This window comes from Rhodococcus sp. MT28, assembly GCF_058792695.1.
In genome coordinates, this window is the sequence record NZ_JBXAFD010000001.1 from 1,068,523 (window position 1) to 1,124,399 (window position 55,877).

Genomic DNA, 55,877 nt, shown 5'->3' on the forward strand with positions numbered 1-55,877 from the left:
TGGCTGGTCGGCATCGTGTTCACCGGGCTGATCTATTACCCACTCGCCAAGCGCACGAGCAATCCCCCTTCGTCGATGATCTACCCCGATCACACCGCGATGACCGACTCTCGCGTCTGATCCCCCAACGTCTTTCGAACTTCAGCAAGCTAGGAGAACACAATGGAAATCAGCACCCCCGGCCACGAGCCGCGCCCCGTCCGTGCTCCCCGCGGCCCCGAGCTCACGACGCTCGGTTGGCAGCAGGAGGGTGCCCTGCGCATGCTCATGAACAACCTCGACCCCGATGTTGCCGAGCACCCGGACAGCCTCGTCGTCTACGGCGGAACCGGTCGCGCAGCGCGTAGTTGGGCTGCCTTCGACGCCATGGTCGCCACGCTGAAGACGCTGAAGAACGACGAGACCATGCTGGTGCAGTCCGGCAAGCCGGTCGGTGTCTTCCGCACCAACGAGTGGGCACCGCGAGTGCTGATCGCCAACTCCAACCTGGTCGGTGACTGGGCGAACTGGGAAGAGTTCCGCCGTCTCGAAGACCTCGGCCTGACCATGTACGGCCAGATGACCGCAGGCTCCTGGATTTACATCGGCACCCAGGGAATCCTGCAGGGTACGTACGAAACCTTCGGCGCCATCGCGAAGAAGCGCTACAACGGCTCACTCGCCGGAACGATCACCCTCACTGCGGGTCTCGGCGGCATGGGCGGCGCTCAGCCTCTCGCCGTCACTATGAACGACGGCGTCGCGATCTGCGTCGACTGCGACATCACCCGCATCGACCGTCGTATCGCCCACAAGTACCTCGACACCAAGGCAGACAGCATCGAGCACGCGCTCGAACTGGCGACCGCGGCACGCGATGCCAAGAAGCCGCTCTCCATCGGCCTCGAAGGCAATGCGGCAGAGATCTTCCCGGCGCTGCTGGAGATGAAGGCCCCCATCGACATCGTGACCGACCAGACCTCGGCGCACGATCCCCTCGCCTACCTGCCGATCGGCATCGACTTCGGCGACATGAAGACCATGTCGGAGAAGGATCCGCAGAAGTTCACCGAAGATTCCCGCAACGCGATGGCCGCACACGTCAAGGCCATGGTCGGATTCATGGACGCCGGCGCCGAGGTATTCGACTACGGCAACTCCATCCGCGACGAGGCCCGCAAGGCCGGCTACGACCGTGCATTCGACTTCCCCGGATTCGTTCCCGCCTACATCCGTCCGCTCTTCGAAGAAGGACTCGGCCCCTTCCGCTGGGCAGCGCTCTCGGGTGATCCCAAGGACATCGAGGCCACCGACAAGGCCATCCTCGAACTCTTCCCCGAGAACGAGCACCTGCGCCGCTGGATCACCATGGCCGGCGAAAAGGTTGCCTTCGAAGGCCTTCCGGCTCGCATCTGCTGGCTCGGATACGGTGAGCGCCACCTCGCCGGCCTCAAGTTCAACGAGATGGTGGCCTCGGGCGAGCTCTCCGCACCGATCGCCATCGGCCGCGATCACCTCGACTCCGGATCGGTCGCCTCGCCGTACCGCGAAACCGAATCGATGATCGACGGGTCCGACGCGATCGCCGACTGGCCGCTGCTCAACGCCCTGGTCAACACCGCGTCCGGCGCTTCGTGGGTTTCACTCCACCAAGGCGGCGGCGTCGGTATGGGACGCTCCATCCACGCGGGACAGGTGTGCATCGCCGACGGCACCGAACTCGCAGCCAAGAAGCTCGAAGCAGTTCTCACCAACGATCCCGGGATGGGCGTCATCCGGCATGCGGATGCAGGATACGACCACGCCATCGACACGGCGGCCACGCGCGGCGTCCGCATCCCGATGACCGAGAACTGAAACAGCTCCACCACCTCACCCTGAGTTAGGAATTACATTGACCACGAATGGTTCTCGAACCACAGTTCTGACCAACATCGGAACCCTCGTCACCAATGACCCGACTCTGGGTGAGGGCAAGCTCGGCGTACGACACGACGCGGCAATCGTTTTCGACGAGGGCGTTGTTGCTTGGGTCGGCGATTCCGCCGACGCCCCGGCTGCCGATATCGGTCAGGATATCGGCGGTCGGGCCCTGCTCCCCGGATTCGTGGAGAGTCACTCGCACCTGGTGTTCGGTGGCGAGCGGGCCGAGGAATTCGCAGCTCGCATGGCGGGCGAGAAGTACGCCGCCGGCGGTATTCGCAACACCATCGAAGCGACGCGCTCGGCCACCGACGAACAATTGCAGGCCAATGTTCGACGCCTACTCGACGAATCCCTGCGCTCGGGCAGCACAACCGTCGAATGCAAGACCGGATACGGGCAGAACACCGAGAGCGAACTACGCAGCGCACTGATCGCCGGACAGTTCACCGACGAGGTCACACTGCTGGCCGCCCACGTTCCACCACCCGAATATGCCGGTCGCGCCGATGACTACGTCGCCATGGCGTGCGACGAGATGATCCCTGCCTGTGCGCCACACGCGAAGTGGATCGATGTCTTCTGCGAGCGAGGCGCGTTCAACCGCGAACAGGCACATGCAGTCCTGAGCGCAGGCGTCGCCGCTGGACTGATCCCCCGCGTCCACGGCAATCAACTCGGCGAAGGGCCAGGAGTTCAGCTCGCCGTCGAGATGGGAGCCGCGTCCGTCGATCACGTCACCTACGTCACCGCCGAGGACATCGACGCCCTGGCTCAGAGTTCCACCGTCGCAACACTGTTGCCAGGTGCCGACTTCTCCACCCGCAACAAGTACCCCGACGCCCGCGCACTGCTGGACGCCGGCGTCACAGTAGCTCTCGGCGCCGACTGCAATCCCGGCACCTGCTACACCACCAGCCTCCCGTTCTGCATAGCAATTGCGGTGCGAGACATGCACATGACACCCGCCGAGGCAGTCTGGGCAGCCACTGCAGGAGGCGCCCGGGCGCTGCAGCGCACCGACGTCGGAACCCTTTCTCTCGGAACACGTGCCGACGCCATCGCGCTCGATGCACCGTCGTACCTCCACCTCGCCTACCGCCCGGGCGTCCCTCTGGTGCGCGAGGTCTGGAAAAACGGCGCACTCGCCACAAGCTACTGAAATACACTCACCGGGAGGCCGTCGTGGCACATCAGATCGCAGTCGACATCGAACCCAAGCCGTGGACCGGGCGCTCCGACGGCACCACTGCCGAGCATCTGCGGTGGCATCATGCCGTGCAACCGTATTCAGCCGAAACAGCTCCCGGCGACTGTGTTCTGATCGGATTCTCCAGCGACGAAGGAGTCCGCCGCAACAAGGGCCGCCGCGGTGCCGCGGATGGCCCCGACGCTTTGCGAGCCGGGTTGGCTTCCATGGCGCTGGCCGAACCACTGCAGATTCAGGACGCGGGAACCGTTGCCGTGTCGGGTGAAGAACTCGAGGCCGGTCAGGCCGCACTCGGGAACGCCGTCAGCGCTGCGCTTGATTCGGGACACTTCCCCGTGGTTCTCGGGGGAGGACACGAAATCGCCTACGGTACATACCTCGGCGTCGCGGGCTCCGAGTTGCGAACCGCCGGAGCCAAACTCGGAATCCTCAACTTGGATGCGCACTTCGACCTGCGGGGCGATCCGATACCCAGCTCCGGCACACCCTTTCGTCAGATCGCCGAGGACGAAGCCGCGGCAGGCACCTCGCATCAGTACAGCGTGATCGGAATCAGCCAACCGAGCAACACCACGGCACTGTTCGACACGGCTCACCGCCTCGGTGTTCGCTATCTGCTCGACGAAGAATGCGGAGCGATCGGCCGAGGCGTCGTGGATCAGTTCCTCGCAGACTTCCTCGACGACGTCGATCTGGTCTACCTGACCATCGACCTCGACGTCCTGCCTGCAGCTGTGGCGCCGGGCGTCAGCGCACCTGCGGCCTACGGAGTCAGCCTCGAAACCATCCAATACGTATGTGACCGAGTCACGTCCAGCGGAAAACTCGCGGTTCTCGATGTCGCCGAACTGAACCCGAGCCTCGACGTCGACAATCGCACTGCCCGAACGGCTGCTCGTCTGATCCACCGGATAGTCACGAAGCACGTGCCGGTTCAGCGCTAGCCTCGGCGCGCCTCCAGCAGATCTACGGGACTGCCTGAAAACTGATTCCACGAGTTCTGTCCGAGCACTCCAAACTATGTCCTTTGCCACCTCACAAGTGATGCCGCCTTGCAGATTGCCGATGGCGGCGACAACGCCTGTCTCGGGGTACGTGATCGTTCCGCACCCCTCGGATGTGGATGCCGTCGGCAATCGTGAAGTCGAAGTCGACGAGTTGCCCGAGCAGTACTCGAAGCCGGGGACACCACCGATCACAGGAGGCCCGACCGTACCGTCGTGAATCGAAAAGCCGATCAACCCTCCGGGGTCGCCATTACCGACTTGCCCCGGATCACCGGTGGTGACGAAGATCGATTGGCCTGACTCAGTCTGAATCGTCCGTGTCGAATGATCGTTGCCGTAGGCCGATTCGATTTGAGCCACGGTGAGCCGTCACCGACGCCGCGGTCGGTCAGCGTTCCCGGCGGTGATTCGATGACGGTGACGCCCTCGCTGGTGAGAATTGCCCGTCCGGTGCCACCAGGCGTCGTGAACGGAACTACAGCGCAACTCGGAAACTGCATGGGCGTTCCAGCCTGATGCCAGACACACGCCGGCCACTACAACCGTGGTTGTAGTGGCTGCGCCGTTCCGAACTCGTCCAATGGGTGTGCGCGGTCGGCTTCTCGGCATGTCGGCATCCTTGGTCGGAACGGCTCGCCGCGAGGTCGAGGCATGCCTGACTTCGCGACGCTACCCCGAGCGGGGTCGAATCGATATCGTCTGTTCGGCCGACGACAAGGACGCCACCCCGGCCTTCGATCATGGCACCAGGGAGTTCTCCTGCAACCAGTCCTGAGCGATGTCACTCATGTCGTCGAGATCGGCAACGCGCTGGTTCATCTCGATGAGATCTTCGGTGGTCAGCGCCGCCGAAACCCCCGCGAGCACTGAGCGGACGTCATCGCGAGCCTTCAACTCGTTGATGATCGGTGTGATGTTCTCCGCGAGGAAGAGGTGCTTCGTATCCTCGAGTGCAACCAAGTTCTCCGAGCGCATCGCAGGATCGGTACTGAAGACATCGGCAACCTGTATCTGCCCGCTCAGAAGCGCATTGAGCGTGAGGGGTCCACCTGCATCGAGTGCCAGGAACTCCCGGAATGTCAGGCCGTATTTGGTCTTCAAGCCGGCGACGCCGTTTTCGCGCGTCTTCCATTCCGGCGGTCCGCCGAGAGTCAACTCGTCGGCATGCTGCACCAGATCCTCGACGGTCTCCAGCGAATACTTTTCCGCCGTCTCCTGTTTGACGGCAAGTACATCCTTGTCCTCTGCGGGCGAGGGCTCGAGAGCCACCAGACCCTTGGGCAATTTCGCATCGATTTCAGCGGATACTTCATCTGAAGCCGTCGCCGTTGTCTTGCTGTCCAGATATTGCAACAAGGCGCCGGAATACTCGGGGATCAGATCGATGGAACCGTCGCGCAGTGCCGGTACATAGAGTTCTCGGCTACCGATGTTCAACTTCTCGGTAACGTCGATACCGTTGGCACGAAGCGCTTCGGCGTAAATGGTCGCAATCAGTTGGCTCTCGGGAAAATCGGCGGAACCGATCACGATGGCGCCCTCAGCACTACCGCCGCCGTCCGTAGCCAAGGGGTCCTTGCCGATTCCGCAGCTGGACAACGCAACCGCTGTTACGCCGACCAACGCGGCGATCAATACCTTCTTCATGTCGAACGTCCTCAGATCGGTGCGGGCTCAGGCACAGCGGTGCGCTGTGAGGGGGCGGCGGTCTTCTCGGTCTTCTTCTTCCGATCGCGCCTGGTCAGGCCAGGCGAAACGACCCGCGCAGTCAGTGCTCCGATTCCGAGATCGAAAACCAGGGCAATCAGCGATACCAGTACGGCTCCGGCCGCCATCTGGCCGTAATCGCTCTGAGCTTTTCCGTCGATCAACAACCGGCCGAGTCCGCCCAAAGAAATGTAAGCGGCGACAGTCGCAGTGGAGACGATCTGAAGCACGGCACTTCTGATGCCGGACAACATGAGTGGTAGGGCACATGGAATCTCGACCTCGGTCAAGATCCGCATCGACCGAAATCCCATCCCCCGCGCGGCGTCGACTGCAGCCTGATCGACCGCTCGAACTCCGGCGTACGTGTTGGTGAGAATGGGAGGGATCGCGAGAAGCACCAGGACGATGAGGCTGGGGATCAGATATGCGAGTTTGTTCGGGAATGACGGCGCGATGATGAGAACCAGTAGGATCAGCAGACCGATGGTCGGCAGCGCTCGTAGCGAGTTGGCCAGTCCAGCAACAACAACGGAGCCACGGCCCGTATGTCCGATGTAGAGACCGAGCGGGATCGCGATAACCGCAGCCACCGCCAGCGCGGCGAATGTGTACATCAAATGCTGAACGAGAAGGGTGGGGATGCCGTCCGGCCCGGTCCAGTGGGATCCGTCGAGAAGGAAGCTGATCATGATGTAGTCACTTTCGGGGTCCACGGCGTCAACAGCCGATTCGCCAACATGATGAGGAGATCAAGGATCAACGCCAGCACCAGACACAGAGCGATACCCGCGATGATGGGCGTGTAGAAACGCAACTGAAATCCCTGGGTGAACAAGGAACCTATCTGCGGAATACCCAGGAGTGCGCCGAGTGAGACAAGACTGACGTTCGAGACGACTGCGACGCGCAAACCTGCACAGATCACCGGAACTCCCACTGGCAACTGTACTTTCAACAGCGTCTGATACGGCCGGTAACCCATCGCCGTCGCTGCCAGAACCGTCTCCGGCGGAACCGAATCGAGCGCGTCGGCCACTACCCGCACGAGCAGAGCAACGGTGTACACGGTGAGCGCCACGATGATGTTCATCGGATCCAGAATCTTGGTACCCAGAATTGGAGGCAGGAGCACGAAGAGCGCGAGCGAAGGGATCGTGTAGAGCAATCCGGCCGTCCCCACCACGTAGGGATGCAACCGACGACTGCGATAGGCGACCCAGCCGATCGGCAACGCGACCACCAAGCCGATCACCAAGGGAATCAACGACAGCAGAACATGCCATCCCACCAAGTCCATGATCCGGTCGGACTGACGTCCGAGCCATTCGAAGTTCATCGGAGTGCCCTCCCCGCGTCAGCCAGATCGGCAGCCTCGATGGCTTCCACTGCAGCATGCGCAGTGACGGTTCCCACCAGGCGTCCGGCGTCGTCCACGACAACGCCCCGCTTGCTCGGCGCTGACAGCGCCGCATCCAGCAGAGCGCGCATCGTCCCGGTGGAATCCGCAAGTGTTCCACTGAGATTCAAGTCATCCGGGCGGATACAATCCGTGAGCGCGTCCGGCCTCACCCATCCGAGCGGCTTGTTCGCGGGATCCACTACCAACAGCCACGTATCGCCGGTGAGTGCGCGGGCCGCCGCAGCGGAATCGCCCAGATGCGCAACGGGTTCTGACACCGTCGGTAGGTCGCCGTCCAATGTCGTGAACCCCAACGATCGGTACCCACGGTCACGTCCGACGAAGTCGGCAACAAATTCGTCGGCAGGTTGAGTCAGCAATTCGAGGGGCGTCGCCGCCTGCGCAAGAATGCCGCCGGTACGCAGAACCACCACTTGATCCCCGAGTTTCAGCGCTTCGTCGATGTCGTGGGTGACGATGATGATTGTTTTTCCGATTTCCTTCTGCAGACGGAGAAACTCGTCTTGCAGCTGGCCGCGAACAACCGGATCAACGGCGCTGAACGGTTCGTCCATCAGCATGAATGACGGATCCGCAGCCAATGCTCGCGCAACACCGACTCGTTGCTGCTGCCCTCCGGAGAGCTGCCACGGATAGCGGTCGGCGAAGTTGGTCGTCAGACCAACCGTTTCGAGCAATTCCATAGCGCGAGTGCGAGATTCCTTTTTACTCGCACCGAGCAATCGAGGCATGGTCGCTATGTTGTCGACGATGGTGCGATGGGGAAAGAGACCCGCGTGCTGGATCACGTACCCGATGCGTCGACGCAGAAGGGCCGGATCCATTCCCGCCGTGGACTCGCCGTCGAGCGAAATCGTGCCTGACGTCGGTTCGATCAGCCTGTTGATCATGCGGAGTGAGGTCGTCTTGCCGCAGCCGGAAGGACCCACCAACGCGGTGATCTTTCCCGTCGGGCATTCCAGATCGAGAGCATCGACGGCAATGGTTCCGTCTGGATACGCCTTGGTGACCTTGTCGAATTTGATCATCTACGAACTACTTTCGTGTCGACCTGAGTCCGGACGCACCCAGGAGAAATGGTCGAGTTCCGTTCGAGCACACACCTACTTGTGATTCGGTCCACCTGCTTACTGGTCGAGCGGTTGAGAAAGAAAGTTCACGGCGGCACTCAGATCTGCACTGAGTGGCCGGTCTTCGGTCCTCGTGTCCAGCACCAAACGCGCACGCGCGAGGTACGCGCCGAGCTCGGTCGCCGGATCCAGCTCACGCTGTTGTTGCGAGAGTGCGCGAACTGCCGAGATCAGTTCACACGCCAGCACCAATCGAGATTGGGCAAGAATGTCCGCCAATTGAGTTGCAGCTTGGGATGCGAAACTTGCGTGATCCTCGGTGCCGCGCGAAATTACCGTGTGGCCCAACGACCCCGGTGCCGCCGACGAGCGGATCTCGGCAATGGCAGCAGAAGTCGTGTATTCGAGAAGCATGGTTCCGCTGCTGCCGTCGGGACCGTCTGCAAGGAACGCACGAAGGCCGGTGACTGCGGGGTCGGAGAGGTTGGCGAGCCGACATTGCGAGAGCAGGGCAGCACTGGCGACCGCCAACTTCGCCTCGTCGACTGCAAGGGCTATTGGCATTGCGTGGAAATTTCCGTTGTGGAACACCATGTCGTCTTCGACCGACACCAGCGGATTCTCCGAAGACGAATTCATCTCGATACTCAGCGTGTTCTGCAGTCGATGCACCGCTTGCCAGGTGGCACCCAAGATTTGCGGTAGGGCGCGAAACCCGAACGAGTCCTGAACTCTCACGGGTGTGATGTCGTGTGGTGCCAGCAGATCGCGAACCCGCTCTGCGACTTCCGCTTGACCGAAGTGCATTCTTGCCGACTGTACTTGTGCAGCAAACGGTTCGACAGAACTACGCGACGCAAGCACGGAAAGAACACTGACAACCAAGCAGTGCTGAAGCCACCCCGCGACTTCGATACTGGTGTCGCCGGCGATCGCCACCGTCATCGCATTGGTGGAAATGAACGGAAGTGCATCACCGTGGTGCGGAGTCCAACCGATTCCGGTGCGTCCGTCGCGAAGCGGGCTCTCGCCGATCAGCCCCATGGCGATTTCGGAGAACGCACTCAGGTCACCCGTTCCGATCGCACCGCGTGCGTGCACTGTCGGCAGATTCTGTGAAGCAACAGCAGCAACCAGACCGTCGATGATGTCGGGATGCATACCTGAGCCGCCGTTGAGGATCTGGTTGGTGCGGATGACGATCGCGGCGCGCACCAACCGGTCAGGGAGCCTGGGGCCCGATCCCGTTGCGTGACTTCTCAGAAGCCTCAGATCCTGCTGCACACCGTCGGAGACGGATGTTTCGCGATTCCCGCCTACCCCGGTAGTGCGCCCGTACACCGCTTGACGGGAGGAAACCCGAACCGCGGTCTCCCATGACCGCCGTGTGAGCTCGAGAGCCGCGTCGGCAGGTCGAATCACGGCCGGCTCTCGCGCGATTTCGTTCACCCGGTGAACCGACAACCCTTTCCCGTCGAGCAGGACATTGTCGTCTTCCGTCCGGTCTTCTCCAGGAAGACGTTCAGTCATCAGAACTCCATCGATCGAAGGACTCGGCCACCGCGGGCGTGCATCACATCATCTACGCAATGTGCCTTGGGTCACTTTTGATGAATGTATAGTCCTGTATATACAGCCACCTGTCAATAGGGACACTGCAGCTCACCCGCGTGCACATAACCTTGCGTCACCTCAGTAAGGGTGAGCAACTGGACACGAATCGTCGCTATTCGAGGACCGGTGCCGCCGATGCGCGACGCGCCTCGAGCGCATCGAGGATGAGATCGAGACCGTAGGCGAACTCACTCGTGTGGTCGTAAGCCGGACTCAGACCGTGATCGACGATCATCTCGTGAAGGAAGGGCAACTCTTCAGCCGGAAGGCGCTCGAGGATGTCACTCGCAACTTCTTCGACGTCGACGGGCCCGCTGATCGGCAGATTCGCCTCCTGGAGAACATATCCGCCGATGTAGCTGTCGATCAGCGAGGCTCCGTGGGCGGCCATCGGGAGTGTGAACCCGGCCTTCCGGAGCACTCCGAGCACAGCGTCGAGATGACGCAGGGTCGCCGAGCCAGGGCTGCGTCGCGAATCCAGCAGACCGAGAGCCCAACGGTGCTGCGACAGGACTGTGCGAGCGGAAAAGGCGCGTCCACGGATTGCATCTCGCCAATCCGCACACTCACTGTCGGGCAGGTCGATCGCCTCGAAGACCGCATCGACGAGGCCGTCGAGAATCGCATCTTTGTTGGACACGTGGTGGTAGAGCGACATCGCCTCGATGCCCAGCTCCTGGGCCACCCGTCGCATCGTGACGGCCTCGACACCACCCGCGTCGGCAACGCGGATCGCACCCTCGATCACGCGAGTTCTGTTCAGCGACTGTCGCGGTTGCCGTGACACACAGACTCCCCTCGGCGGAACGAATACGTTGACAACCTTACATGCGTAAGTCACCCTTACAGGTGTAAGCCAGCCTTACGTTCGTAAGGCGCTCGCGAAGGGAGATCGCAATGCCGATGCCGAGATGGTGGGGACATGTCAACAAGCGAGTGTTCAACCCGCGTGCAATTTCGAGCGGTAAATGGCCGGTACTGACTCACGTCGGACGCACATCCGGCACGACCTACCGGACGCCCCTCGACGCCTATCCGGTCGAGGGTGGCTACGTCTTCATTCTGGTGTACGGATCAGGCTCGGACTGGGTGCAGAACGTCTTGAGAGCGGGAAGCGCTCGACTGTCGGTCGACGAGACGGAGGTGAGCCTCGGCACCCCACGCCTCGTCGCGAAAGACGAAGCATTTCAAGCACTTTCCTCAGACGTGTCCCAACCCCCGAGGCTGCTCCGCATCACCGAGTACCTTCGGATGGATCTGATTACGGCCTGAGGGTGCCCGTCACGCGAGGACCTCACGCACGGCGGACCTGACTTCCTCCATGCTGCAACCGGATTCGATCAGTTCGGTACCCGTATGCACCAGCGAGTTGATCAACTTGGCGGTGAGCTTCGGGTCCGACACACCACGGAGGCGGAGGGCCTCGACCAGCGGAAGCACAAGACTGTCGTGCATTTCCATGATCCGCGAATCTCGAAACGTTTGCGGGGTCAGCGTCGCCAGCGCTCCGACTATCGCATGCTCCCCGTCGGCAACCAGTTGGAGGTTTGCCTCGACGTACGCCCATACCGGATCGTCTGCGCCTGCCATCGCCTCGACGATCTTGTCGTTCCAGCGCGGGAACATGTCTTCGACGACGGCACTGAGGAGATCTTCCCGGGACCGGAAGTAGTGGTAGGCACTCGACCTGGCGAGCCCTGCCTTCGCTGCCACCTCACCGAGCCCCGGCGGCCGGTCCGGGGCCTCGGACAGAAGAGCGTGTGCAGCGTCGAGGAGGGCACGGCGCTGAGCAGCACGATGCTCGACCACAGTGGGCGCATCGATCCTCGGCACCGAATCTCCTCCAGTCCCCTCGCGGGCTTACTCGCTCTGACGCAACCGACCGTCAACCATTTCGAGGATGCGGTCGCAGTGCCCGAGCACGTCGTGATCGTGGGTCACCATGATCGTAGCGACGCCTGCCTCGTGAGTTTCGTGCGAGAGCAGTTCGACCACCTCATGGCTGCGTTTGCGGTCGAGAGCAGCCGTCGGCTCGTCGACGAGCAGTAGTGAGGGATTGCTCATCAATGCCCGAGCGATACCGACGCGCTGGCGTTCACCGCCGGAGAGTTGACCGGGTCGACGATCTGCACGGTGACTCATACCGACCGAGTCGAGCAACTCCTCGGGATCGCGACCCGGCCGCCCCGTGAGCTTGGGAATCAGCCGAAGCTGATCGCGCGCCGTCAGCGCTGGAATCAGGTTGCCGGACTGAAAGACGAAGCCGACCTTGTCTCGTCGAAGTTTGGCGAGAGCACGGGCCGGCATCGCCGACACGTCCACGCCGTCGACGACAATCGTTCCACTCGACGGCCGACCGAGTCCGCCGGCCACAGCGAGCAAGCTCGACTTTCCAGCGCCTGACGGTCCGACGATCGCGACAAGTTCGCCGCACGAGACCTCCAGGTTCACGTTGTCGAGGGCGAGCACGGTGGAGTCACCGTCACCGAATCGAAGACTGACAGCGGTCAATACCAATCCGGTTGTGGTCTTTTCGACTGTGGTCATCGGTTTTCTCCCAATGCGGTGAGCGGGTTGACACGGGTAACACGGACGATGGCAACGGCTGCGCCGACCAGCCCGAGTACCGCCAAGAGCACTGCGCCGTTGACGACTGGGCCGGACTCGAGGGCGAACGGCATCCCCCCGCCTTCGAGCCCCGAACCGAGCCCCAAGCCCAGCAACACACCGAGGCCGATGGAACCAAGCAGCACTACCAGTGCCTGCGCCATGCCGTCACGAAGCAGGAAGCCGGTAGAGGCTCCCATCGCGCGCAACACTGCGAGTTCACGACCGCGCTGAACCGTCCAGATACTGAAGAATGCACCGACCACCAGGGCCGAAATCGCGTACAGAAACGCCTTGATCATCGACATAGTCATCATTTCCGCGGAGAACCCTGGTGAGGAGTCGAAAGATTCCTCGAGCGTCTTTGCGGACGTTCCCGCCGCCGCATCGCCCGACACGAGATCCGGTAACGCGCCACCAATGCCCCGAATCGCAACAACACTTGCTTCGGAATAGGCACTGGCATTGGCGGTTTCGCCGATCTTGGCACCGGCGTGAACCTCCTGCCAAGTACGCAGGGGCAGGTAGGCGACGTCGACGTGACCGAAAGTGCGCTTGTCTTCGGTGAATCCGACAACTGTCAGCTCCGTACCGAGTCGATCGAGTATCACGGTGTCACCGATCGCAACACCGTCGTCACGGAAGGTAGAGCTGACGATGATGTCCGTGTCGGCATGCAGTCCCCTCCCGTCGGCGGTGACGGGCTCGAGGAAGGAGCCAGGTTCGATGCCGAAGAGCGTGAGATCGACAGGCGTGCCACTGCGAGTTTTTGCATTGACGATCATGTTGCCGAAGAGCTCGGCGTCTTGGACATCGGGTTGCATGCGCCATGCCTGCGCCTGCTCCTCGGTGACGACCGAGCGCGAAAACGCTGAGTCGGCTTTGGTGTCCGGCGCGAAGGCAAACGCCTGAATCGGCGTCCGCTGCAAAGCGGAGACACCGTCGTTTACCAGGCCGGACGAGAGGCCGGACAGAATCACCATCAGGATCGAGATGAGGGCAACCACGGCACCCATCAAGAGGAATCGATTTCGCGCAAACCACAGTTCACGCAGGGCGAGGAACATTCGGGAAGCTCCAAAGTCGTCGGTGCGAGTCACGCCGACTTTTATCGACGCCTTGTCGAAATCATATCGACAAGGCGTCGAAAAACTATGTGAGGTGCGTTACTACTTCCCGTAGTAGACACTCGAGGCGCTGAGCGTCGTATCAGCCCCCGACGCCCACCGGTCGATCCCCGACAATCGAGATTCGATCCATCACACGACGAGCCGGGAAGTAGTCACTGGCCGCGTAGTGCTGGCAGGTCCGATTGTCCCAGAAGGCAACAGTATTCGGCTCCCACTTCAAACGGACCTGAAATTCCGGACGATTGACGTGGCGATACAGCATCGTGAGAAGTTCGTTCGATTCTTCTTCTGACACACCCAAGATCCGTTGCGTGAAGGTCATGTTGACGAACAACACCCGCCTGCCACTTTCCGGAATGATCCGAACCACCGGATGCTGCACAGCGGGGAACTTCGGACGCAACATCTCGACCGCATCCACCGGCATCGACCTGCCGAACGAGTTGATCCAATCGTGTTCTGCAACAAGCGGGTCGATACGCTTCTTGATGTCTTCAGGAAGCAGATCGTAGGCAGCTGCAGTATCGGCCCACAAAGTGTCACCACCCACCTCCGGCACCTCGACCGCACGAAGAACTGCTGCGAACGAAGGAAACTCGTGCCACGTAACGTCGTTGTGCCAGTTGTTCTCGACTCCGCCGACCATCGCATCCTTCGCCAGTGTCGTGACATCGACGTCCGTCTGCCCGGGCTGCGTGTACTTGAAGAACGGATGCTGTTCGAGATCGCCCCAACGCTCGGCAAAAGCTCGATGTTCCGCTCGGTCGAGGTCCTGATCGCGGAAGAAGAGGACTTTCCATTCGAGGAGAGCTCGGCGGAGTTCCGCAATCACGGCATCAGACAGGCCCCCGCCGAGTCGAATACCGGAGATTTCCGCTCCGATCGTCGGCGCGACCGCCTTGACCGCAAAGTGTTCGTACGGTGCCGGAACTACCGACTCGGGATTCCGGCGAGCAACGAGTGGACCGTACGCAGCAAGCGGGTCGGTGGGGATCGGAAAGATTGTTGCCGCAGGAAAAAGGGTAGCCATCAGGGCACTTCCTCGAAATCGACGATGTCGTAAAGGACAAAAGTCAGATTAAGTCCGCCTCCTTAAAGTGTCAACGGTCACGTTCTCCGGCGCGAATCTTGACCCTGACGCCGCGTCAAGGTTGGAGAATGGTTTTCACAGACGGAATCCGATTCGATCACGGGAGGGCAGGGCGATGATGACCATCGGCGAGCTGGCCAAATTGGCCGGCACCACCGTCAGGTCCGTGCGCTACTACCACTCGAACGGCCTTCTCGAAGAACCACAACGCCAACCCAACGGCTACCGCACGTACCGGGCGGTGGACCTGGCACGACTGAGTCGCATCCGCCGCCTGCGCGATCTGGGGATTCCTGTTGCCAAGATCGCCGAACTACTCGACGGCGACGCTCACGACACTCGGACCGCACTCGATGCCCTCGACAAGGAATTGGCGACGAAGGCCGAACAGATCGCTGTTCAGCGTGCGCACATCGAGTCGCTACGCCGCAATGCCGATCCTGAACTACCCGACGCGTTTTCGGAAGTGCTCGCACACTACGTCGTTGCCGGTGCGCCGACAGCGTGGATCGACAACGAGCGTGAACTTCTGATCCTCGCACTCACGGTCTCCGGGGGCGATCCCGAGGTCTGCGATTCACTCCTGTCCGCCCATCGCCGGGTATTGGCCGAGCCGAACCGCGAGCAGGCCATCGAATTGATAACTCGCATGTATGCCCTCGCCGACGCACCGGCTGACGCGGACACGATTGCGGCCCTTGCCATTCAGTTCTGCGACTTCACCGAGAGCGTGCTACCCGAACAGGCTGCACCGGAGGACGCTTCCCCCACCCGGCTGGTAGCGGTACTGCGCGAACACCAAGCGGATCGACGAACCGTCACCCAGGAAAGATTCGCGAAGGCTGTGGCCGCGGAGTTCGCCGCCCGTCAATCCCGCCTCTGAAAAACCCTGATCAACCCCCACATTCGAAGTGGGGTGACCAACACTGCCCGAAAATGGGCTCAACGCAAGGACACGACAATGACTGGATTCACCATGCCCAGATCACGCATGCCTCGATCACGAAGGTGGCTGGCTACCACAATCGCCGCTGCTGCGCTCGCCGTACCTGCATTGGCGGCGTGCTCGGATCCTGCTACTCCGCAGGAAGATCCACAATCGAATCTCAGCGCGTTCTACGAACAGGATCTCGAGTGGGGGCCATGCGCCACAGACACCGGAACGTCGACCGCAAGTGAATGCGCCATGGTCACAGTACCTTTGGACTATTCCGTCCCTGACGGCAAAACGATCGAAGTGGCGATCTCGCGGGTCGCATCCACCGACCCCGCACAGCGACGAGGGATCCTGCTCACCAACCCTGGTGGCCCGGGTGGCCGAGGACTGGGATTGCCCGAGATTCTGAATGCGGGCATGACACCGGAAGTCGCAGCGGCATACGACGTCATCGGCATGGATACCCGAGGACTCGGCAAGAGCACACCGATCGACTGCGGCGTCGAACAGATGACATGGATGCGGTCGCCGGGCACCACGGACGAGGGATGGAACGAGAGTGTTGCGCTCGCACGCGAGGCCGCTGACACATGCTGGGACAAGTACCCGGACTATCTGCCGCACATCAATACTCAAAACATCGCCCGAGACCTCGACGTGATTCGTGGCGCCCTCGACCAGGAGAAGGCGTCGTACTTCGGGTGGTCGTACGGTACATACCTCGGTGCAACCTATGCTCAAATGTTCCCGGACAGGATCGACCGTGTGGTTCTCGACAGTGCACCGGATCCGAAGAAATATGGATACGAGATGTTCCAGGACATGGGCCCGGCCAACGAGAAAGCGATCGACGGATTCTCGCAGTGGGCAGCAGAACACAACTCCACCTATGCACTCGGATCGACGCCCGCCGAAGTTCGCGCCCTCATCGAGAAGCTGATCTCGGACGCGGCCACCACTCCGATACAGATCGGTGACCATGCCGTCGACGATCACGTCCTTCCATTCCTGATGTACGTCAACGGAACCGGCGACACCGAGAAGGAAAGTGAGGCATTCGCACAGGTATTGGTTCAGTTGCGCGATCTCGCCGCAGGCAAGACCGTCGAGAACATCCATCCCCAGCTGACGGGATTGATGCAGGCATGGTTCCAGACCGAACTGGGAACCGGTCCTGACTATGCCGGGACAATCGCCATCGTCTGCGGAGACGTATCGATGCCGAGCGATCCCCAGTGGTACCGCAACAAGTTGGAGGAGCACCGTGATGATCAGCCGATCTTTGCCGGCACACACAACACGATCATGCCGTGCGCGTTCTGGCGCAGTGAGGCCCCTACGCGGATCGACATCGACAACAACGTTCCGGCATTGCAGATCCAGGCAACCGGTGACACCCGCACGACGTACGACGAAGGCCTCGGCATGCATGAAGCGATGAAAGGCTCACGGCTCGTGACAGTTCCAGGCCGCACTCATGCGGTGTTCCCGGGCTACGCGAATACTTGCGCGAACGCCGCCGTCAACTCGTACCTGCTCGACGGCTCACTGCCGGCCGAAGACGTGGTGTGCGAGTCGTGACCTCAGCCCGTCAGATCGCTCTTGATCTCGTTCTTGAGAACTTTGCCGACCTTGGAGCGAGGTAGATCGTCCCAGACGATGACTTGCTTCGGAGTCTTCACACTTCCGATGCGAGCCTTCACGAAAGCCATCACCTCGGCGCCGTCGATGTCGGCGCCGAGGTGCGGTTGCACCACTGCCACAACGCGTTCGCCCCACTTGTCATCCGGCAACCCGATCACTCCGCAGTCCTGAATCCCCGGATACGCCATGAGTGCCTGCTCCACCTCGACCGAATAGACGTTGAAACCGCCGGTGATGATCATGTCCTTCGCACGGTCGACGATGAACAGGAAATTGTCCTCGTCCAGGTACCCGATATCGCCGGTGTGATGCCAGCCGTGGGCTGACGCTTCCGCGGTTGCGTCGGGGTTCTTGTAATAACCCGCCATCACCAACGAACTGCGAATCACCACCTCACCACGCTCGCCACGTCCGAGCAGCGCGCCTTTGTCATCCATGATCCCCACGGTCACCAGCGGCGACGGTCGACCCGCCGACGAAAGTCGTGACGTTGCGACAGTGCCGTCCGAGCCGAAGTGCTCCTTCGGTGACATCGTCGAGATCATCATGGGGGCTTCACTCTGCCCGAACAGCTGAGCCATGACCGGGCCGATCTTGTCGATCGCCTCCGCGAGTCTGGTCGGGGAGATCGGCGCCGCTCCGTACCAGAAGCATTGCAGCGAGCTGAGATCCGTGGCCGACAGGGCCTCGTGCTCGAGCAGCATGTAGATGAGCGTCGGCGGCAGGAAGGTGTGAGTCACCTTGTGCTTCTGAACGTTCGCGAGGAAGTACCCGAGGTCGGGCTTCGGCATGATCACTACTTCGCCGCCGAGGGCCATGATCGGGAAGCACAGAACACCGGCGGCGTGAGTCAGCGGTGCCAGCGCCAGATACACCGGGCGCCCCTCGAACGGATAACTCATCAAAGTGATTGCGGTCATCGTCTCGATGTTGTGCCCGGTCAACATCACTCCCTTTGGCCGTCCAGTTGTACCACCGGTGCCGACCAGCATGGTGACGTCGTCGGGCGCCGCGACGTCGAGTTCGTCTTCCCCGAGCCAGCTTTCGAGAGATTGTGCCGATTCCGATTCGCCGTCGATGCAGACGAGCGTCACCAACTGGGGAAGCGCATCCTTGATCTGGTCGACTAGCGGCGCATAGGACTTCTGGAAGAACAGAGCGCGACAATCGAACAAATCCAACAGGTCTCGGTTTTCCGCAGCTTCGTTGCGAGGGTTGATCGGGCACCAGACTGCACCAGCCCTACTGATACCGAATACGCAGGAGAACGAGATCGGGTCGTTGCCGGACAGAATCGCGACCTTTTCGCCCGGCGCGATGCCCGAAGCCGCGAGCGAAGCTGCGAAGCGTCGGCTGAACTGTTGCACCTCGCCGTAGGAGAGAGTGCGCTCCCCCATCGTCAAACACGGTGCGGTGGAACCAAGAGAGGCTCCCTTGTCGAGATAGTCGGTCAAACGCATGGGGAGCCTCCAGGGCGGGGCTCCCGGCGCGCTACACGCCGGGAGCCGTGAACATGATGACGAGGGCGACGAGTTAGGCGTTGATGGTTACTTCCGGCTCCAGAGCCAGCCCGAAACTACGTAGCGCGCCGAGCAGTTCGCGATGGCCGAACGCCTGGCAAGCCGAGGCAAGCCCGGTCCGCTTCGGCGCCTGCTGGAGCAGAGAATGCGCTGCATAGGCGTGCAGGAGGCCCGTCTGCTTGTAGTTACAGTTTCCGTGGATCACGACGTGCGAGCGACCCAGCGGGCCCGACGCGTAGACGGAGTCGAGTGAGGTGTTGATGCGCGGATTTTCACGAGGGGGCATACCGGCCTGAACCGATCCGGCGATCTCGGCCAAGGCGGCTTCCTGCTCGTCGGCGGGCAGGGTCTTGATCTGCTCCTCCACGATCTTCTGCGTCGCGACAACGCCTTCCATCACGGTGCGGTCGAACACTCCGCCCGCAGCCTTGACGTTGGAAACTCGCGGATCGTTCTTGAACCACACCGGGTGGCATGTTCCGCCCCACGGCAATGCAAGCGCAGTTTCGTGCTGGCCCGGAACGACGACGTCGAAAGTCTGGCCGGGCGCCCACTGCACGTACTTGTTCTGCTCGAGGTAGTACCAGTTTGCCTTGAGGATGGTGAAGATCGTCTGAGTGGACGCGTAGGTGGGAAATCCCTTCCACAGCACGAGGATGTCGAGCGTATCGAGGCCCGGCGTTTCCAGTGCGATATTGGCCGCGATCTCACCGGTGGTGTACATCTGCGCGATACCGGGCGAGAGAAGCAGGCCCTTCTCCTGATACTTGTCGCTGAACTTCTCCTGGACGTCGAGTACCCAGTCCTGCTCACCGGTGGTATCCATGTAGTGGCAACCGGCATTCAACGCAGCCTCGACGACGGTCCCGCCAAGCTTGATGAACGGCCCGACCATGTTGCTGACAACCTGTGCGCCGGTGAACAATTCGGTGAGAGCCTCGACCGTGTGCTCGACCTCGACGACCTCGTGATCGACGGTGTCCAATCCGGGGATCTTGTCGAGGACCTCTTGGATGCGAGCGGCGTCGCGGCCGGCTGCGATGAACGGGATGTTGAACTCGCGCAGGTATTCACACACCAGACGGCCGGTGTACCCGGAGACGCCGTAGACGATGACTGGCTTCTTTTCGGACATGTTCGTGGAACCTTTCGAAGACGTGAGAAGGGTGTACGTACGAATGAAGGGCGAGCTACATGCCCATGCCACCGTCGACCGGTAGGCCGATTCCGGTGATGAATCGCGCGGCGTCGGAGGACAAGAACACAACGGCGTCAGCCATGTCGTTCACTTCACCGAGGCGGCCGAGCGGGGTGAGGCCGATGACGTCTCCGACTGCTGCTTCGGCGCTGGGCCAGAGACCGAGCTTCTCCATGTCCGCCGCGAGTCCGAGACCCATCTCCGTGGCGACAAGACCCGGGTAGATGCAGTTGACGCGGACTCCGTAGCCGAGCTTGCCCGACTCGGCGGCGGCAACTCTGGTGAAGCGATCGACCGCGGACTTGGTCGCGGAGTATCCACTGATCCCGGGAAACGGAATGGTGGCGGCCACTGAAGAGATGTTGATGACGGAACCGCCGGTTCCGGCTACGCCACCCGGACGCATGCTGCGCAGTCCGTGTTTGGTTCCGAGCGCTGTTCCGAGGATGTTGACCTCACACATACGGCGGATGTCGTTCGGATCGAGGTCGACCACCAGCGAGGAAATCTCGATGCCTGCGTTGTTGACGAGGATGTCGAAGCCGCCGAGGGTCTCCGCGGTGGCGGCGACTGCCTCTTCCCAGTTGGCATCGTCGGTGACGTCCAGCTTTACGAAGCCGGTTTTGACTCCGCCCGAACCAACAGCCTCTGCGGTGGCACGACCCTCGTCTTCGAGAACGTCGCCGATCATCACTGACGCCCCCGCCTTCGCCAACGCCTCAGCCATTCCGGCTCCGAGCCCCTTGGCACCACCTGTGACCAGTGCTTTTCGTCCCTCGAGATCAAACACGCTCATTTTCGACTGCCTCCATGACTGAAACGACTCTCGCGATGCCACCGTTCACAGCGACGCTGCCAAGTGGTGTGAGTCACAGAGTATTCAACTTTGGACGAGTGTCAAGAGAAATCTTGACGACTGTCAAGATTTTGTTACACACTCGTCAAAGACCAGGGGTTACACTGATTTGGACGCGGTGATCGTGCCGCTGTGGAAACCGCAGGGAACAGGACGTGCCATCGTGACCACGACAGTCGAGAAGCCTAGTGAGGCAGGGAAAAAGGCTGCACCTAGCTCACCGGGCCAGCAGTCCGACTCCGCGAAGCGGTCCGACTCCGCCAAGCGGTCCAACGCAGACAAGGTGTCGCGTCGCCAGGTCGACAAATTCTCCGAGCGACGTGATCAACTCGCCGAGGCCGCACTGCAAACCCTGGCCGAATTGGGCTACGCACGCACGAGCCTGCGCGAAATCGCCCAGAATTCGGAGTTCTCCCACGGCGTCCTGCACTACTACTTCAGCGACAAGGTCGATCTCATCACCCACTGCGTGCGCCACTACAAGTCACGCTGCGTCACCCGCTACGACGGCATCGTCGCCACCGCGAAGACACCGGAGGAACTGAAAACCGGTTTCGGCGCACTGCTCGCCGAGACCATGATCGAAGAACCCACGATGCACCGCCTCTGGTACGACCTGCGCGCGCAGTCGATGTTCGAGGAGTCGTTCCGAGCCGACGTCGCCGCGATCGACGAGAGTCTCGAAAACATGATCTGGCGCATTGTTTCTCGCTACGCCGAGCTTCTCGACGTAGAGGCATCGGTCACCTCGGCGGCGATGTACGCAATCTTCGACGGCCTGTTCCAGCAGAGCCTGCTGCGCCATCTGTCCGGCGATCAGACTGCCGCAAACTATCTTTCGGAGAGCGTCCAGCAGATGCTGCCTCTGGTAGTGCCCACTCCCTGATCAGCGAGCAGCGATGCCTTCCGCGACGTACCTGGCTCCGCGATCGAATTCTCCGACCACGTCGTAATCGGCGTCTTGCCGCCAGAAGCGGACCAACGCTCCGTACGTACCACCGATCATCTGTGCGAGAAAGAGCGGCGGGTAGTCCGATCTCACTTCGCCGGCTTCGATACCGGCAGTGACGATCCGCAGAAGTTCCACGTGGAACCGATGATCGTGGGCCGCCCCCGCTCCGGAGGAGGCGAAGTCGCGCTCGAGTTCTGCAGTCACCATGCGCAGATAGCGCGGGTGCATGATCGCTTGCTGCGCAAAGTCCTGAAAAATCCGGGAGATCCGATCAGAAGTCGGCATCGGCGATTCCATGAGCTGATCCACCAGTGCCGCAAGCTGATCGAGATGATCACTGTGCAACGCCTCGAGAACCGAGTCCTTGCCCTGGAAGTAATTGAAGAAGGTGGCTCGCGACACCTCGGCTCGCTCGGCGATGTCGTCGACGGTCGTGCTGGCGAAACCCTGCGCCGAGAACAGAATTCGAGCAGCCGAGAGCAACCTGTCGTTGGTGTCGCGCTTGTTCTGTTCTCGTTTGGAAATCACGTCGACCTGCCCTTCTCCGCCTCAGAACACAGTCTTCGCCACAGTCCGGAATGTGTCCAATGTCCGTCCCGTCAGGTGACGCACCTCCGCCTCCGATAGGTGGACTACAGTCCAATTATGTCGACTGTTTCCACCGAACGCCATGACCGCGTTCTCATCGTCAGGATCGAACGCGAAGAACGCCGTAACGCGATCAACCGTGAGACTGCCGAGGGAATCGAAGCCGCGCTGAATCTTCTCGACGACGACCCTGATCTGTGGGTCGGCATCATCACCGGAACCCCCAATATCTTTTGCGCCGGAACCGATATCCGAGAGCGGGCCGACCTTCGCATGCCTCGCGGCGGTGAGTACGGCGTCATTCGGCGCCGGCGGAACAAGCCCCTGATCGCTGCAGTCGAGGGCTACGCGCTTGGTGGCGGTTTCGAAATCGCACTGGCCTGCGATCTGATCGTCGCCTCTGCCACAGCGCAATTCGGCCTTCCCGAAACCAAACGCGGTCTGGTTGCGACGTCCGGCGCACTCTTTCGGGCTCCTCGCGCGCTTCCGATCAACGTCGCCCGTGAACTCTTGATCACCGGCCGCACACTCGATCCCGAACGGGCAAAGGACCTCGGCGTCGTCAATGCAGTCACTGCCCCTGGTAAGGCACTCGACGAGGCACTGGTGATGGCAGCGGAGATCTGCGAGTCCTCCCCCACCTCCGTGAGTCTGAGTCTGAAGGCCATCGAGGCTCTCTACGCCGACGCCGACGCCGACGGATGGAAGGTCACCGACGACGCCAAGGACGCAGTGTTGCGCTCTCCGGACATCGCCGAAGGACTCGACGCTTTCGCCAATCGTCGGACACCCCGGTGGAGCGGACTGCCGCCCGCATGACAGACCACAATCCGAGACAGATTTCCTATACGTCTGGTCGGAAAGGGTATGAACCGGTTACAGTCTCTCCTGTGACGGGAATCGGCGCATACGAGACGGGCACGCTGCTGACGCGGCGGCGCCATGTCGACTTTGCGCATGTCTGTACATCCGGGTGTCCGATCTACTGATCGGACCTACGACGTGAGCGCCGCTCACGTCGATACTCGTATGTACACCCAGATCAGGGGACATTTCTGTCATGACCACCGCCTCCATCTCACACCTGAGTTCCGTCGTAGCAGCCAACGCCGACGCCATCGACAAAGACGCGAGCAAAGCGCACGTCGTCTTCAAGGCTTCCGCCCAGGCGCACGACGCCGTTGCCAGCACTATTTCTCTCGGTAAGTACAGCGTCGAGGTCGACGAGCCGCCGGCCCTCGGCGGCGAGAACACCGCAGCCAATCCTGTCGAGTACTACCTTGCTTCCCTGCTCTCCTGCCAGGTGGTCACCTACCGCGTCTGGGCGGACAAACTCGGTATCGCTCTCGACGACATCTCGGCCAGAGCCGAAGGTGACCTCGACGTTCGTGGATTCTTCGGCTTCGACGACGCCGTCCGTCCGGGATTCTCCGAGGTCCGCGTGGTCGTCACCCTGACCGGCCCCGAAACCCGCGAGCGCTACCTGGAACTGCAGGAAACGGTCGACGCCCACTGCCCCGTACTCGATCTCACCCGCAATCCCGTCCCAGTGCACACAGTCGTCGAAACCGCCTGACCCGCACCAACCCACCTTCACCACGGAGTATGAATTCATGAGCGAGAACACCCCCGTCGATACCGATCCGACCGCCGATTGGTCGTTCGAAACCAAGCAGGTCCACGCCGGACAGGGCCCGGACAGCGCTACCAACGCTCGGGCGCTTCCGATCTACCAGACCACCAGCTACGTCTTCGACAACACCGACCATGCGGCGGCGCTCTTCGGCCTCGCCGAGCCGGGCAACATCTACACCCGCATCATGAACCCGACGCAGGACGCCGTCGAGCAGCGCATCGCCGCCCTCGAAGGCGGAGTCGCGGCTCTGCTGGTTGCGTCCGGTCAGGCCGCCGAATCCTTCGCGATCCTCAACCTCGCCGAGGCCGGGGACCACATCGTCTCAAGCCCTCGCCTGTACGGCGGCACGTACAACCTCTTCCACTACACGCTGCCCAAGCTCGGTATCACCGTCGACTTCGTCGAGGACCCGGACAACCTCGATCACTGGCGTGAGGCAATCCGTCCGAACACCAAGGCGTTCTACGGCGAAACCATCTCCAACCCCAAGAACGACGTGTTCGACATCCCCGGCATCAGCGCAGTCGCCCATGAGCACGGCATCCCACTGATCGTGGACAACACGGTCGCAACTCCGTATCTCATTCAGCCGCTGAAGCACGGCGCCGACATCGTCGTCCACTCCGCCACCAAATACCTCGGCGGACACGGCACCGCGATCGCCGGCGTCATCGTCGACGGTGGCACCTTCGACTGGACCCAGGGACGCCACACCAACTTCACGACCCCCGACCCCAGCTACCACGGCGTCACCTTCGCCGATCTCGGTGCACCCGCCTACGCCCTCAAGGCACGCGTTCAGCTTCTGCGCGACCTCGGCTCGGCCATCGCACCGTTCAACGCCTTCCTCATCTCGCAGGGTATCGAGACACTGAGCCTGCGCATCGAGCGCCACGTGTCCAACGCCCAGAAGGTCGCGGAATTCCTCGAGGGCCGCGCCGAGGTCACGTCGGTCGCGTACGCCGGACTGGAATCCTCGCCCTGGCACGAGCGCGGAAAGCAGCTGGCTCCCAAGGGAACCGGCGCCATCGTCGCGTTCGAGCTCGCCGGTGGAGTCGACGCAGGCAAGAAGTTCGTCAACGCACTGACGTTGCACAGCCACGTCGCCAACATCGGTGACGTTCGCTCACTCGTCATCCACCCCGCGTCGACGACGCACTCGCAGCTCACCCCCGAGGAGCAGCTCGCTTCGGGCGTCACCCCGGGGCTCGTCCGCCTTGCGGTCGGCATCGAAGGGATCGACGACATTCTCGCCGACCTCGAAACCGGTTTGGCCGCAGCAGCTTCCTGATCTATCGCACGAAAAAGCTCGGCCCCGATATGCATTGGGACCGAGCTTTTTCGTTGCGTAAGAGCTAGCTCTTGGGAGTGAACGCGGCCAGCGGTTCACTCTCGGACCAGTCATGGCCCCAGTAGCTGTCGGCCGTGATTTCCTCAGCGGTGTAGAAGGCTTCGTCGACAAGCATGCCTTCGCAACCGAACTCCAGATCCCATCCACCCGGTGCGCGCACGTAGAACGACACCATCTTGTCGTTCGTGTGGCGACCCAACGTCGAGGAGATCGAGAAGCCGAGCTTGGCAACACGATCGAGAGCCTGACCGACGGCGTCGAGAGTCTCGGCTTCCATCATCAGGTGCACGAGACCGGGCTCGTCAACCGGCGGCGCCGGGCACAACGCCAGGCTGTGGTGGCGCTGGTTGACACCCATGAAGCGAACGCGGCGAGCCGGCGGCGGCGCATCGATACCGCCGAGACGGATGGAACCGCGCGGGAGGAATCCGAGCACCTCGGTGTAGAAGGTGTATGCCTCGTCGAAACGCGTAACCGGAAGCACCACATGGCCGAGGCCCTGATCGCCGGTGACGAAACGGCCGCCGTGCGGGGTGACCAACGGGCTGTGGTCGAGTACCGGTCCGAAGAAGACCTCGACTCGGTTACCGTTGGGATCGTCGAATGCGATGACCTGCTCGGCATCGCGGTAGCTGGCGTCGACCTCGGAAAGAACCTCGACCTCGACTCCGGCCTTCTCCACTGCTTCACGAACACGCTGGAGCGCGAACTGATCTCGCACTTCCCAGCCCACTGCGAGAGCCTTGTCCGTCTCACCGGGCAGGACGATCAGTCGCGCACGACGCTCGTCCAGGCGCAAGTAGAGGCCGTCGGCCTCCGGGCCACTACCGACCGCGAGGCCGAGTCCGTCGACCACGAGCTCGCGCCAGCGAGCCACGTCCTGCGTTTGGATCCTGAGATACCCCAGGCCCCGAATTTCAGTCATGCCTAACCGTCCTTGCTTCGAAAGTATTTGTGGGACTAGATCATCGAGCGGTGGATACCCTGCGGTTCGCCGCCGAGCTGCGAGAGCGTCGACGCATGGAAGATGGAGCCAGGCACATGAATCGCATGCGCGAGACCGGCATGAGCGTCACGCCAGAACCGCTGCATCGGCGTGTTCAACTGCAAAGCCCCACCACCGGAACGAGCAAAGATCTCGTCCACCGCACGCACCGCCCGCCACGCCGCAGCAGTCTGCGTACGCCGACCGATCGCACGAAGCTCGAACGAAACTTCCTGCCCCTTCTCCGTCATGTCCCAGAAACGATCCACCGTCTCCAAGATCGCAGCCCGAGAAGCAGCGATCTCGGCCGCCGCCTCACCGATCGCGAACAGCACGTACGGATCTTCCTTGATCGGAACACCACTGACCGTCACACGCTCACGCTGCGCCGCCATGTTGCACGCCAACGCACCTTCGGCGATACCGATCAACGACGAGGTGATCCCCAACGGGAAAATGCACGAGAACGGGAACTTGTACAACGTCTCCGTACGGCCCGCTTCCTTCCACGCCGTCCCGTCGTACACCTTTCCGGCGTCGATCGTGCGGTACGTCGGCAGGAATGCGTCCTTGACGATCAGATCCTTCGACCCGGTTCCGCGTAGGCCCACGACATTCCAGCTGTCCTGGTCGATGTCGTAATCCGAACGCGGCAACAGCACGTGCAGGTGCTTCGGCGGCATCAACGGCTTGCCGGACTCGTCACCGACCATCGCACCGATCATGATCCAGTCACAATGATCGGTACCCGAGGAAAACGACCAGCGACCGTTGAGGATGTACCCACCCTCGACCGGCCTCGCCACACCCATCGGCGCATACGGCGACGCCATCCACGTATCGGGATCGGTTCCCCACACCTCTTCCTGAGCCTTGCGGTCGAAGAACGCAAGCTCCCACGGATGCACACCGACGATGCCGCTGACCCAGCCCGTGGCACCGTCCATCGCGCCGATAGCCATTGCCGTCTCGGCGAATTCACGCGGATGCGCCTCGAGGCCACCGAACTCCTTCGGCTGGAACATCCGGATGACGCCGGAGTCGCGCAAGCGCTTCGCGCTGCCGTCCGTCAAGCGCATCAGCTTGTCGCCCTCGACTCCGTCGGCGCGGATCTCGTCGGCGAACTGTGAGATGTTGTCCAGAACCTGACCCATGATTTTTCCGGCTTTCTGGTTTCGCTACCCGGCGAGTGCCTGGGCAGAATGAAAATCTGTTGGTGAAACGGTGGCAGGTAGCCCACCGAAGTGCAGAAACGCTTCCCGGTGAGTGGGAGCACCCCTGTGCGCCTTTTTGGTAGTGGGGGCTACCAAAAAGGCGCACGGGCCTTACTTGCCTTCTGGACGCGTCAGAAATGCCAGAACGGACGCGACCCAGGCGTCGCGAGCTTCGATCATCGTCCAGTGTCCGCAGTTGGGGAAGATGTGAACTTCGCCGTTGGGGATGTCGCGCATCGGCAGAATCGCCATGTCCACGGGGCTGACGCGGTCATCGCGTCCCCAGGTCAACAGCGTCGGCGCCTTGATCTTGTTCAGCTGCGCCCAGTACGGCACGGCGGTCGACGCAGCGGCAGCCGCGCCCATGGCGGCCATGGCCTTGCTGCTGTACATACGACGGGCGATCTCGAGCGTCGTCGGCTCGGTGGCCAGGGCCCAACGCTCTTCGATGAGCTGCTCGGTGACGACGGCGCGGTCGAAGACCATCGAATGCAACCAGCGGACCAGAGCTTCGCGGGTGGGGTTGTCGGTGAACTCCATGAGGAGTTTGATGCCTTCACCGGGGCCTGGCGAGAAGGTGTTCTTTCCCATGCCGCCGATGGTGACGAGCTTGCTCACCCGGTGCGGCTCGTCGATCGCGACCTTGGTGGCGACGATGCCGCCCATGGAGTTACCGATCATGTGGACCGGGCCGAGGCCGAGGCCGTCGAGGAACATCCCGACCGACGCCTGCGCCATCATCATCGGATGGTCGGGGCCGGGATCGCTGACGCCGAATCCGGGGAACTCGAGAACGTAGCAGTGGAAGTGCTTCGCGAAGTCCGCGAGAACGCCGCGGTAGTTACGCCAACCGGTGACGCCGGGGCCCGATCCGTGCAGCAGCAGGAGCGGCGGGCCGTCGCCGGCTTCGTGGTACCGGAGCACACCGAGATCGGTCTGCAGTTCCTTCAGAGTTCCCTCGTAGCTCAGTTCAGTCGTCATGGTCCGAACGGTGCCATCAGTACCGCTGAGCTGCTATGACTCGTCCCGATCAGCGAGACAAGTCGATCAAAATACGTCAGATCCAGTGGTCGGACGACGCTGCCAGCAGGCGATCCATCGTCTCCGCCGAGAACGTATTGGTCGGAACGGGAGGCGTTTTGCGGCCGCGGCGAGGAGCACCCAGTTCGGGGTACAGCGTCCGCGAGACCTCGCGAGCCGCGTCGACGACCAGCGGAGCAACTCGCTCGAGCTGAGCGGTCCGCATGTCACCACACAACGCGATGCTGCCGACGGGACCCTCGTGTCCGCGAATTGCCGAAGCCACACAAGCGACTCCACGCGCCGACTCCCCGCGTTCGAAGGCCAGTCCCCGACGCTGACGGATGCGGTTCAGTTCCTGGTGGAGCACAGCGACGTCGGTGATCGTGTTCTCGGTACAGCGGGGAAGAGAAGCCCCGAACAGAGCGTCGACGCGCTCGGGGTCGATCCACGCCAGCATCGCCTTGCCACCAGCCGTCGAATGAGCGAGCACTCTGCCGCCGACGCGGGACGGGAGCGCCGCGGCGAATCGTCCGCCGACCTTGTCGAGATAGACGCTCTCGCGTCCGTCGAGCACCGACAGGTGAACGACCATGCCGGTCTGCAGGTGCAGTTCGTGCAGAAGCGGTGCAGCGGCTTCGCGGATCTGGCTGTGGCCGCCGTCGCCACCACCGAGGCCGAGCGCGCGACGCCCGAGGCAGTAGCCGAACGATGCGTGATCGACCCAGTCCAGCTTGACCAGCTGATCGAGAATGCGGTGGACCGTGGAGCGCGGCAACTGAGTACGGCACGCGACCTCTTCCAGCGTCAGCCGCGCGGCGCGGCCGTCGAAGGCGTCGAGAATCAGTGTCATCCGCTCGACCATCGACGGCGGCAGATCCTTCTTGGGTTGCCCACCGGCAGTCTGGACGGTGGACAGTGTGTCGTTCATGTCAACAATGGTCATGGACGCCTCCCGAAAACTGGAATTGATTCTACCGACTATAACCCAGGTCACAGTTTCTGGAAAGTGAATCGATCTTTTCGATCCCGATCAGCGGTAATTCACCTGCCACCGGGCGAGTGGGGACGCTATAAACGCCCGATGCACCTGGGAATCGTCACACCGGTCCTGATTCAGCACCCGAGCACGCGCTCGGAGTGGGAGGCAAGTGCTGACATCGGCGAGATCGCCACAGTGGCCGCCACAGCGGATCGACTCGGTTTCCATCATCTGACCTGCAGTGAACACGTGGCGGTCCCCGAGGAGATTGCCGCCGAGCGCGGCGGAACCTACTGGGATCCGCTCGCCACCCTTGGTTTTCTCGCCGCGCGTACATCAAGAATCCTGCTGGCGACCCAGGTGCTGGTGTTGGGCTACCACCACCCCCTCGAGATCGCCAAGCGTTACGGAACGCTTGATCGCGTCAGCAATGGACGCCTGATACTCGGCCTCGGGGTGGGGACTCTGAAACAAGAATTCGATCTCATAAATGCTCCATTTGCCGACCGAGGAGCGCGCGCTGACGATGCCTTGGCCGCACTTCGGGCATCACTGTCGACGCCGACTCCGGAGTATCACGGCGAGTTCTACGACTACTCCGGATTTGTCGTCGAACCCCACGCCGTCCAGAAACGGGTGCCGCTGTGGATCGGCGGCCGGACCAAGAGATCGCTGCGCCGGGCCACCACACACGGCGACGGGTGGGTGCCGTTCGGGCTGCGATTCTCCGAACTGAAGGAAATGCTCGACGCCACGACGCTCCCCGACGGATTCGACGTGGTGCTTCCCGCCGGTGCGCCGCTCGATCCCCTCGGCAATCGCGAATCCACCCTTCGCGCCTTGACTCGCGTCCGTGACGCCGGGGCGACCATCGCCAGTTGCTCGGTCGGCGCTCGAAGCGTCGAGCACTACTGCGAACAACTCGAAGAACTTCACCGAATCGCCCTCACCGAGGGCTTCGCTTTCACCACTTCCTGATTCCCCGACAATCCAATGCAAAGGACGTACCGATGACCGACTCGACCGCCCTGATCGAATCCCTGCTCGCCCGAGTGGAATTGCTCGAGGACAAGCTCGCGATCACCGAACTGCTGACCACATACAGCCCTGCCGTCGACAGCGGATCAGCCGACGAGGTCGCGAACCTGTGGCTCGAGGACGGCGTCTACGACGTCGATACCGGTGCGATGCACGGCCGCGGCGAACTGCGCGCGATGGTTCACAGCGCCTCACACCAGAACTGGATCATGAACGGCGCGGCTCACATGATGACACCCGCCCACATCCGCATCGACGGCAACAAGGCCGTCGCGACCTGCCATTCGCAGTTGGTCATCAAAGACCCCGAGAACCCGACGGGATTCAAGGTCCTCCGCATCACCGCGAACCGCTGGGAACTGATCAAGACGGACGGCGAGTGGAAGGTCGAACTGCGTACCAACGCCCTCCTCGACGGCCGACCCGAGGCTCGCGCTCTCCTGGCTGCCGGCGTGACGGCCTAACCGGCCTGTGCGCGGTTAGGGACCCTCTGCGGTCGCTAACCGCGCACAGCTGTTGAAAGTTCGGCTCCCCGAACTCTATAGTTCACTTATTCGAACCAACAGGTCCGAGTACGTGTGACCAGGAGACCGATGAGCACCAGTACGCAAGAGCCGACGACTCCGCGCCGACGACCCACGGGGAGATCCATCGCCCTGCTCGGTCCGGCGTTCGTCGCGGCAATCGCGTACGTCGATCCGGGCAACGTCGCCGCCAACCTCACCGCCGGCGCCAAGTACGGCTACCTCCTCATCTGGGTACTCGTACTCGCCAACGCGATGGCCGTCCTCGTGCAGTATCTGTCCGCGAAACTCGGTCTCGTCTCCGGCAGATCCCTGCCCGAAATGCTGGGTCAGCGCCTGCGTAAGAACAACCGCCGCGCCTTCTGGCTCCAGGCCGAGATGATGGCGATCGCGACCGACGTCGCCGAAGTCATCGGCGGCGCCATCGCACTCAACCTGCTCTTCAACATCCCGCTCTTCCTCGGCGGACTGATCACCGGATGCGTGTCGATGGTGATCCTGACGATCCAAAGTCGGCGCGGACAGCGCACTTTCGAGTTCGTGGTCATGGGATTGCTGGCCATCATCACCATCGGCTTCCTGACCGGGCTCGCCTTCACCGACGTCTCCGGCAGCGAGGCCGTCGCCGGACTGGTCCCCCGCTTCGAAGGAACCGAGACCGTACTGCTCGCCGCCAGCATGCTCGGAGCAACGGTCATGCCGCACGCGATCTACCTTCACTCCGCATTGGCACGTGATCGCCACGGCCACATCAAACCCGGGCCACGGTTGCAGCGATTACTCAAAGTCACCCGTTGGGATGTCGTCGTCGCGTTGATCATCGCCGGTGGCGTGAACATCGGCATGCTGCTTCTGGCCGCTTCGGCGCTGCGCGGAGTACCCGGCACCGACACCATCGACGGTGCGCATGCCGCGATCGAGAATTCGCTCGGCCCGGGCGTAGCCGTGGTGTTCGCGATCGGCCTCCTCGCCTCCGGACTCGCGTCGACCTCCGTGGGATGCGCGGCCGGCGCCGAGATCATGCATGGTCTTCTGGCCATTCGGATTCCGGTGATCACACGCCGGATCGTCACGCTCGTCCCGGCGCTGATCGTGCTCGGACTCGGCGTCGACCCGACGCTGGCGCTCGTGCTCAGCCAAGTGGTCTTGAGCCTGTGCATCCCCTTCGCGATCATCCCGCTGGTGCGAATGACCTCGGACCCCGAACTCATGGGCGACGCTCGCAATGCCCCGCTCACGACCGTCGCGGCGTGGATTGCGGCGGGCTTGATCGTTGCACTCAACGTCGCTCTGCTGGTTCTGACGGTGACAGGCTAGAGCACCGGAGCCACCCAACGCGTCCCTCACAAACGCGCTGGACGGCTCCGGCCGGACTAGGAGACTTGCTCGGCGAGAGTGGCCTTGGCCCAGCGATAGTCGGCCTTTCCGCTGGGAGAACGCCTGATCGACGGAACGTTCATGACGGTGCGCGGCACTTTGTACCGAGCGACCTGCGACGCGCAATGCTCACCGATCTCGGCAGCGTCCGGGACGTCGAAGCCTTCGCGGGTCGTGATGACCGCAGCGACGCGCTCACCGAACTTCGCATCCGGAATTCCCGCGACCAGAGCGTCGAGCACCGCCGGGTGACTCTTGAGCGCCTGCTCGACCTCTTCCGGATACACCTTCTCCCCGCCGGTGTTGATGCACTGAGAACCACGCCCCAGCAGGACGATCGAGCCGTCGGCTTCCACGCGCCCGACGTCGCCGAGCACCGACATCCGCACCCCGTCGATCACCGGGAACGTAGCCGCGGTCTTGACCGGATCATTGAAGTAGCCGACCGGCACGTGACCGCTGCGAGCGATGTAGCCGGTCTCGGGCGATCCCGGCTCCAGCGGCCGCATCCTTTCGTCCACGACGCGGGTCTCGTCGCGAGCGGCGATGCGCATCAGGCCGTCTTCGCCGATCTCCAGATTGCCGTCGACGCCCGACTCCGAGGAGCCGAATCCGTCGCGGATCACCAGGTTCGGAAGCATCGACTTGAGTTGCTCCCGCAGTGAGAGCGAGAACAAGGCTCCACCGGACGAGACCATTCCGACCGTGCTGAGGTCGTAATCTGCTGCGTTTGCTGCCAATTCGTCTGCGAGCGGACGTGCCATCGCGTCTCCGACGACGGTGATGGAGACGGCCTTCTCACTTCCGGCGAGCTGCAGGGTCGTCTTCGCGTCGAACCGCGCCATGAGAATTGCGTTGGCGCCCATGAAGAATCCGGTGAACAGCGAGTACGACGCCGCACCGTGCATCAGGGGTGCGGTACTGAGCATGTTCATCGCGGGGACGTTCGGCACCGCGGCGAACAGAGCCTCAGCGGTCGTGTGCGGCGGACCGAACGGATTTCCGCCGGTGAGCGCCGCGAAGTAGAAGTCTTCATGACGCCACATGACACCCTTGGGCATCCCTGTCGTGCCGCCGGTGTAGATGACGAAGAGGTCGTCGTTGCTGCGGGGCGCGAAGTCACGAGTGGCGGGCTGCTCCGCGGCAGCGTCGGCGTATCCAACGACGTCGACACCTTCGATATCGCGGACCACGGACTTGCCGACGACAACGACGTGCTTGATGCCGGGCGCGGCCGGGAGAACCGTCTCCACGACGGAAACGAACTCCTCGTCCACGATCAGTGCCACCGACTGCGAATCGTTGTACAGATAGGTCAGTTCGGCGTCGACGTAGCGATAGTTGACGTTGATCGGGACCGCACGAATCTTGAGGCACCCGAGCAAACTCTCGACGAACTCGATGCTGTTGCGCATGTGCAGAGCAACGTGATCGCCGGGCCCGACACCGACGCTCGCCAGGTGGCGGGCGATGCGATTCGAGCCCTCGTCCAGCTCGACGTAGGTGCGACGACGACCATCGCACACGAGCGCCGTGCGGTCCGGAATCAGATCCGAGATGCCCTCGTACAGATCTGCCAAATTCAGTGACACTGCTGGTGCCTTCCTTGATGTCCGGCCCGGTGAATTCGGGGCCGACCGTACTGCGTTTTCGGTGGGAACTATCCGACCCTGGAGCCGACGAATGCGGCCGAGAACTGAGCGGATCGGTGGTGACGCAAACGCGTACGCGGTGGGATCGCCGCGTCGCCCCAAGGTGGCATGCAGCGCTCGTGACCCAGATCACCGCTCCCGCTGAGTGAGACTCCTCCTCAGTCGGCCAAACTTCTGTTCAAAACTAGAACTAATTCCGATTTCGCTCGAATGATTTTTTCGGAACCGACTACCGAACTCTCGACTTCAAATTAGAATGAATACTAATTCTGCAAGACGTACCCGACCGCCCGGATCGAAGGAGCACGACATGACGCAATCACTGAGCTTGGAAGGCAAAGTTGCCGCCGTCACCGGCGCCGGCGCCGGCCTGGGTCGCGCCGAAGCACTCGGACTCGCGGCTGCCGGTGCAGCCGTCATCGTCAACGACATGGGTGCAGCGGCCAACGACGTGGTCGACGAGATCAAGGCCGCAGGTGGACAGGCACTCGCCATCACCGGCGACGTCTCCGACTGGTCGCTCGGCGGGCGCATCATCGAAGAGGCTGTCAAGAACTTCGGATCCTTCGACATCCTCGTCAACAATGCAGGCATCCTGCGCGACAAGATGATCTTCAACCTGACCGAATCCGATTGGGACGACGTCATCCGTGTGCACCTCAAGGGCCACGCCGCCACCTCGCACGCAGCCGCAGTCCACTGGCGCGCAGCCAGCAAGGCAGCCGACGCACCGGTCTACGGCCGCATCATCAACACCTCTTCCGAGGCCTTCCTCTTCGGCAGCGCCGGACAGCCCAACTACTCGGCAGCCAAGGCCGGCATCACCGCTCTGACGCTCTCGAGCGCAGCAGGTCTCTCCCGCTACGGCGTCCGCACCAACGCGATCTGCCCCCGCGCGCGCACCGCCATGACGGCAGAAGCCTTCGGCGAGAACAACACCGGCGTCGTCGGCCTCGATCCGCTTGCACCCGAGCGCGTCGCGACCCTGGTCAGCTACCTCGCATCCCCCGATTCCGACGAGATCAACGGACAGGTCTTCGTCGTCTACGGCAAGATGGTGGCGTTGATGGAAGCACCCAAGGTCGAGAACCGTTTCGACGCAGCCGGATCCGCGTTCACCGTCGAAGAGCTCGGTGGCCAGCTCTCGTCTTACTTCTCCGGCCGTGGGCCGTACGAGACCTACGCCGCCTACAGCATCGCCGGCCTCGAAAAGATTGCACTTGCAGTCGACGAGACCGCAACAGTTTGAGCAGCACTTACGAAGAGGAGCGTTTTCATGAGGTTGAACGGCAAGGTAGCGATCGTCACCGGCGGCGCCGGTGGAATCGGTCGCGCTATCACCCGAGTCTTCGCCCGTGAAGGCGCGAAGGTCCTGTTCGTCGATATCAACGACGAGCAGGGCCAGGCCCTCGAACAAGAACTGGCCGGCTCCGGCAAGTTCCTGAACGTCGACCTTGCTGCCGCCGGTTCGGCCGAGCAGATCCGTGACGCCGCACTCGAGGCTTTCGGCAAGCTCGACATCCTGGTGAACAACGCTCACGCGTCCCGTCAGGCTCCGTTGCTCGAAACCACGCAGGACATGTTCGACCTGTCCTTCAACACCGGTTTCTACCCCGTTGTCCACCTCATGCAGGCGTGCCACGACGAACTCGCGAAGACCAAGGGTTCGGTCGTCAACTTCGCATCGGGTTCAGGTTTGGACGGAATGCCCACCCAGACGTCCTACGCTGCGGCCAAGGAAGCTGTGCGAGGCCTGACGCGCGTCGTCGCCAACGAGTGGGCGCCGGAAGGCATTCGGGTCAACGTGGTCTGCCCGTTCGCCGCCACCGAAGGCGTCGTCAAGTGGCAGGAAGCCTTCCCCGAGCGCGCAGCCGCATCGGTTGCCAAGGTACCTCTCGGACGCATCGGTGATCCCGAAACCGACATCGCTCCCGTCGTGGTATTCCTGGCGAGCGAGGATTCCAAGTACATGACCGGACAGACGTTGATGGCCGACGGCGGCAGCATCAAATTGCGCTGAGCGAAATACTTCTCGGTGGGCTCAGCTCACCGAGAAGAGTTTCGCAGCGTTGTCGTGCACGACGGCTCGCAACCATTCGTCTCCGAGATCGAAACGCGTAACCGCTTGCAAAGCCGTGAGATACGGGTACGGAATGTTCGGGAAGTCGCTACCGAACAGAATCCGGTCCTGCATGTCGACGAGCCGTGAAACGTCCGCCTTCGGGAAGGCACACTGCTCTTCCGTGAAATCGGTGAACGCCATGGTCGTATCCAGGCGGACGTTGCCGTAAGCCTCTGCCAGATCGAGGAATTCGCTGTACTCGGGCATCCCCATGTGGGCGACGATCAACGACAGGCGCGGGTACCGTGCGAGCAGCGAAGCAATGCGATCAGGTCCCGTGTACTCCCCCGGCGCCGGTCCCGAACCACAGTGGATCACGATGGGCGTCTCGGAGTCCTCGAGTTGCCCCCAGACCTTGTCGAGCAGAGGGTCGTTCGGATCGTAGTTTCCGACCTGAATGTGGGACTTGAAGATTCGCGCGCCCGACTCCAATGCCTTGCCGACGTACGACGCCGCCGACTCCTCGGGATAGAACGTGGCCGTGTGCAGGCAATCGGGCGTTTGCGCGGCAAATTCGACGGCCCACTGATTGAGCCACTCGGCCATCGCGTGCTTGTGCGGGTATATCATCGACGTGAAAGCCCGGACACCGAACTCGCGGAGACGGTGTACCCGCTCCTCCTCGGCAAGTCGGTACGCGATCGGCCAAGGTCGACCGATCATCGGTCCCGCCGAATCGAAGTAGCCCCACACCTTGTCCATGACGCTCTTCGGCATGAAATGGGTATGGACGTCGATCACGCCAGGAACACCCAACTCGCGCCAAAAAGCCCGAACCTCGGCGATCTCCTCCGGTCCAGTCGATGGGACCTCTTCGGTACACACGTCTGACACCCCTTTCGTTCGCTCGACCATACCGAGTGCCGTCGCGCTCACCGGGACAGGTCGTTGACGGCCCGCCCGGAGCACCCGAATGTGAACCCATCTTGCCGATCACCGTTGGAGGTTGAATGTCTCAGGCCGAGTCCGAAGTGGGGTCGATCAGTGCCGTCGAGGAACTGCTCGCAATCGAGGAAATCAAGCGTGTGTTCGCCGCGCGCCTACGCTGCATGGACACCAAGCAGTGGCACGTCTACCCAACCCTGCACACCGCAGACGTCGTCAGCGAGACGTGGGGCGGACTCCCGACAGACAAGCAACCCAAGACCGGCGACACCTCGAACCAGGTAGTGGGCATCGACAAACTCACCGCGGCAATTCGGAACATGCTCGACGGCGACATCCCCCTCACCACGGCGCACCACGCACACACTCCCGAAATCGTGCTGACCTCGCCCTCCACCGCAACCGGCATCTGGGCGATGGAGGACATGCTGTGGTGGAACGACGGCGAAAAAGAACTGCACCTACACGGCTACGGCCACTACCACGAGAAATACCGCAAAGAAGACGGCAAGTGGCTGATCAGCTACCGAACCCTCACCCGGCTCCGTGTCGACCAGGACCCCGGATTCTTCCGATTCATGAAAGCGCTGTGACGAAGTGACCAACCCGCTGTTCCAACCGCTCCGCATCCGTTCGCTCGAACTGTCCAACCGCATAGTCATGTCGCCGATGACGCGCACGTACTCCATCGAGGGCGTGCCTGGCCGGGACGTCGCCGAGTACTACCGCCGACGAGCTGAGGGCGGCACCGGACTGATCGTCACCGAAGGCGTCGCGATCGATCACGAGACTGCTGTCGACCACGCCAACGTCCCCAACCTCCACACTCCCGCTGCTCAGGCCGGATGGCGGAAGGTAGTCGACGATGTGCACGCTGCGGGCGGCAAGATCGTGCCTCAGCTCTGGCACGTCGGACCTTTGTGGGGCGCGATGACGCAGATGGACCCCTCACTCAAGCCGATGCGCCCCTCAGGCGAGTGGGGCCCGCTCGGCGTCACCTCGTACTCCGCTGCCTACGTCGAACGCGCACAGGCCAGCACCGAAGCGATGACCGAGCAGGACATCCAGGACGTCATCGACGCGTACGTCCGTAGCGCGAAGCACGCCGTCGAACTCGGCTTCGACGGCATCGCGATCCACGGCGGTCACGGCTATCTCCTCGATTCCTTCTTCTGGGAGGGCACCAACCAGCGCGACGACGCGTGGGGAGGCGACCTGGAGCGTCGTACCAGGTTCCCGGCCGCCGTCGTCGCCGCGATCCGCGCGGCCATCGGACCGGATCTGCCGATCATCTACCGTTTCTCACAGCACAAGCAGCAAGATTTCACCGCGAAGATCGCCGAAACCCCCGAAGAGTTGGGCGTCATCCTGGGCGCGCTGGTCGACGCCGGAGTCGACGTTCTCGACGCCAGCATCAGGCGTTTCGACGTGCCGGCCTTCGAAGGCAGCGATCTCTCGTTGGCGGGTTGGGCGAAGAAGCTGACCGGCGCCGTCACGATGGCCGTCGGCAGCGTCGGTATCGGAAAGTCGCTGCGGGACAGCCGCATCGAAGGCGTCGCACCTGTAGTCGACAACATCCCACAGCTCGAGGAGCGCATCGGCAGCGGAGAGTTCGATCTGATCGCGATCGGCCGTCTCCATCTCGCCGATCCTGCATTGGCAACTACCCTGCGCGCCGGTGGCCCGCTACCGGCGTTCGATCGAGCGGTGCATGAGGGCAGCTTGATCTAGGGGCTCCGCCCCTGTGCGCCTTTCTGGTAGTTCGCACTACCAAAAAGGCGCACAGGGCCGAAGGCCTTTATGTTCGACCCATGACTACTTTCAACGCCTGGGTCGCCCGCGACAGCGACGGCACCATCGACTTCGCCCCCGAAACCGTCGACGAATCCTTCCTCCCGGCAGGTGAGGTCACCATTCGCGTCGAGTACTCGAGCGTCAACTACAAGGACGCGCTCGCGGTCACGCCGAAAGGCGGGGTGGTTCGCGAGTACCCGATCGTCCCCGGCATCGACGTCGCCGGCGAGGTCATCGCCTCCGAGTCCGACGCATTCGCCCCGGGAGACAAGGTCGTCGCACATGGCTACGAGATCGGGACCGCCCGCAACGGCGGCTACGCCGAGATCGCCCGTTTGCCTGCCGAGTGGGTCGTGAAGCTCGACGGCATTTCCACCGCCGACGCTGCCGCGATCGGCACGGCAGGATTCACCGCAGCCATGAGCGTCCAAGCCATTCTGGCCAGCGGAGTGAAGCCAGCCGACGGTCCCGTCCTGGTGACGGGTGCGAGCGGCGGAGTCGGCACCGTCAGCGTCGACCTTCTGGCAAGCGCGGGCTTCGACGTGATCGCCTCCAGCGGCAAGCCCGGCGCGGCAGACCTTCTGACGTCACTCGGTGCGTCTTCGGTGATCGGCCGGCTTCCCGAGGATCCCGACGCCAAGCCTCGCCCGCTCGGAAAATCTCAGTGGGCGGCGGCCGTCGACTGCGTCGGTGGAAAGACCCTCGCTCACGTTCTGAGCACGATCAATTACGGCGGTGTTGTCGCTGCCAGCGGATTGACCGGTGGCGCCGCGCTGCCTACGACCGTGCTGCCGTTCATTCTCCGCGGAGTCTCACTGCTGGGCATGGACTCGGTATTGATGCCGATCGAGCCCCGTCGCGCGCTGTGGACCCGGCTGGGCTCCGACTTGGCGCCACGTCATCTGAAGGAGATCACGAACCTCGTTGCCGTCCGCGACGTCGTCTCGGTGATCGATCAGGTCCGCGAAGGCAAGTACACCGGCCGGGCGCTGGTTCAGGTTGCCGACGGGTTCTGAACAGCTCAGAAAAGTGTGAACAGATCTGCCGGTTCTTCGGCCGTCGTGGACTTCTCCTTGTAGGGGGAGTTCACGGCGGTCGGTTCCTTCTTCACCGGGGCAGCAAGCGGCACCGATGCGATGTCCCCCGAGACGATGGCGCGTGCGGCTTCGCCGGCCAGCTTGTCTGCCATTTCGTTGTAGTGGTTGCCGACGTGCCCGCGCACCCAGCGAAAGCGCACCGGTCCGACACGATCGGTGATGGCTCGATCGATACTCTGCACCAGTTCGAGGTTCTTGACCGCCCCGCCGCTCGCGGTCTTCCAGCCCTTGCGCTTCCAACTCGGCAGCCATTCCGACGCGCACTTGATGGCGTACTGCGAGTCGGATTCGATGAGCAGAGGATCAGCACCGGGATGGGCGACGACGGCCTCGAAGAGCGCACGCAACTCGGCAATCTGATTGGTACCGGACGCTTCTCCGCCGGACATGCTCGGACCCTCGTGATTGACCCACGCCCAGCCGATAGCCCCACCGGGGTTTCGCAGACAGGATCCGTCGGTGCTCACGATGATCATGGCTCGGACAATACGTTGCGCCACCGACACACGCCTTAACGGAGGATGGACGGTGGCGATACGCTGACCTCGATGACGCCGCTATCTCCGGTCGACGAAGTCACGGTGACTTCTCAGCGACCACTCGATGCCGCGCTGACGCTCAGCCCGCATCAGCGCGGACCCGGCGACCCCGCACATCGACGGTCAGCCGACGGAGCGATCTGGCGAGTTTCCCGCCAACTTTCGGGTCCTGTGACATACCGCATCACCCAGTCGGATCGCCATACGGTCCGGGTACAGGCCTGGGGTCCCGGCGCCACGGAATTCCTGACCGGCGCCGAAGCGCTGCTCGGTCTCGACGACGAGGCCGAAGATTTTGCCCCCGAACATCCCAAGCTCGCCGAAGCTCATCGACGCTTCCCTCATCTGCGCATCGGCCGCACCGGCCGCGTCATGGAAGCTCTCGTTCCCGCGATCCTCGAGCAACGAGTCCACGGCATCGACGCATTTGCCGCGTGGCGCCGCCTGCTGACCAAGTTCGGGGAGCGCCCACCCGGCCCCGCGCCCGACGGAATGCGAGTTCCACTCACCGCGGACCAATGGCGTCGAATGCCGTCATGGGAATTCCATCGCGCGAACGTCGATCCAGCGAGGTCCAAGACGATCGTTCAGTGCGCTCGCGTCGCCGACCGCCTCGAGCAGGCATCCACGTTCCCCAGAACCGAGGCGACCAAACGGTTGCGAGCGGTACCCGGCGTCGGGATCTGGACTGCCGCCGAAGTGGCTCAGCGTGCATTCGGCGATTCAGATGCACTCTCGGTCGGCGACTACCACCTCGCTGCCGTCGTCGGGTGGTCACTGCTGGGTGAACCGATCGACGACGCCCAGATGGTGCAGTACCTCGCTCCCCTTCAACCGCATCGATACCGCGCCGTGAGGCTTCTGCAGGTCAGCGGGCAAGCCGTCAAACCCAAGTTCGGTCCGCGAACTGCCGTTGCCGACCACCGTTGGCACTGAGCATCAGGAGTTGGAAAATGTCGACCCGATACGCACACATCGCCTTCTCCCCCGCTGCGGTGGAGCGTCAGCGGTCGACCGGAAGTTTCACCGTGTACGGTTCGAAACTCGATCAGCCCGACGAGGGCCCGATGGAATTCGATTTCCGCGCGCAGGGATTCGTGAAATCCGTGGATTCCTTCTTCATGTCCACGGTGACGCCCGACGGTTGGCCGTACGTCCAACATCGCGGCGGCCCGCGCGGATTCCTGCATGTGTTGGGCCCGAATCGAATCGGATTCGCCGATCTCCCCGGCAATCAGCAATTCGTGACGCTCGGCAATCTGGAAGAGAACAATCGCATCTCGCTGTTCGTCATCGATTACCCGACGCGAACGAGATTGAAGATCTACGGGCGTGCGCAGGTGATCGAAGCGGACGAGGACCCTGCACTACTGCAACAGCTCTTGCAAGTCCCCGGCGGCACCATGACGGCAAAAGCCCAGCGTTCCATCGTCATCGACGTCGAAGCGTTCGACTGGAACTGCAGTCGAAACATCACGCCACGCTTCGACAAGGAGCGCATGGACGAATCCCTCGCTCTGGCACGCCAACCCCTGCAAGCCGAGGTAGATCGGCTTACTGCCGAGGTCGAAGAATTGCGTGCGCGGTTGTCGAAAAACGAATGAGACTAGGCGGTTTCAGGGCACTCGGAGTCGGGTAGCCACCAAACACGGCCCGTCGCGCGGAGACGACGGGTCCCGTTGTGCCCGAGGAGGTCCGCACGATCGATCCAGACGGTGGAGTTCTGGTTAACGAACTGCACCGCCACCATTCACGACTGGTTCCACACAGACAGATTGGCCGTCCCCATGAAACTGTCCCGAACTCTCACCATGTCCGTACTCGTCGTCGCCGCAGTCGGCGCCGGAGCCGGCACCGCGGTCGCAGCGCCCCCGAATGCGGGCTTCGATCCGTCCCAACCCCTACTGACACCGACCGCAGAGTCGAACAGCCAGGCGGCGTTGATGCTCTTCCCCGGTAACGATCCGAAGCAGGCCGCGTTCGACACGATGGCCAACGAGGTCAATATCGGCTGGAACAACGGTGGTCTGCAGTCGACCCTGATCGGAGCCAACCTCGGCGTCGGAATCGGCTGCCTGTCGATCTTCCCGAACTTCATCGCCGGCTGCATCGTCGGTGGAGTCATCGGCACGGTTGCCGGAGTCGGCGCAGGAATCACCAACGGAAACCCGAACGCTGCGCCGGCCGTCGAGAAGTTCTTCGCGACTCCTTGAGTAGCGCTCAGCTGTGCGTGTGCCCGGGGGTGGGTGTCTCGTCGTGAAAATGTGTGGCGCCGATCGAATGCAGCAGCTGGTGAACGGTGTCGTCCGCCAGTTGGTATCGCATCGATCGGCCGTCGCGGGTCGCGCTCACCCACCCCTGGCTACGCAGTAGCCGCAGCGCATGTGAGACGGCTGTGCCGCTCATCCCCAGCGCCACGGACAAATCCGTGACGCAGATACCCGGTGCGTGATGAAGGCAGAGCAACAGACGCAGACGGTTGGTGTCGGAGAGAAGCTCGAAGCGACCGGACCAACTGGTGACATCGAGCCCCTCGAGTGCGGCCCTGGCGCGACGAACATCCTCGACGCTCAGCGCGCCACTGGTGTCTGCTGCGCCTGCATTCGTCAACCGACTGCCTCCGTAGAACTTCCGATCCCCCGCCGCAAGTGTACCCAGAAGCGAACCTCGTCAGGCAGACTCCACCACGGCCGCCATACCCTGGCCACCGCCGATACACATGGTCAACAGCGCTTTTCCGCCGCCGCGTCGGCCGAGTTCGTGAAGCGCGGTTGTTGCCATACGCGCACCCGTCGCTCCCACGGGGTGCCCGAGCGAGATGCCGGAACCGTTGACGTTCAGGCGATCGAGGTCCTCGAATCCCCATTCCTTCACGACGCCGAGAACCTGGCACGCAAACGCCTCGTTCAGCTCGACCAGATCGAAATCGGCAAAGCGTGCACCGGTGCGAGCAAACAGTTTCGAGACGGCGGCAACCGGCCCGAGGCCCATCAGCGCCGGTTCACAACCGGCCGCGGCCCAACTGTCGAGGAACCCGATGGGTTCCAGCCCCAGCTCGTCCAGACGATCCTCGGCGACAACCAACATCGCTGCCGCAGCGTCGTTCTGCTGGCTGGCGTTACCGGCGGTCACGACGCCTCCCTCGGTCACCGCACGCAGCCGTGCCAGGGTTTCGAGTGAGGTATCCGGACGAATCCCCTCGTCAGCACGAAACTGTGTGACGTTCCCTTTTCGATCCGTCAGTTCGACGGCGACGATTTCGGCATCGAAGCGGCCGGATTCTCTTGCCAGTGTTGCCTTTCGGTGGCTGTCGACGGCGAAGGTGTCCGACTCTTCCCGCGTGATCCCGCAGCGTGTCGCGACGTTCTCGGCCGTTTCGATCATTCCGCTGATCCGACCGAATCGCCACTCGGGTTGCGAGCGCTCGCGGCCACGATCGAGGCGGTCGAACAGTTGCAGCCCACCGGATCTGGTGCCCCACCGCGCTCCGGTGGTGTAGTGCTCGATCCCGCTCATCGATTCGACGCCACCCGCGAGAACCACGTCGGCCGCACCCGTCTGGACCATCATGGCCGCGGAAACGATGGCCTGCAGACCCGTTCCACATCGGCGATCCGTCTGGAAGCCGGCTACCGAAATCGGCAACCCGGCCTCGAGCGCCGCCCACCTTCCGATGCACGGTGCCTCCGAATTGGCATACGACTGCCCCATCGCGACGTCGTCGATGCGGGACGGATCGATTCCGCTACGACGCACGGTCTCCTTGACGACGGTGGCAGCCAGACTTTCCGCAGGCACGTCACGAAGTGCCCCTCCGAAACGGCCCACCGCGGTTCTGACCGGCGCGACCAATGCTGCTCGTTTCACAACTGACCTCGAATCTCGTTCTGGAAGAATGGAAAAGGATTCAGGAGACCAACAGGCGCACGGTATCCGCTACCAGCGCAGGTTTACCCGCTCCTTCGATTTCGATCGTGTACCGCACGACTATCGTCGCGCCCTTCGCGGTGCGCTCGAAGGAAAGAATCTCCGCACCTGCCCGCACCGAAGAACCGACCTTGACCGGTTCGGGGAATCGCACCTTGTTGCTTCCGTAGTTCACGGTCATGGAGATTCCGTCGACACGCATCACCTGAGCGCCGAGCACCGGCAACAACGAGAGAGTCAGATAGCCGTGGGCGATGGTGCCGCCGTACGGACCCTGCGCTGCGCGCTCGGGATCCACGTGAATCCACTGGTGATCCTCGGTGGCGTCGGCGAACTCGTCGATCCGATCCTGTGTGACCGGGAACCACGCGCTGTAGCCCAAGTGCTCACCGACAGCCGTCTCTACTTCGTCGATTCCGTTGAAAATTCGCATAGTTCTCTCCTGAAAGGTGTTGAACAGCAAAGAAAAGTGCAGCGCTAATGTGCGCCGCGGCGCAGCGTCAATGTGCGCCGCGGCGCAGCGTGACCCGATACGTGTACTGCTCCGGCAAGAAATAGCTCACCGACAACTCGTTGGCAACGCCCTGCGCGTTGGAGTACAAACGGTCCACCCGCAACATGGCGTGGCCGATTTCGCAATCGACGTCCCTGGCAACGTCCGCCGTGGCCGGGGACACCGTGATCGATTGTGCTGCTTCGACAATCGGACTGTCGATCAGCGGTTCCAGCAAGCCGATCACCGTATTGGCGCTCACCGCACCGGCCGCCATGGCGGGCAGGTCGATGATCTGCCGCGCGATCGCCTCCGGCAGATGCGCCGTCGTCTGCACGAACGGAACTCCCTCGTGTATCCGCCGGAAGACCACGGTGTACACGACGTCGGTGTCGAGCCGAAGCCGACTGGCCGCCTCGATGTCCACGCGCCGGTGCAGCGGTGACACCACTTCCATCGTCGTGTCCCGCGAAAGGTTCATGAGATCTTCGATGGATCCGAGATGACGGAGATAGCGGCCGCTGTTCTCGGTCACGAACGTTCCGCGCCCGGGTACGCGGTACACGATGCCCTCGGCAACCAGATCGTGAAAGGCTCGGCGGACCGTCTGCCGACTCACGCCGTGATGCTGCGCCAGTTCGGATTCGGTGGGCAGTTGAATGCCGTCGCGGTAGGTACCGGCAGAGATCTGCTGACGAAGCTCACGAGAGAGGCGTTGGTACGCCGGCTCCGTCTCTCTTTCCTTACCGCTCATAGCGACATGATCCTACTTGCTCACCGATCCGTCACAGACCGCCGCGGGCAACCAGCTGCGAAACGATCACGTTGCGCTGAATTTCGTTGGTTCCCTCCCCGACGATCATCAGTGGTGCATCACGGAAATACCGCTCGACGTCGTACTCCGTCGAATAGCCGTAACCGCCGTGGATGCGGACGGCGGACAAAGCGATTTCCATCGCCACCTCGGAGGCGTACAGCTTGGCCATGCCTGCCTCCATGTCGCACCGCTCGCCGCTGTCGTACATCTGCGCCGCGTGCCACGTCAGCTGCCGTGCGGCCGTCAGCTTCGTTGCCATGTCGGCGAGGTAATTGCCGATCGACTGGTGCTTCCAGATCGGCTGGCCGAAGCTCTCGCGCTGCTGCGCGTAGGCAAGTGAATCCTCGAGTGCGGCCGTGGCGACGCCCAGTGCGCGGCAAGCCACCTGGATACGGCCGGTCTCGAGTCCCTTCATCATCTGCCCGAAGCCCTTTCCGGGAGTACCGCCCAGAATGGCCGACTCGGAGATGCGGTAATTGTCGAAGGACAGTTCACAACTCTCGACGCCCTTGTATCCGAGCTTCGGGAGGTCGCGGGAGACGGTCAGCCCTTCGCCGTGCTCGACGAGAACGATCGAGATGCCCGCATGACGAGGGCTTGCGCTTGGATCGGTCTTGCACAGCAAGGCGATCACGCCGGATCGGCGGGCATTGGTGATCCATGTCTTGGCGCCGTTGACGACCAGATCTGTGCCGTCGCTCTTGGCGTTGGTTGTCATGGCCTGCAGATCGGAACCTCCGCCGGGCTCGGTGAGGGCCATCGTTGCCCGGATCTCGCCGGTTGCCATTCGCGGCAGGTACTTCACCTTCTGCTCTTCGGTACCGAACAGCGAGATGAGTTTCGCGACCACCGTGTGACCGCCCATCGCCCCCGCCAGGGACATCCATCCGCGTGACAGTTCCTGCGTCACCTGCGCATAACAGGGCATGGACACCGGCGATCCGCCGTACTCCTCGGGAATCGCGAGCCCGTAGATCCCGATCTGCTTCATCTGATCGATCCACTTCTCGGGATACTCGTTCGCGTGCTCCACCTCCTGGACCGTGGGCTTGACCTCTCGGTCGACGAACCGGCGCACGGTTTCGATCAGGAATGTCTCTTCGTCGTTGAGCTTGAGCATGAATCCGCCTCGACTTGAAATAAGTTTGTACGGCCATATTTCGATATTGTTCGCGCAATGTCAATACCGCGCCTTGACATCGATACGCAGCAACTGCCAGCATCGAGGCAGTTCGGTGCACATCAACGCCGTTCACGGCAGCTCATCCACTTCACAACTGGCCGTACATTTGATTTCCAGATCGAGGTAATCGACACACTATGGACGAGAACCACTACCGCGCCACCAGACGTCGCGCGTCCCTGGTCGCGCCGGGTTCAGACGAGCGCAAGGCACGCAAAGCACTCTTCTCGAACGCAGACGAGGTGATTCTCGACCTCGAAGATGCCGTCACTTCGGCGAACAAGAACCTGGCGCGAACCCTCGTGAGCACCTTGGTGCACGAGTTCGGTAGGGCGCGCACCATCTCGGTCCGAATCAACGGCCTGACCACACCATGGGCCCGCGACGACCTGATCGCCTGCGGCGCCCTCGGAGAATCGCTGACGAGCGTGATCGTCCCGAAGGTCGAGTCCGCCGACGAACTACTCGAGGCCGAGCACATCCTCTTCACTGCCGGTGGGCACCACACCACCCTGCAAGCCCTGATCGAAACTCCGCTCGGCGTCCAGAATGCCGACTCCATCGCCCGCGCGACTCCTCGTCTCCAAGCCGCGATCATCGGATACGCCGATCTCGGTGCAGCGCTCGGCCGTTCACGCTCGGCACTGCCTGAACACTGGCTTGCCGTCCAGGACAGAATTCTGATCGCCTGCCGCGCAGCCGGCGTCGCAGCCATCGACGGGCCCTTTCTCGGCATCACCGACGACGACGCTTTCCGCCGCGCCGCGCACTGGACCAGCGCTCTCGGGTTCGACGGCAAATGGGTCATCCACCCGGCGCAGATCGACTCGGCCACTACCGCATTCACTCCTTCGGACGACGCCGTCAATGACGCCCGACGGGTACTGACCGCACTCGAAGAAGCCGAAACCCTGGGTTCGGGTGCCGCCCAACTCGACGGCCAGATGCTCGACGAAGCTGTGGCCGTGGCAGCGCGTCGTACGCTTGCCCGAGCCGAAGGAGTCACCGTATGAGCGAGCACTACGTGGGAGGCCCGTACTTCGACGAGCTCACCCATGGTCAGATCTTCGACGAAGCCCCCGCGGTGACGTTGACCAGTGGACTCGCCGCCTCCCATCAGGCGATCCTCGGTGACCGCATGCGCTTGCCTCTCGACGCACACTTGTCGTCGAGCGTCACGGGTTCCGTTGCACCAGTGGCGAATCCAGGACTGGTCACCGACATCGCCATCGGTCAGTCAACCGTGGTCACACACCACGTCAAGGCGAACCTCTTCTACCGTGGACTGCGATTCCACCGTTTCCCGGTACTCGGCGACACCCTGTACACGCGCACCGAGGTTGTCGGTCTACGCGAGAACTCGGCCAAGCCGGGACGCGGCGCCACCGGACTTGCCGCGCTACGGATGACGTCTGCTGATCAGAACGGCAACACGGTCCTCGACTTCTACCGCTGCGCCATGCTCCCCCTGAGCCCCGACCCGATCGAGGCGAGAACTCGCCACGCCGACGACCTCGGGGCGATCGGTCCGTCCGAACCGGCTCCGTACGTATCACCTGACGGTTGGGACCTCGACACGTATCGAGAGCGGGTACCCGGCAGGCACTTCGATTCCGATTTGGTGGGCTCCGTCTTCCACAGCAGCGGCGACGTCGTCTCCAGCGCACCCGAACTTGCCCGGCTGAGCTTGAACATCGCAGCGACGCACCACGACGATCGCGTCGGCGCCCACGGTCGCCTCGTCTACGGCGGCCACACCATCGGGATCGCACTCGCCCAGGCGACTCGCGCTCTGCCCAACGTGGTGACGGTTCTCGGGTGGCACTCGTGCGATCACACCGGACCCGTTCACGAGGGCGATACCCTCACGAGCGAACTGCACGTCGAAAACTCGTCGCCCCTCGAACACGGAACCGCAGTGCAACTGCGTTCGCTCGTGTTCTCCCACAATGCTTCTGCAACACAAACTCCGGTTCTCGACTGGCGTTTCACCGTGTTGATGGCATGAGCACACACTCTTCTATCACGGAGGACCACACATGACTCAGAGCCCAGGCCCGCTGTCCGGGCTTCGCATCGTCGAGGTCTCGAGCTTTGTCGCCGCGCCGCTGTGCGGACTGACGCTCTCCCAACTCGGCGCCGAGGTGATCCGGATCGACCCGATCGGAGGTGCCTCCGATTACAATCGCTGGCCCGTCACAGACAAGGGCGAGAGCATCTACTGGACCGGACTCAACAAAGGCAAACGGTCACTGTCAGTGGACATGCGCGCCGAACGCGGCCAAGAACTGATACGCCAACTGGTCACGGCGCCGGGACCTGGCGGCGGAATCCTGGTCACCAACGCCGGCGGCCGTAAGTGGATGAGCCACGACTCCCTGGCCCAGTTGCGTAGCGACGTCATCACCCTCGAGATCCTCGGACGCCGCGACGGCAGCCCCGGAGTCGACTACACGGTCAACGCCGCCTTGGGATTTCCACAGATCACCGGCCCCGCCGACTACGCCGGAGTTGTCAACCACGCACTGCCCGCCTGGGACGTCGCATGCGGGCTCTACGCCGCCCTGTCGATCACTGCCGCAGTGCGCCAACGTGACTCGACCGGACATGGATCTCGGATCACGCTCCCACTCGAAGACGTCGCATTGGCCACCGCGGGAACCCTCGGTTACCTCACCGAGGTACAAGTGAACGGTCGCAGTCGCGAGTCCGGCGGAAACGCCGTCTACGGCACGTACGGAATCGATTTCGTCTCCAGCGACAACGAACGGTTCATGATCGTTGCACTCACTACCCGCCATTTCCGCGACCTTGCGTCGGTCACCGGCACCACGGCGGCTGTCGACGCTGTCGAAGCTGCGCTCGGAGCCGACTTCTCCACCGAAGCGGATCGCTACCGTCATCGAGAGGTACTCACTGCTCTGTTCTCACATTGGTTCCGGGAACACAGCGGCGCCGAGATCGCTGCAGCGCTGGACACATCGTCGGTTCTGTTCGAGAGGTACCGCAGTTTCGAGGAAGTGGTGAAATCTGGCGAACTGGAGAACAACCCGATGTTCTCCGCACTCGATCAACCTCGAATCGGAAGCTACCTGGCTGCCGCCAATCCTGCCTCGTTCGACGGCGCACACCTGGGTACCGGACCCGCCTCCGAGGTCGGCGGCGATTCGATCGCGGTGCTCGCCGACATCCTCGGAACCAACGCCGATCACGCCTCGACGCTGATCGCGGACGGCGTGGTCGGGGTTCCGGCGAACTGACCTACCCGGAAGATGTTTTCGGCCTCGGAACATTTGTTCCGAGGCCGAGAACATGTCGAGAGTGCGTCAGAGACCAAGATCCTTCGCGATGATGGTCTTCATGACTTCACTTGTGCCACCGTAGATTCGTGTGACACGCGTGTCTGCGTAAAGACGCGCGATGGGATACTCGGTGATGTAGCCGTACCCGCCGTGCAATTGGAGGCACTTGTCGATCACTCGACCTGCCGCCTCGGTGCAGAACAGTTTCGCCTTCGCTGCGTCGGGAATCGTCAGAGTGCCGCGGTCATGACATTCGAGTGCGTTGTCGGACACCAGCTGGATGGCATCAACCTCGGTAGCGCATTCGGCCAGAACGAATTTGGTGTTCTGGAAGGCCGCGACCGGCTTGCCGAACACCTTGCGGTCCTTGACGTAGTCGATGGCAAAGCGAAGCGCTGCACTGGCAGTGGCGGCCGCTCCGAACGCGATGGTCAACCGCTCCTGAGCCAGGTTGTGGGTCAGATAGCTGAAGCCGTCGCCCTCTTCTCCGAGTCGGTCCTCGACGGGCACCTTGACGTCGACAAACGAAAGCTCCGCAGTGTCGGAGGTCTTGAGCCCGATCTTGTTGATCTTGCGCCCCACCGAGTATCCGGGCGACGACGTATCGATCACCAGAATCGACAACCCCGTGCGCCGGTTCTCCGCTGTGCTGGGCGCGGTACGGCACACCACCAGGACGCGGTCGGCAAGTACTCCACCGGTGATGAACGTCTTGGAACCATTGACCACGTAGTGCGTACCGTCCTCCGACAGCTTGGCCGTGGTCGCGATGTTCGCCAGATCCGATCCTGTTCCCGGTTCGGTCATCGCAATCGCGAACATCAGATCTCCGGAAGCGAAGCCCGGCAACCAGCGGCTCTTCTGTTCTTCGTTCGCGTACTCGAGCAGGTAGGGCAGGATCAGGTTCGTATGCACCGACTGCGAGCCGAACGACGCCCCGGCGGCAGCAACTTCCTCGGCGACGACGACGTTGAACTTGAGCGACTTCTCGCCGCCTCCGCCGTATTCTTCCGGCACCTGAATTCCGAGTACGCCCAGCTCTCCGAGTCGTCGGTAGAAGTCACGGGGCGGGTGACCGTCCTCTTCCCACTTCTCGTGGACCGGGGTTACTTCCTTCGCGATGAAATCGCGAACGGTTGCCCGGAATGCCTCGTGATCCTCGTTGAACACGGTGCGCTGCATGTATGAACTCCAGTCGGTCAAGGGGACAGGGTGATCCTGATCTCACCTTGCCTCAATGTTCCGCATTCGATCCAACACTCATCGGCTATGCGTCCGATAGGGCGTACCAATATGGCCTGACCTGGGATACATAGGCAACCGCTATCGTTCCGATCATCGACGCGACATTGCTCAAAGTGATCCAGAACACGTTGAATGAGTCAGCCGGCAAACACACCACCATCGATCGCTTCGAGGCCGCGCTTCGAGCACGATCGCATCCGCCCACCAGTCTCGAAGGGACGCCACGTGACCCCCATCGCGCCACAGCGTAACGACGTCCAGCCCGAAGCAACAGCAACGCCAGATTCGTCAGCAGTTCCCGTCTTCGGTACTCGCAAGCGTGCGTGGACGATGACCGGGCTCGTCGTTTTCCTCTACATCGTCAACTACGCGGACAAGGCAGTCCTCGGAATCATCGCTCAGCCCCTCGCTCGTGAGCTCGGACTGAAGTCTTCGCAAATCGGCATGGTCGGCTCGCTCTTCTTCCTGATGTTCTGCATCGGTGGATTCCTCGCCGGACCGCTCAACAAGTACCTGACCCTGCGTTGGGCGCTGTTGATCCTGGCCGCAATCTGGTCCGTGGTCATGCTCCCCCTCGTTCTCGGCGCCAGCCTCGCGATGTTGATCGTCTCGCGCATGCTCCTCGGATTTGCCGAAGGCCCCAGTTCGGCGCTGATGCACACCGCGGCGTACTCGTGGCACCCGCCGGCCAAGCGCGGCCTTCCCGGCGCAATGCTCGCCGGATCCGCCTCTGTCGCAAAGATCGCTCTCGCGCCGGTACTGACCTTCATCGCCGTTCATTACGGCTGGCGCGCAGCGGTTCTCTCGCTCTCCGTTCTCGGTCTCGTGTGGATGGGTTGCTGGCTGGCCGGTTGGTCCGAGGGCCCGTACACGAGCAAGGCCGTCAAGGCGACCAAGACTGCAGTTACAGAAGCAACCGAGGCAGCCGGGACAGCCACGAAGGCGGTCACCGAGCCCAACGTTCCGTGGCGCAAGATCCTGCTCTCCCGCACCTTCGTCAGCTGCTGCTTCCTCATCGCAACCATCTACGCGCTGACCACCGTCGTTCTCACCTGGTTGCCGTCGTACTTCGAGGTCGGCCTCGGATACAGTGCGATGCAAGCCGGTTCGATGTTCGCGCTGCCCTCGATCGTCGGTCTCGTCCTCATGATCACCTCCGGTTCCGTCACGGACAAGTTGATCGGCCGCGGCTTCACCTCTCGTACGGTTCGCGTCATCGTTCCCTGTGTCGGCGTTCTGATCTGCGGATCGATTCTCCTGTTCCTGCCACAGATCTCCACCCCCATCGTCGCTGTCGCCATGGTCTCGATCGGCTACGGGTTCTCGGCAATCACCTTCCCGCTCATCAACGCTGCGATCTCGGAGCTGTGCCCGCCGCAGCAGACTGCCGGAACGATGGGATTCTTCCTCGCCATCATGTCGATCGGTGGCCTGATTGCTCCTTACGCAACGGGAGTCATCGTGGACAACGCTGCAACCCCGGCCGACGGTTACGCCCAGTCCTTCCAGGCAATCGGCGTCATCGGAGTGATCGCCGCGGTTCTGGTCCTCGTCTTCGCCAATCCCGAGCGCGATCGCAAGCTCATCCGAGGCTGAGTACTCCACGTATAGCCATTCGCTAACAAAGCCATTCACCGAAAGACATTGCCGGGTCGACCCGCTCGTGATCGACTCGAGACACGCCCCGACCGCACAGTCGCAGAACCGGGCACGAACAGCAGGAGAGATACATGCGAGATGCCGTCATCGTCGACGCAGTACGTACACCGATCGGCCGTCGTGGCCGCGCCCTCTCGGAGATCCATCCGGTCGAGTTGTCCGCCCATGTACTGCGTGCGCTCGCTGAACGGACCGGACTCGACGCGGCGACGGTCGACGACGTGATCTGGGGTTGCGTCAGTCAGGTCGGCGAGCAGGCCGGAAGCATCGCCCGCACAGCGGCACTCGCTGCCGGCTGGCCCGACAGCGTTCCCGGCGTCACACTGACCCGGGCCTGCGGATCGAGCCAGCAGGCAGTTTCCTTTGCTGCGGCCACCGTCATCTCCGGTCAGAACGACGTGGTCGTAGCCGGAGGCGTCGAATCGATGTCACGAGTACCGATGGGTACCGCCAGCAAGAACGGTGAGCATTTTCCGGCTTCGGTACTCGAACGCTACGGGGTGGACGGTTTCAGCCAGGGGACCGGCGCCGAGATGATGGCCCGCAAATGGGCACTCACACGAACAGCTCTGGACGAATACTCCCTCCGCTCACACGAACTCGCGGCCCGTGCCACCGATGAAGGGGCATTCACCGGGCAGATCACTCCGATCGCGGGCTTGTCCCAGGACGAAGGCATTCGGCGAGGCGGAAGTGTGGAGTCGCTCGCGAAGTTGCCCCCGGCCTTCGACACCGACGGTGCCATCCACGCCGGCAACTCTTCTCAGATCTCCGACGGGGCGGGCGCCACACTCGTCACGACCAGCGAGTACGCCCGGGCACGCGGGTGGAAGCCGCTCGTTCGTATTCACACCGCAGTGGTCGCAGCCGACGACCCGGTCATCATGCTCACCGGTCCGATTGCCGCCACCGCAAAGGCATTGGACCGCTCCGGATTGTCCATCGACGACATCGGCGCCTTCGAGATCAACGAGGCATTCGCCCCCGTCCCGCTTGCCTGGCAGGCTGAAACCGGCGCAGCCATCGATCGTGTGAATCCGCTCGGCGGCGCTATCGCGGTCGGCCACCCACTCGGCGGATCAGGTGCGATCTTGATGACTCGCCTGGCACATCACATGCGCGACAACGGAATTCGCTACGGTCTCCAGTCGATGTGCGAGGCCGGCGGCATGGCCAATGCGACCATCCTCGAATTGATCTGACCCGACAACGCTTTCGGGCCGACACGTCATCCAGCAGGAAAGAAGAATTGATCCATGAAACTCGAGGGACTTTCCACCGCGATCACCGGCGGCGCTTCAGGCCTCGGCCTGGCAACCGCTCGACGGCTGCTCGACGCCGGAGCGCAGGTCACGTTGATCGATCTGCCTTCGTCCGACGGTAAGCAGGTGGCGGCCGATCTCGGTGCTGCCGCACAATTCGCCCCGGCCGACGTCACCGACAGCGAACAATTCGCCGAAGCACTCGACGCGGCGCACGAGCGCGGCGGCCTCCGCGGCGTCGTCCACTGCGCGGGTGCCGGGCGTCGTATGCGCATTCTCGACAAGGACGGAAAAGCCGGATCGGTCGAAGATTTCGAGTTCGTCGTCAAGCTGAATCTTGTCGGTTCGTTCAACGCACTCCGTCTCGGCGCCGAGCGGATGGCGGAACTCGACGCCGTGGACGGTGAGCGAGGTGCCATCGTCATGACGGCGTCGGTCGCAGCATTCGAAGGTCAGATCGGTCAGATCAACTACACAGCGTCCAAAGCCGGCATCGTCGGTATGACGGTCACCGCTGCCCGCGATCTCGCCAGCCGCGGAATCCGCGTAAACACCATTGCTCCCGGCATCATGGACACTCCCCTGCTGGCGCGCCTACGCGAAGACGTGCGCACGGCCCTCGAAGCCTCTGTTCCCAATCCCTCACGACTGGGTCGTCCGGACGAGTTCGGCCAGCTCGCCGTCTCGATGCTCGAGAACGGCTACCTCAACGGCGAGACCATCAGACTCGACGGCGCTATCCGAATGGCTCCCCGGTGACGGGCACCAGCGTGATCGCCAATCCACAACTGCGGCACAACATGCAATACCCGGATACCACCATGGCGTACTGGGCGCCCAGCATGGCGGCGCTCTACGGTGACCGCCTCGCCGTCGTGGACGGCGAGCGTACGTGCACCTTCCGCGAACTCGGTCAGCGCAGTGCGCAATTCGCCGGCGCACTGCGGCAAGCCGGGGTGGGCGTCGGCGACGTGGTGTTGATGCACCTCGGGAACTGCGTCGAGTTCCTCCAGGCTTACTACGGATGCCTACAGGCCGGGGCGACAGTCACATTGGTCAACCCACTGCAGCCAGAGCTCGGCCTGCGCAAGCAGATCGAAGAGACGTCCGCCGTTGCTGCAGTGACTCAGAGTTCGCAGCTGCACGTACTGCTCGCGGCCGCTTCAGGAACCTCCGTGCGTACGATCGTGATGGTCCAGGACACCGAGGGCGCGCTCGACACACCGGAGTCGGTCGTCGCATTCGACTCCTTCATCGCCGATCTACCCACCGAATTCACCCCTGCCTCGGTTCGTAGCGACGACATCGCACACATCGC

Annotated in this window: 58 protein-coding genes (2 of these 58 only partly in view); 30 read left to right on the forward strand and 28 right to left on the reverse strand. The window is 62.5% G+C overall.

Going from position 1 to position 55,877, the window contains the following annotated elements:
- The 5 genes from AC1Q6C_RS05120 to AC1Q6C_RS05140 all read left to right on the forward strand — a co-directional run.
- On the forward strand, positions 1-120 hold the 3' portion of the coding sequence (locus tag AC1Q6C_RS05120) for a purine-cytosine permease family protein (RefSeq protein ID WP_003940251.1). It extends 1,317 nt beyond the left edge of the window; only the last 120 of its 1,437 coding nucleotides appear in the window; the start codon falls outside the window, past its left edge; its stop codon occupies positions 118-120.
- Positions 121-162: 42 nt separating this feature from the next.
- The gene (gene hutU, locus AC1Q6C_RS05125; protein WP_007732742.1) at positions 163-1,836 is read left to right on the forward strand and encodes a urocanate hydratase; all 1,674 of its coding nucleotides are present in this window, start codon (positions 163-165) and stop codon (positions 1,834-1,836) included.
- A gap of 37 nt (positions 1,837-1,873) precedes the next feature.
- Positions 1,874-3,064 (forward strand): imidazolonepropionase, encoded by a 1,191-nt coding sequence (gene hutI, locus AC1Q6C_RS05130; protein ID WP_042926102.1) that lies wholly within the window; start codon positions 1,874-1,876, stop codon positions 3,062-3,064.
- Between the two features lie 23 nt (positions 3,065-3,087).
- A complete protein-coding gene (gene hutG / locus AC1Q6C_RS05135; RefSeq protein ID WP_042926100.1) occupies positions 3,088-4,056 on the forward strand; it encodes a formimidoylglutamase in 969 nt (322 codons plus the stop codon).
- 121 nt (positions 4,057-4,177) lie between these two features.
- The gene (locus tag AC1Q6C_RS05140; protein WP_155277930.1) at positions 4,178-4,336 is read left to right on the forward strand and encodes a hypothetical protein; all 159 of its coding nucleotides are present in this window, start codon (positions 4,178-4,180) and stop codon (positions 4,334-4,336) included.
- A 13-nt stretch (positions 4,337-4,349) separates the two neighbouring features.
- On the opposite strand, the gene AC1Q6C_RS05145 is transcribed toward AC1Q6C_RS05140, so the two are convergent.
- From AC1Q6C_RS05145 to AC1Q6C_RS05175, 7 genes are all read right to left on the reverse strand, one after another.
- Positions 4,350-4,619 (reverse strand): hypothetical protein, encoded by a 270-nt coding sequence (locus AC1Q6C_RS05145; RefSeq protein WP_030536965.1) that lies wholly within the window; start codon positions 4,617-4,619, stop codon positions 4,350-4,352.
- A gap of 238 nt (positions 4,620-4,857) precedes the next feature.
- Positions 4,858-5,766 (reverse strand): ABC transporter substrate-binding protein, encoded by a 909-nt coding sequence (locus AC1Q6C_RS05150; protein ID WP_030536963.1) that lies wholly within the window; start codon positions 5,764-5,766, stop codon positions 4,858-4,860.
- An 11-nt stretch (positions 5,767-5,777) separates the two neighbouring features.
- The gene (locus AC1Q6C_RS05155; protein WP_030536962.1) at positions 5,778-6,518 is read right to left on the reverse strand and encodes an ABC transporter permease; all 741 of its coding nucleotides are present in this window, start codon (positions 6,516-6,518) and stop codon (positions 5,778-5,780) included.
- Positions 6,515-7,165 carry an ABC transporter permease gene (locus AC1Q6C_RS05160; RefSeq protein WP_003940005.1) on the reverse strand — a complete coding sequence of 217 codons (651 nt, stop codon included), beginning with the start codon at positions 7,163-7,165 and terminating at the stop codon, positions 6,515-6,517. The genes AC1Q6C_RS05155 and AC1Q6C_RS05160 overlap by 4 nt, the downstream gene beginning before the upstream one ends.
- Positions 7,162-8,277 (reverse strand): ABC transporter ATP-binding protein, encoded by a 1,116-nt coding sequence (locus AC1Q6C_RS05165; protein WP_003940114.1) that lies wholly within the window; start codon positions 8,275-8,277, stop codon positions 7,162-7,164. The genes AC1Q6C_RS05160 and AC1Q6C_RS05165 overlap by 4 nt, the downstream gene beginning before the upstream one ends.
- 99 nt (positions 8,278-8,376) lie before the next feature.
- The gene (locus AC1Q6C_RS05170; RefSeq protein WP_003940419.1) at positions 8,377-9,849 is read right to left on the reverse strand and encodes an aromatic amino acid ammonia-lyase; all 1,473 of its coding nucleotides are present in this window, start codon (positions 9,847-9,849) and stop codon (positions 8,377-8,379) included.
- 196 nt (positions 9,850-10,045) lie between these two features.
- Complete coding sequence (locus AC1Q6C_RS05175; RefSeq protein ID WP_230359094.1) at positions 10,046-10,720, reverse strand: TetR/AcrR family transcriptional regulator C-terminal domain-containing protein; 675 nt, start codon at positions 10,718-10,720, stop codon at positions 10,046-10,048.
- Between the two features lie 110 nt (positions 10,721-10,830).
- Here AC1Q6C_RS05175 and AC1Q6C_RS05180 point away from each other — a divergent pair, with 110 nt between their 5' ends.
- Entirely contained in the window at positions 10,831-11,205 is a 375-nt protein-coding gene (locus tag AC1Q6C_RS05180) for a nitroreductase family deazaflavin-dependent oxidoreductase (protein ID WP_058037648.1), read from the forward strand.
- 9 nt (positions 11,206-11,214) lie between these two features.
- Here the strand turns inward: AC1Q6C_RS05180 and AC1Q6C_RS05185 are convergent, their stop codons facing one another.
- The 4 genes from AC1Q6C_RS05185 to AC1Q6C_RS05200 all read right to left on the reverse strand — a co-directional run bounded on the left by AC1Q6C_RS05185 (position 11,215) and on the right by AC1Q6C_RS05200 (position 14,700).
- Positions 11,215-11,766 carry a TetR/AcrR family transcriptional regulator gene (locus tag AC1Q6C_RS05185; protein ID WP_054781557.1) on the reverse strand — a complete coding sequence of 184 codons (552 nt, stop codon included), beginning with the start codon at positions 11,764-11,766 and terminating at the stop codon, positions 11,215-11,217.
- A 27-nt stretch (positions 11,767-11,793) separates the two neighbouring features.
- Positions 11,794-12,480, reverse strand: coding sequence for an ABC transporter ATP-binding protein (locus AC1Q6C_RS05190; RefSeq protein ID WP_162114377.1), 687 nt, complete (start codon positions 12,478-12,480; stop codon positions 11,794-11,796).
- On the reverse strand, positions 12,477-13,607 hold the full coding sequence (locus AC1Q6C_RS05195; protein ID WP_230359936.1) for an ABC transporter permease: 1,131 nt from the start codon (positions 13,605-13,607) through the stop codon (positions 12,477-12,479). The genes AC1Q6C_RS05190 and AC1Q6C_RS05195 overlap by 4 nt, the downstream gene beginning before the upstream one ends.
- 142 nt (positions 13,608-13,749) lie before the next feature.
- Entirely contained in the window at positions 13,750-14,700 is a 951-nt protein-coding gene (locus tag AC1Q6C_RS05200; RefSeq protein ID WP_054187475.1) for a TauD/TfdA dioxygenase family protein, read from the reverse strand.
- A gap of 175 nt (positions 14,701-14,875) precedes the next feature.
- Here AC1Q6C_RS05200 and AC1Q6C_RS05205 point away from each other — a divergent pair, with 175 nt between their 5' ends.
- Together AC1Q6C_RS05205 and AC1Q6C_RS05210 are read left to right on the forward strand one after the other, a co-directional pair.
- Positions 14,876-15,643: a MerR family transcriptional regulator gene (locus AC1Q6C_RS05205; protein WP_230359095.1), complete on the forward strand. Its 768-nt coding sequence runs from the start codon at positions 14,876-14,878 to the stop codon at positions 15,641-15,643.
- A gap of 78 nt (positions 15,644-15,721) precedes the next feature.
- Positions 15,722-17,278 (forward strand): alpha/beta fold hydrolase, encoded by a 1,557-nt coding sequence (locus tag AC1Q6C_RS05210; RefSeq protein WP_065455879.1) that lies wholly within the window; start codon positions 15,722-15,724, stop codon positions 17,276-17,278.
- Between the two features lie 2 nt (positions 17,279-17,280).
- Here AC1Q6C_RS05210 and AC1Q6C_RS05215 read toward each other — a convergent pair whose 3' ends face one another.
- From AC1Q6C_RS05215 to AC1Q6C_RS05225, 3 genes are all read right to left on the reverse strand, one after another.
- On the reverse strand, positions 17,281-18,801 hold the full coding sequence (locus AC1Q6C_RS05215; RefSeq protein WP_230359096.1) for an AMP-binding protein: 1,521 nt from the start codon (positions 18,799-18,801) through the stop codon (positions 17,281-17,283).
- A 73-nt stretch (positions 18,802-18,874) separates the two neighbouring features.
- A complete protein-coding gene (locus tag AC1Q6C_RS05220; protein ID WP_003940189.1) occupies positions 18,875-19,996 on the reverse strand; it encodes a DUF5938 domain-containing protein in 1,122 nt (373 codons plus the stop codon).
- Between the two features lie 55 nt (positions 19,997-20,051).
- A complete protein-coding gene (locus AC1Q6C_RS05225; RefSeq protein WP_007732778.1) occupies positions 20,052-20,855 on the reverse strand; it encodes an SDR family NAD(P)-dependent oxidoreductase in 804 nt (267 codons plus the stop codon).
- Between the two features lie 343 nt (positions 20,856-21,198).
- Here AC1Q6C_RS05225 and AC1Q6C_RS05230 point away from each other — a divergent pair, with 343 nt between their 5' ends.
- Positions 21,199-21,801, forward strand: coding sequence for a TetR/AcrR family transcriptional regulator (locus tag AC1Q6C_RS05230; RefSeq protein WP_054187484.1), 603 nt, complete (start codon positions 21,199-21,201; stop codon positions 21,799-21,801).
- Here AC1Q6C_RS05230 and AC1Q6C_RS05235 read toward each other — a convergent pair whose 3' ends face one another.
- Entirely contained in the window at positions 21,802-22,395 is a 594-nt protein-coding gene (locus AC1Q6C_RS05235) for a TetR/AcrR family transcriptional regulator (RefSeq protein WP_003940428.1), read from the reverse strand.
- 117 nt (positions 22,396-22,512) lie between these two features.
- Between AC1Q6C_RS05235 and AC1Q6C_RS05240 the strand changes: the two genes are divergently transcribed.
- The 3 genes from AC1Q6C_RS05240 to AC1Q6C_RS05250 all read left to right on the forward strand — a co-directional run bounded on the left by AC1Q6C_RS05240 (position 22,513) and on the right by AC1Q6C_RS05250 (position 25,382).
- Positions 22,513-23,274, forward strand: a complete 762-nt coding sequence (locus AC1Q6C_RS05240; protein WP_030536952.1) for an enoyl-CoA hydratase-related protein — start codon at positions 22,513-22,515, stop codon at positions 23,272-23,274.
- Between the two features lie 241 nt (positions 23,275-23,515).
- Positions 23,516-24,031: an OsmC family protein gene (locus AC1Q6C_RS05245; RefSeq protein ID WP_007732784.1), complete on the forward strand. Its 516-nt coding sequence runs from the start codon at positions 23,516-23,518 to the stop codon at positions 24,029-24,031.
- A 37-nt stretch (positions 24,032-24,068) separates the two neighbouring features.
- Complete coding sequence (locus tag AC1Q6C_RS05250) at positions 24,069-25,382, forward strand: bifunctional o-acetylhomoserine/o-acetylserine sulfhydrylase (protein WP_003939848.1); 1,314 nt, start codon at positions 24,069-24,071, stop codon at positions 25,380-25,382.
- A 64-nt stretch (positions 25,383-25,446) separates the two neighbouring features.
- On the opposite strand, the gene bphC is transcribed toward AC1Q6C_RS05250, so the two are convergent.
- The 4 genes from bphC to AC1Q6C_RS05270 all read right to left on the reverse strand — a co-directional run bounded on the left by bphC (position 25,447) and on the right by AC1Q6C_RS05270 (position 29,607).
- Positions 25,447-26,367 carry a biphenyl-2,3-diol 1,2-dioxygenase gene (gene bphC / locus AC1Q6C_RS05255; protein WP_003940493.1) on the reverse strand — a complete coding sequence of 307 codons (921 nt, stop codon included), beginning with the start codon at positions 26,365-26,367 and terminating at the stop codon, positions 25,447-25,449.
- A gap of 35 nt (positions 26,368-26,402) precedes the next feature.
- Positions 26,403-27,581, reverse strand: a complete 1,179-nt coding sequence (locus tag AC1Q6C_RS05260) for an acyl-CoA dehydrogenase family protein (protein ID WP_003940250.1) — start codon at positions 27,579-27,581, stop codon at positions 26,403-26,405.
- A 171-nt stretch (positions 27,582-27,752) separates the two neighbouring features.
- Positions 27,753-28,622 carry an alpha/beta fold hydrolase gene (locus tag AC1Q6C_RS05265; RefSeq protein WP_003940235.1) on the reverse strand — a complete coding sequence of 290 codons (870 nt, stop codon included), beginning with the start codon at positions 28,620-28,622 and terminating at the stop codon, positions 27,753-27,755.
- Positions 28,623-28,698: 76 nt separating this feature from the next.
- A complete protein-coding gene (locus AC1Q6C_RS05270) occupies positions 28,699-29,607 on the reverse strand; it encodes an IclR family transcriptional regulator (RefSeq protein ID WP_007729442.1) in 909 nt (302 codons plus the stop codon).
- A gap of 138 nt (positions 29,608-29,745) precedes the next feature.
- Between AC1Q6C_RS05270 and AC1Q6C_RS05275 the strand changes: the two genes are divergently transcribed.
- The 3 genes from AC1Q6C_RS05275 (at position 29,746) to AC1Q6C_RS05285 (ending at position 32,522) form a co-directional block, all read left to right on the forward strand.
- Positions 29,746-30,621, forward strand: a complete 876-nt coding sequence (locus AC1Q6C_RS05275; RefSeq protein ID WP_099698976.1) for a TIGR03619 family F420-dependent LLM class oxidoreductase — start codon at positions 29,746-29,748, stop codon at positions 30,619-30,621.
- Between the two features lie 32 nt (positions 30,622-30,653).
- Positions 30,654-31,145 carry a nuclear transport factor 2 family protein gene (locus AC1Q6C_RS05280; protein ID WP_003939809.1) on the forward strand — a complete coding sequence of 164 codons (492 nt, stop codon included), beginning with the start codon at positions 30,654-30,656 and terminating at the stop codon, positions 31,143-31,145.
- Positions 31,146-31,274: 129 nt separating this feature from the next.
- Positions 31,275-32,522, forward strand: coding sequence for an Nramp family divalent metal transporter (locus AC1Q6C_RS05285; protein ID WP_007729446.1), 1,248 nt, complete (start codon positions 31,275-31,277; stop codon positions 32,520-32,522).
- Positions 32,523-32,578: 56 nt separating this feature from the next.
- Here the strand turns inward: AC1Q6C_RS05285 and AC1Q6C_RS05290 are convergent, their stop codons facing one another.
- The gene (locus AC1Q6C_RS05290; protein WP_065351432.1) at positions 32,579-34,174 is read right to left on the reverse strand and encodes an acyl-CoA synthetase; all 1,596 of its coding nucleotides are present in this window, start codon (positions 34,172-34,174) and stop codon (positions 32,579-32,581) included.
- A gap of 370 nt (positions 34,175-34,544) precedes the next feature.
- Between AC1Q6C_RS05290 and AC1Q6C_RS05295 the strand changes: the two genes are divergently transcribed.
- Together AC1Q6C_RS05295 and AC1Q6C_RS05300 are read left to right on the forward strand one after the other, a co-directional pair.
- Positions 34,545-35,483: a 3-oxoacyl-ACP reductase gene (locus tag AC1Q6C_RS05295; protein WP_007729451.1), complete on the forward strand. Its 939-nt coding sequence runs from the start codon at positions 34,545-34,547 to the stop codon at positions 35,481-35,483.
- A gap of 27 nt (positions 35,484-35,510) precedes the next feature.
- Positions 35,511-36,254: an SDR family NAD(P)-dependent oxidoreductase gene (locus AC1Q6C_RS05300; RefSeq protein ID WP_019745385.1), complete on the forward strand. Its 744-nt coding sequence runs from the start codon at positions 35,511-35,513 to the stop codon at positions 36,252-36,254.
- A gap of 21 nt (positions 36,255-36,275) precedes the next feature.
- On the opposite strand, the gene AC1Q6C_RS05305 is transcribed toward AC1Q6C_RS05300, so the two are convergent.
- Positions 36,276-37,181, reverse strand: a complete 906-nt coding sequence (locus AC1Q6C_RS05305) for an amidohydrolase family protein (protein ID WP_003940342.1) — start codon at positions 37,179-37,181, stop codon at positions 36,276-36,278.
- Between the two features lie 125 nt (positions 37,182-37,306).
- On the opposite strand from AC1Q6C_RS05305, the gene AC1Q6C_RS05310 reads away from it, so the two are divergent.
- From AC1Q6C_RS05310 to AC1Q6C_RS05320, 3 genes are all read left to right on the forward strand, one after another.
- Positions 37,307-37,834, forward strand: coding sequence for a nuclear transport factor 2 family protein (locus AC1Q6C_RS05310; RefSeq protein WP_054188388.1), 528 nt, complete (start codon positions 37,307-37,309; stop codon positions 37,832-37,834).
- Positions 37,835-37,838: 4 nt separating this feature from the next.
- A complete protein-coding gene (locus AC1Q6C_RS05315; RefSeq protein WP_050654615.1) occupies positions 37,839-38,972 on the forward strand; it encodes an oxidoreductase in 1,134 nt (377 codons plus the stop codon).
- Between the two features lie 80 nt (positions 38,973-39,052).
- Positions 39,053-40,051 (forward strand): acrylyl-CoA reductase family protein, encoded by a 999-nt coding sequence (locus AC1Q6C_RS05320; RefSeq protein WP_054826039.1) that lies wholly within the window; start codon positions 39,053-39,055, stop codon positions 40,049-40,051.
- 5 nt (positions 40,052-40,056) lie between these two features.
- Here AC1Q6C_RS05320 and AC1Q6C_RS05325 read toward each other — a convergent pair whose 3' ends face one another.
- Positions 40,057-40,608 carry a ribonuclease H family protein gene (locus AC1Q6C_RS05325; protein ID WP_007729467.1) on the reverse strand — a complete coding sequence of 184 codons (552 nt, stop codon included), beginning with the start codon at positions 40,606-40,608 and terminating at the stop codon, positions 40,057-40,059.
- A 45-nt stretch (positions 40,609-40,653) separates the two neighbouring features.
- On the opposite strand from AC1Q6C_RS05325, the gene AC1Q6C_RS05330 reads away from it, so the two are divergent.
- From AC1Q6C_RS05330 to AC1Q6C_RS05340, 3 genes are all read left to right on the forward strand, one after another.
- On the forward strand, positions 40,654-41,607 hold the full coding sequence (locus tag AC1Q6C_RS05330; protein ID WP_193594923.1) for a DNA-3-methyladenine glycosylase family protein: 954 nt from the start codon (positions 40,654-40,656) through the stop codon (positions 41,605-41,607).
- 17 nt (positions 41,608-41,624) lie between these two features.
- Positions 41,625-42,275 (forward strand): pyridoxamine 5'-phosphate oxidase family protein, encoded by a 651-nt coding sequence (locus AC1Q6C_RS05335; RefSeq protein WP_003940212.1) that lies wholly within the window; start codon positions 41,625-41,627, stop codon positions 42,273-42,275.
- A gap of 111 nt (positions 42,276-42,386) precedes the next feature.
- Positions 42,387-42,884 carry a hypothetical protein gene (locus AC1Q6C_RS05340; protein WP_003940625.1) on the forward strand — a complete coding sequence of 166 codons (498 nt, stop codon included), beginning with the start codon at positions 42,387-42,389 and terminating at the stop codon, positions 42,882-42,884.
- 7 nt (positions 42,885-42,891) lie between these two features.
- Here AC1Q6C_RS05340 and AC1Q6C_RS05345 read toward each other — a convergent pair whose 3' ends face one another.
- From AC1Q6C_RS05345 to AC1Q6C_RS05365, 5 genes are all read right to left on the reverse strand, one after another.
- Positions 42,892-43,281 (reverse strand): ArsR/SmtB family transcription factor, encoded by a 390-nt coding sequence (locus AC1Q6C_RS05345; RefSeq protein ID WP_003940184.1) that lies wholly within the window; start codon positions 43,279-43,281, stop codon positions 42,892-42,894.
- A 60-nt stretch (positions 43,282-43,341) separates the two neighbouring features.
- Positions 43,342-44,538: an acetyl-CoA C-acetyltransferase gene (locus AC1Q6C_RS05350; protein WP_063315757.1), complete on the reverse strand. Its 1,197-nt coding sequence runs from the start codon at positions 44,536-44,538 to the stop codon at positions 43,342-43,344.
- A gap of 40 nt (positions 44,539-44,578) precedes the next feature.
- Positions 44,579-45,031, reverse strand: coding sequence for a MaoC family dehydratase (locus AC1Q6C_RS05355; protein ID WP_492666408.1), 453 nt, complete (start codon positions 45,029-45,031; stop codon positions 44,579-44,581).
- A 67-nt stretch (positions 45,032-45,098) separates the two neighbouring features.
- Positions 45,099-45,845, reverse strand: a complete 747-nt coding sequence (locus AC1Q6C_RS05360; protein WP_042448526.1) for a GntR family transcriptional regulator — start codon at positions 45,843-45,845, stop codon at positions 45,099-45,101.
- Positions 45,846-45,876: 31 nt separating this feature from the next.
- A complete protein-coding gene (locus AC1Q6C_RS05365; RefSeq protein ID WP_003940468.1) occupies positions 45,877-47,028 on the reverse strand; it encodes an acyl-CoA dehydrogenase family protein in 1,152 nt (383 codons plus the stop codon).
- Between the two features lie 200 nt (positions 47,029-47,228).
- Between AC1Q6C_RS05365 and AC1Q6C_RS05370 the strand changes: the two genes are divergently transcribed.
- From AC1Q6C_RS05370 to AC1Q6C_RS05380, 3 genes are read left to right on the forward strand one after another with little or no spacing between them, the layout of a single operon-like run.
- A complete protein-coding gene (locus tag AC1Q6C_RS05370; RefSeq protein WP_064443704.1) occupies positions 47,229-48,104 on the forward strand; it encodes an HpcH/HpaI aldolase/citrate lyase family protein in 876 nt (291 codons plus the stop codon).
- Positions 48,101-49,099, forward strand: coding sequence for a MaoC family dehydratase (locus tag AC1Q6C_RS05375; RefSeq protein ID WP_042923986.1), 999 nt, complete (start codon positions 48,101-48,103; stop codon positions 49,097-49,099). The genes AC1Q6C_RS05370 and AC1Q6C_RS05375 overlap by 4 nt, the downstream gene beginning before the upstream one ends.
- A 31-nt stretch (positions 49,100-49,130) precedes the next feature.
- The gene (locus AC1Q6C_RS05380) at positions 49,131-50,351 is read left to right on the forward strand and encodes a CoA transferase (protein WP_054188392.1); all 1,221 of its coding nucleotides are present in this window, start codon (positions 49,131-49,133) and stop codon (positions 50,349-50,351) included.
- Between the two features lie 66 nt (positions 50,352-50,417).
- Here AC1Q6C_RS05380 and AC1Q6C_RS05385 read toward each other — a convergent pair whose 3' ends face one another.
- Entirely contained in the window at positions 50,418-51,575 is a 1,158-nt protein-coding gene (locus AC1Q6C_RS05385; protein ID WP_003940617.1) for an acyl-CoA dehydrogenase family protein, read from the reverse strand.
- 195 nt (positions 51,576-51,770) lie between these two features.
- Between AC1Q6C_RS05385 and AC1Q6C_RS05390 the strand changes: the two genes are divergently transcribed.
- The 4 genes from AC1Q6C_RS05390 to AC1Q6C_RS05405 form a co-directional block, all read left to right on the forward strand.
- Positions 51,771-53,234, forward strand: coding sequence for an MFS transporter (locus tag AC1Q6C_RS05390; protein WP_492666409.1), 1,464 nt, complete (start codon positions 51,771-51,773; stop codon positions 53,232-53,234).
- A gap of 134 nt (positions 53,235-53,368) precedes the next feature.
- Positions 53,369-54,499, forward strand: a complete 1,131-nt coding sequence (locus AC1Q6C_RS05395) for a thiolase family protein (protein WP_492666410.1) — start codon at positions 53,369-53,371, stop codon at positions 54,497-54,499.
- Between the two features lie 54 nt (positions 54,500-54,553).
- The gene (locus tag AC1Q6C_RS05400) at positions 54,554-55,318 is read left to right on the forward strand and encodes an SDR family NAD(P)-dependent oxidoreductase (protein WP_003939944.1); all 765 of its coding nucleotides are present in this window, start codon (positions 54,554-54,556) and stop codon (positions 55,316-55,318) included.
- A 41-nt stretch (positions 55,319-55,359) separates the two neighbouring features.
- Positions 55,360-55,877, forward strand: partial view of a class I adenylate-forming enzyme family protein gene (locus AC1Q6C_RS05405; RefSeq protein ID WP_166503000.1) — the 5' end (the start) only. 1,138 nt of this gene lie beyond the right edge of the window; only the first 518 of its 1,656 coding nucleotides appear in the window; its start codon is at positions 55,360-55,362; its stop codon lies off the right edge, out of view.

What these genes read in the sequence shown, in the direction of transcription:
- AC1Q6C_RS05355 (WP_492666408.1), bottom strand. Translation starts at nt 45,031, where the DNA reads ATGCGAATTTTCAACGGAATCGACGAAGTAGAGACGGCTGTCGGTGAG.
- AC1Q6C_RS05330 (WP_193594923.1), top strand. Translation starts at nt 40,654, where the DNA reads ATGGACGGTGGCGATACGCTGACCTCGATGACGCCGCTATCTCCGGTC.
- AC1Q6C_RS05275 (WP_099698976.1), top strand. Translation starts at nt 29,746, where the DNA reads ATGCACCTGGGAATCGTCACACCGGTCCTGATTCAGCACCCGAGCACG.
- AC1Q6C_RS05400 (WP_003939944.1), top strand. Translation starts at nt 54,554, where the DNA reads ATGAAACTCGAGGGACTTTCCACCGCGATCACCGGCGGCGCTTCAGGC.
- AC1Q6C_RS05190 (WP_162114377.1), bottom strand. Translation starts at nt 12,480, where the DNA reads ATGACCACAGTCGAAAAGACCACAACCGGATTGGTATTGACCGCTGTC.
- AC1Q6C_RS05265 (WP_003940235.1), bottom strand. Translation starts at nt 28,622, where the DNA reads ATGACGACTGAACTGAGCTACGAGGGAACTCTGAAGGAACTGCAGACC.
- AC1Q6C_RS05260 (WP_003940250.1), bottom strand. Translation starts at nt 27,581, where the DNA reads ATGGGTCAGGTTCTGGACAACATCTCACAGTTCGCCGACGAGATCCGC.
- AC1Q6C_RS05150 (WP_030536963.1), bottom strand. Translation starts at nt 5,766, where the DNA reads ATGAAGAAGGTATTGATCGCCGCGTTGGTCGGCGTAACAGCGGTTGCG.
- AC1Q6C_RS05365 (WP_003940468.1), bottom strand. Translation starts at nt 47,028, where the DNA reads ATGCTCAAGCTCAACGACGAAGAGACATTCCTGATCGAAACCGTGCGC.
- AC1Q6C_RS05195 (WP_230359936.1), bottom strand. Translation starts at nt 13,607, where the DNA reads ATGTTCCTCGCCCTGCGTGAACTGTGGTTTGCGCGAAATCGATTCCTC.
- AC1Q6C_RS05335 (WP_003940212.1), top strand. Translation starts at nt 41,625, where the DNA reads ATGTCGACCCGATACGCACACATCGCCTTCTCCCCCGCTGCGGTGGAG.
- AC1Q6C_RS05200 (WP_054187475.1), bottom strand. Translation starts at nt 14,700, where the DNA reads ATGGCTACCCTTTTTCCTGCGGCAACAATCTTTCCGATCCCCACCGAC.
- AC1Q6C_RS05205 (WP_230359095.1), top strand. Translation starts at nt 14,876, where the DNA reads ATGATGACCATCGGCGAGCTGGCCAAATTGGCCGGCACCACCGTCAGG.
- AC1Q6C_RS05215 (WP_230359096.1), bottom strand. Translation starts at nt 18,801, where the DNA reads ATGCGTTTGACCGACTATCTCGACAAGGGAGCCTCTCTTGGTTCCACC.
- AC1Q6C_RS05240 (WP_030536952.1), top strand. Translation starts at nt 22,513, where the DNA reads ATGTCGACTGTTTCCACCGAACGCCATGACCGCGTTCTCATCGTCAGG.
- AC1Q6C_RS05210 (WP_065455879.1), top strand. Translation starts at nt 15,722, where the DNA reads ATGACTGGATTCACCATGCCCAGATCACGCATGCCTCGATCACGAAGG.
- AC1Q6C_RS05155 (WP_030536962.1), bottom strand. Translation starts at nt 6,518, where the DNA reads ATGATCAGCTTCCTTCTCGACGGATCCCACTGGACCGGGCCGGACGGC.
- AC1Q6C_RS05320 (WP_054826039.1), top strand. Translation starts at nt 39,053, where the DNA reads ATGACTACTTTCAACGCCTGGGTCGCCCGCGACAGCGACGGCACCATC.
- AC1Q6C_RS05390 (WP_492666409.1), top strand. Translation starts at nt 51,771, where the DNA reads ATGAGTCAGCCGGCAAACACACCACCATCGATCGCTTCGAGGCCGCGC.
- AC1Q6C_RS05180 (WP_058037648.1), top strand. Translation starts at nt 10,831, where the DNA reads ATGCCGATGCCGAGATGGTGGGGACATGTCAACAAGCGAGTGTTCAAC.
- bphC (WP_003940493.1), bottom strand. Translation starts at nt 26,367, where the DNA reads ATGACTGAAATTCGGGGCCTGGGGTATCTCAGGATCCAAACGCAGGAC.
- AC1Q6C_RS05360 (WP_042448526.1), bottom strand. Translation starts at nt 45,845, where the DNA reads ATGAGCGGTAAGGAAAGAGAGACGGAGCCGGCGTACCAACGCCTCTCT.
- AC1Q6C_RS05375 (WP_042923986.1), top strand. Translation starts at nt 48,101, where the DNA reads ATGAGCGAGCACTACGTGGGAGGCCCGTACTTCGACGAGCTCACCCAT.
- AC1Q6C_RS05170 (WP_003940419.1), bottom strand. Translation starts at nt 9,849, where the DNA reads ATGACTGAACGTCTTCCTGGAGAAGACCGGACGGAAGACGACAATGTC.
- AC1Q6C_RS05395 (WP_492666410.1), top strand. Translation starts at nt 53,369, where the DNA reads ATGCGAGATGCCGTCATCGTCGACGCAGTACGTACACCGATCGGCCGT.
- AC1Q6C_RS05370 (WP_064443704.1), top strand. Translation starts at nt 47,229, where the DNA reads ATGGACGAGAACCACTACCGCGCCACCAGACGTCGCGCGTCCCTGGTC.
- AC1Q6C_RS05270 (WP_007729442.1), bottom strand. Translation starts at nt 29,607, where the DNA reads ATGACCATTGTTGACATGAACGACACACTGTCCACCGTCCAGACTGCC.
- AC1Q6C_RS05285 (WP_007729446.1), top strand. Translation starts at nt 31,275, where the DNA reads ATGAGCACCAGTACGCAAGAGCCGACGACTCCGCGCCGACGACCCACG.
- hutU (WP_007732742.1), top strand. Translation starts at nt 163, where the DNA reads ATGGAAATCAGCACCCCCGGCCACGAGCCGCGCCCCGTCCGTGCTCCC.
- AC1Q6C_RS05160 (WP_003940005.1), bottom strand. Translation starts at nt 7,165, where the DNA reads ATGAACTTCGAATGGCTCGGACGTCAGTCCGACCGGATCATGGACTTG.
- AC1Q6C_RS05300 (WP_019745385.1), top strand. Translation starts at nt 35,511, where the DNA reads ATGAGGTTGAACGGCAAGGTAGCGATCGTCACCGGCGGCGCCGGTGGA.
- AC1Q6C_RS05145 (WP_030536965.1), bottom strand. Translation starts at nt 4,619, where the DNA reads ATGCAGTTTCCGAGTTGCGCTGTAGTTCCGTTCACGACGCCTGGTGGC.
- AC1Q6C_RS05310 (WP_054188388.1), top strand. Translation starts at nt 37,307, where the DNA reads ATGTCTCAGGCCGAGTCCGAAGTGGGGTCGATCAGTGCCGTCGAGGAA.
- AC1Q6C_RS05380 (WP_054188392.1), top strand. Translation starts at nt 49,131, where the DNA reads ATGACTCAGAGCCCAGGCCCGCTGTCCGGGCTTCGCATCGTCGAGGTC.
- AC1Q6C_RS05280 (WP_003939809.1), top strand. Translation starts at nt 30,654, where the DNA reads ATGACCGACTCGACCGCCCTGATCGAATCCCTGCTCGCCCGAGTGGAA.
- AC1Q6C_RS05295 (WP_007729451.1), top strand. Translation starts at nt 34,545, where the DNA reads ATGACGCAATCACTGAGCTTGGAAGGCAAAGTTGCCGCCGTCACCGGC.
- AC1Q6C_RS05245 (WP_007732784.1), top strand. Translation starts at nt 23,516, where the DNA reads ATGACCACCGCCTCCATCTCACACCTGAGTTCCGTCGTAGCAGCCAAC.
- AC1Q6C_RS05165 (WP_003940114.1), bottom strand. Translation starts at nt 8,277, where the DNA reads ATGATCAAATTCGACAAGGTCACCAAGGCGTATCCAGACGGAACCATT.
- AC1Q6C_RS05325 (WP_007729467.1), bottom strand. Translation starts at nt 40,608, where the DNA reads ATGATCATCGTGAGCACCGACGGATCCTGTCTGCGAAACCCCGGTGGG.
- AC1Q6C_RS05225 (WP_007732778.1), bottom strand. Translation starts at nt 20,855, where the DNA reads ATGAGCGTGTTTGATCTCGAGGGACGAAAAGCACTGGTCACAGGTGGT.
- AC1Q6C_RS05250 (WP_003939848.1), top strand. Translation starts at nt 24,069, where the DNA reads ATGAGCGAGAACACCCCCGTCGATACCGATCCGACCGCCGATTGGTCG.
- AC1Q6C_RS05140 (WP_155277930.1), top strand. Translation starts at nt 4,178, where the DNA reads ATGGCGGCGACAACGCCTGTCTCGGGGTACGTGATCGTTCCGCACCCC.
- AC1Q6C_RS05220 (WP_003940189.1), bottom strand. Translation starts at nt 19,996, where the DNA reads ATGTCCGAAAAGAAGCCAGTCATCGTCTACGGCGTCTCCGGGTACACC.
- AC1Q6C_RS05385 (WP_003940617.1), bottom strand. Translation starts at nt 51,575, where the DNA reads ATGCAGCGCACCGTGTTCAACGAGGATCACGAGGCATTCCGGGCAACC.